This is a genomic window from Legionella busanensis, assembly GCF_900461525.1.
GTDB classification, from domain to species: domain Bacteria; phylum Pseudomonadota; class Gammaproteobacteria; order Legionellales; family Legionellaceae; genus Legionella_C; species Legionella_C busanensis.
Map to the genome: position 1 here is coordinate 1,041,717 of NZ_UGOD01000001.1, position 57,671 is coordinate 1,099,387.

A 57,671-nucleotide genomic window follows, 5' to 3' on the forward strand; every position below is an offset into this window, starting at 1 on the left:
GCTTGCAGTGAGGAACAAGTCTTTTTACTACGTCTAGCTGATGTTGGTGTTCCTATTTTTGGGTTAAATTATAAAGATGATCCTACAAGCGCAAAAAAATGGTTAGCAGAATGGGGTAATCCTTATAGAAAAATAGGTCGAGATGAAGCGGGCAAGGCTGCTATTGATCTAGGAGTGTATGGAGCTCCTGAAACTTTTTTAGTTGATGCAAAGGGTGTGATTCGTTTTCGACATGCAGGTGTTTTAAATGAGGAGGTTTGGACCAAAGAGTTTCTACCTCGCATTCAGCAGTTGAAAGGGCAAGGATGAAACAGTTAATTTACGGTGTTTTTATATTTTTATGGCTACCTATGATTAGCGCCAATACACTTTATCCATTACCTACGGCTAAACAAAGTGCTCAGTTTGAGCATCTTTTAAAAGAGTTACGTTGTTTAGTTTGCCAAAATCAAGATTTAGCAGATTCTAATGCGGCCTTAGCTAAAGATTTACGTGATCAAGTTTATACGATGGTTACTGAAGGTAAGAGTGATACAGAAATTATTCAATATCTAACAGCCCGTTATGGCGATTTTATATTATTTAATCCACCCGTGAAAATGTTAACTGTTGTATTGTGGTATGGGCCTATTATTTTTCTAGTATTAGGCTTTCTTATTTTTTGGCGAACTTGTATTAAGCGAAAACAATCATGATTAGTTGGGGATTAATTAGCTGTTTTATTACACTTGCAAGCTTTGCTATTTTACTGATTATATATCCTTTAGGAAAAACCCTAAAAAAAGGTTTTCTTCCTTTCATTATATGTCTCGCCTTAATTATTAGCTTTGCTTATTATCGTTGGGGTGCGTTTTCTGCTTGGCAGCAATACAAGCAAAATGAGCTTGCTGAGCAGCGGGCGAAAACCTTACTCGATAAAATAAAATCGCCTGAAGAACTTATTGCTAAATTAAAAAATCACTTAGATGATACACCGGCTAGTGCACGAGGCTGGTTTTTGTTAGGACGTCTTTATTCAAGTCAAGGTGAGTGGACTGCTGCAGGTGATGCATTTGCTAAAGCACATCACTTAAATCCCCAAGATGAAGCGGTTACTATTTACTATGCTAATAGTTTATGGCAATTAAATCATCAGCAATTTAACCAAGATATTCGTGTGCTTTTTAAGCAATTATTGCAACACAATCCTAATCAGCCAGATGCCTTAGCAATGCTTGCTTTAGATGCTTATGAAAGTAAGAAATACAATGAAGCAGTTAACTATTGGCAACAATTGCTGAAATTAGCGTCCCCAGATTCTGAGGAGGCATCCGCCCTCCGAAAAGCAATTGCAAAGGCCCTGGCCCAACAAGCTAAAGTTTAAGTATAGTTCTATTAAGTTACCCATCTTAAAGATAGCGATTGACATTAAATAAGTATCTTTTAAATCAATTAAATATTAAAGTATACTTTTTGTATAATTCCGCTAAAATTAAATAGTTTATCTAATTACAAAAGGGAATAGACATGTCAGATCGCGTTTATCAGATTGTAGAGCTTGTTGGAACTTCAGAAAGTGGTATTGAAGACGCAATCAATAATGGAATTGCGAAGGCTGCAAGTTTGTACGGTAAGCTTGATTGGTATGAAGTGATTCAAACTCGGGGTTTTATTGAAGACAATAAAAATAAATATTATCAAGTACACTTAAAAATTGGCTGTCATACGCATTAATCTTAGTATTCACCAATTTGGCACAGCTTAATTTTTAGTATTAGCTGTGCTTTGGTTAAAAGAATTATTATTAAACTAGATAATCAAACCTTAGCCTATCTAAAATATATCCAAGGCTTGAGATTCAGATTGTATAGGAGCTTGGCAAATATTAATCAATTGCTTAAGATCATTTATTTTAATACCATTAATTTTTTCATAATTTTTCATAAGTTCTTTTATTTGACTACCTAGGGCTCCTTGCATTAAATAGTCAACTCCGCTTATCTCGAACAAATCACCACTTTGAAGTTTTGTAATTAACTTTCTAGCGAGGGATATTGAAGTGGTTTTTTGATTAAAAAAAGATATTGTAGAAGTTTTTTGACCAGATTCATATTGGCTAACATAATCTTTTAGCAAATGACGTAATGTCTCTTTAGGATTTTGTTGATTTAAAAAATCAATCAGCTCATTAACAGAATTAATAGGTTTTTTTGCTTGCAGTTGACCTTGAAACTTTGTTTGACAAATTTCAGATGTTAAAACATTTTGTATAGCTTCACATAAACTACCTTGAATTAAGGCTTTTCTATCTTTAGATGAAATAAACGTACTGGTATTCTCTAGGGCAGTAATTAATTGTCTTGCTGCCTGCAGTTTTTCTTTTTTAGTAAATTGAAAAGGTAATATGACTTCATTTTGATTCTCACGAGATTTGATGTAATTGTTGACTACCTGGATAAGAAAAGCCTGTGGATTATGTATGCCTGCTAATGTATTGGACGCCAGAGATTGATTTTGTTGAATGTTTTGAATGGCATCTGAGTTTTTTGCTGTTTCTACTTGGGAAGAAAATTCTAAAGCCTTTGAGGGTGATAAGTGTTCGATTTCTAATTCTGCTAAATGTATTAAATTTCGGAAATTAGGTGGCGGTGATAAATGATGTTGTTGAGCATAGGCTAATTGATTTTCAAAGGCTTTAACCATCACCTCAGCTCGGGTTTTAGGAAGGCCTTTATGTACTAAAATGGCTATCATCTCTGAAGTAGGATAAGGTGTGAGGATGGTGGTGATTAAGCGCCTGGAAAGAGCGGTACTTGCAGCGCGTCGCCCAGCCATTGAAGTAGGGTTTTGGGTTCCAAAAATCATAAAGCCGGGTTTTTTAGGAAGATTACCTTCAGGTGTTTTGCCCATCAACAAGCTATTTAGAAGTTTTTCCATCATAGGTGAGCTATTAACTTCTTCTAAAATTACTTTAGCGCCCTCATCAAATGCTCTTAGGAGTAATTTTTCTTTTTCATTAATCGACATACTAATTGGAATAATATAGAAAGGTTTATCTTTCGGATTTTCGTCTTTAAGTTGCGCTTGCTCATAACCGCGAGCGGCAAATAGTGCTTGCAGAAGATCACTTTTACCAATCCCAGGATCACCTTCAATAATAATCCCTCCTAGACCACCAAATCGTTGTATAACATTAAAATTCTCTTTTTTACTGTCTCGCAATTCACATAAATCTAGTAAATCATTAAGTTGTTTGGTAAGTGCGTGTCTTGAAGAGGTAATAAAGAATTCTTTTTTTCCTGCACGTAGAGTTTGAATATTGGTTACAGGCGGACTGGGCGCAGGTATATATTGCTTATCAAAATTTTCCAAATGATTAGTGGGTACAAGGGGGCGTGCTATTTCAGAGATGATTTGCTTTGTAAGCGACTCAATATTGATAGTTGGATTTTTATTATATTGTGCCACCACTAAAAGGGCCATCATTTGTAACTCACGAGGCGTAATTAAAATATCATTTGTTGAGTAGGCACATAAGAAGCGATAGGATTCTAGAATATGTTTGTTGATGGTTTGTTGTTGAGCACTGAGTGGGGTATTTTCAAAAACTGGCTTTAAAATTTTTTCATACAAAACAGCCGGTGGTAGAGGGTTAAAGACGACAGTATTGCCATGTCGTTTGAAAAAGGGAGCAAGTTGTCGCTCATCACCATAACTTAAGGGATTTCCGGCAAAAATAACTTGATGCTTATCAGTTAAAGTATGCATTACTCCATCTATCAAAATAGTAGGCGGTTTATTAAATAGTCCTTCAAATTCACTAAATTGCTTTTGACTTAAGTTAGCTTCATCCAAAAACAGAATTTTTTTCCCTAAAACTGAACTGGTGGCCCAATCAGTAATATTGGTTTCACCGATATACAATTTTCCTTCATCTTTTTCTAATAACTCATTTTCGACAAACGTTGACTTACCTACACCCGAAAGCCCAGTTAAAAATACAAAGGGTGAATGCTTTAAAATCTTAAGAATTTGATTGCGTCTTGCTTTACTAAATTTTTCTGCTTCAGCTTGGCTAGATTCTGGATTAAAATTAGGAAGCTCACGAAAGTTTATTGGTAAATCATAGATGCCTTGCCAAGCCTCATCGCTGTTAGATTTTGGGTGTTGGGTTAAATGACGAGTACGAGCTTTAAGCTGACTTAATGATTCATGCTCAAGATAGGGAGCTAGTTGTGAAACCGCTGCTTCATCAACATTTAATTGGGATTGTTTATCTTTTACGCTGACATGATGCTGTTGCGGATTTGCAAAATGAAAATTGTCAGCTTTACTAGTGATTAAAACTAATTGTCCATCAGAAGAGTTGTTATTTAGACGCTGTAAAAGTAAAGGAGCTAGTGCATCTTGCAATTCTACAGAGAATTCTCCTTTTAACAGCACTTTTTTCTTTAGTGCTAAGGCTTGCAAAAGTGCTTTATTTTCGCCGCTGAATTCAAAGCGTAATTCTTTTTCCTTAAACTTACCATGTAAGCGATAAAGTAAATCTGAAGGTTTACATTCAGAAACATCAATGACTTCCCAGCTTCCGTTTTGTGTTATTTGTGCTATGGTTGTGTCTAACTCTGAACTTACTAGCACTTGAGTTTGACTTAGTTCACCTGTCCATTTATTTAGAGAGGATGATGAAGATTCTACTAATTGAGTACTGCCCAGTTCAGAAGGTAGAGCAACCCCAGGCGCACAGTGTACTGCTAGTTTTACGCCATGAACTTGGCAGGTATTTATTAGTCTGGCCCATTCATGTTGACTAAGAGAGCGGGTAACATTGATGTCTAATGTTGAACCTTTATTCTCTTCAATAATACCTGGTATTAGTTTAATACCTTGGCCAACTACAGTATAACGACTTAGAAAATCGCCATAGGAGGTTGGATTTAAAACCGTTTGAGTTTCTTTAGAGAGACCAGGATGCAATGTTATGAACTTTTCTAAAGTACCCCATTCATAACCTTCATGTTTGGCCAGCGTGATTTCTTGTGGAAATTTTATAGATGGGCCTGGTGTTTGAATTGAGCCTCGGAAATAGGCATCTTGCCAAAACCGAACAAAGGATTCGTCATGCCAAGGAGCATTATGAAGTTGAATATGTTTCCCGCTATCTATTGCTTTAGCTAATTTTCCTTCCTTAAAAGTTAATTGATCACCAGACAATGTCCACTGGCCTAATAATTGGGTTTCCCAATCTGCAGCGTGATAAAGGTTAATAATGGTAGGGTTATCACTAGATGGGTACTCCTTAAAAATTGCTTTAGGAATACTTAAGTTAGGAACGACCTTTACTAAAGGCTCATGCGCAATAGGGCAATTTTCAATAATTTTAAAACGAGAATAAAAATCTGAGCCTTGATAGCAGTCAGGTTTCTTAGTATTGATTACCCCAATTACCAAAGTATCTTCTGGTAAAAGAGTACCGTCGGCTTGACGTTTTTCGTCTAACAAGGTATTAAAGCGGACTAAATCACTGGCTGAAAAGCGATCATAATTAACCAGAATAACCGGTGATTCGCCTTTATGAGTTGTTAAAAAATCATATAGTCGCCCACCAGGGCCTTTTTTTAATTGGCCGGTGTTGTTACCACTATCATAAGATATAAAGGGTGATGAGCAAATTAAATCATCAGGGCTATCAACTCGAAAAACTGGCCGTCTTTTTGATTGACAATGACTTTCTAAAGCATAAATTACTGCCGTGACCTCCTTGGTGTCATTGACCTTTATTAAACGTTTTTTGTTCTCAGCTAAAGGCTGGATACAGGATTGAGTATAACTTAAGAGATTATCAGCTATTGCTTTTGTTGGCCTCCATGTAGTAAAAGCTTTTTCATATCCTTTTAATAGTAAATTAGGATCGTGAACAAGGTCGGCTAAATTAATAATTTTTTCTTTTTTAGCAGTACGATTTATAGGCTTAGTATTAATTTTAAAAGGTTTAATTAATGGGAGATAGGTCAGGATTTCATGACGTTGAAATTCACTTAAATGAGCAATACTGTCTCGTAATGTTGCTGTATTTTCAGAATTTTTTTCCATAAATTGTTGCAGCAACAGGTGCGTAAATCCTTGCAGTTCAGGATTCTTTAAGCCAATAACCCACGCTGGTATTCCTTCATTATTACGAAGTAAGATGCCTTCCAGGGCTGCAATTGAGAGATTTTTCAGAGGCGTTAATTGAGATAATATCTCTGTACGATTATTGTAATTACTTAAAATTAATAATCCGCCTTCCTCTAAAAAAATGGCTGGATCTTTTACTTTAGGTTTAATTTTTACCGAAGGTGCCTCCACTCCAACTAAATTACCTAATGCCATATGAATGGTTTCTATTAATCGATGATTCTCAACTTCACGTGCTCCTAGTGTAAAATTAGGATCATAAACAAGCCATTTACCGCTTGGTAAAGGTTGTATAGCAATAGCATGCCAAGCATTATTTAAAATGGCAGGTAGTCTAAGTTTTAAAAAATCGGCTAAATTATCCCCTAAATATTGCTGATCTACCTTCTTAGGATTTAACTGGTAGTTCTTAACAAAGCCATGTAATTCATCAAAATATTTTTGAAGTGATGGATTTACGTTTTCTTGCGTTCCATCCCAATTAGCAATGGTATCAATAAAAGTATTCCACTCATTATGATCTCTCTCCTGAAAAAGATGAGTTAGAGCGTTACAAATGCCATCTTGCATTTTAGAAATAGTCGCTAAATGTTGTCCCTTTAAAGTTAAGTACTGTGATAATTTTTCAATGATCATGCCTTGATTTTTTGTTTTATGTAATCCCCGATAATGAAATTCAAATTCATCGGGTGTAGGCACAAAATTTCTTTGCTCCGTTGGATTAAATGGGCGATCTAATGATGAGTCTTCTAGATTGGGTAGAGTAATTATGGCATCTCGAGAGTTCCTATTACGATTAATATTTTCATCTTTATTTGCTGATTTGTCAGCCTTTTCATCTTTAGGAACTACATCCAGATTAATGCCAATGACCTGAATTTTTTCTAATAATTGTTTTAACTGCGCATCCTGTTTAATCTGCTTATAATCAATACTACAATTATTTAAGTTAATGGTTTTAAGGTTGGGAGCTGCTAACAGTAACGCCTTTAAATCGTTGGGTGTAATTTTAGTGTTAATTAAATTAATGGTTTCTAAATATAAAAGGCTACGCTCTGGGATTTTAATTTGACCCATTAATGGCTGACAATGTCTAAAATCAAGATTAACTATTTTCGGTGCTGCTCTTAAAATACTTACTAAACCATCAGGATTTAAAGAACTTGAGCCTAGGTTTAAATCTTGTAGTTTTGATAAACTATTGATAGGGAGATTAAGTTGGCCATGGAGGGCAGGGCAAGATTCTAAATCAAGAGAAATAAGGTTAGGAGCAGCTTTAAGTAACCCTTTTAAGCCTAAAATAGAAATATGGCTATATTTAAGATTTAAGACCTCTAGCTGCTTTAGACTTTTCTCTTCAAGAGCCAAATCATTTAGTGACGCCACGCTTTTACAGAAATTAACTATCTTAAGATTAGGCGCTGCTGTTAGTAAAGCTTGAATAGCATGATTACTTTCAGTCGCTAATTGAACCTCTTCTAAGCTTTTAAGGCTTTGTATTGGAAGATTTAAATTAGAAGGATGACTTAAAGGGCCTAGAATTAGTGTTTTAACTTGAGGAGCAGCTTTTAATAAAATTTCTAGGTTAAAACTTGTGCAAGTATTATAGCTCAAATCTATTTTTTCTAAATATAGTAGGCTTTGCTTGGGGAGAGCTAATTCACCTGTTAAGTTTTGACATTCACTTAAAGATAATTCTTTAATTTTTATCGCTTTAGTTAATATGGATTGTACAGTTGATATATTAATTCTGGTGCCATTGGCCTTAAATATTTCAAGGTTAGCTAAATTTTGCTGGCTAAGTTTCCAGTCGCCCGATAATTCTGAACACCTTATTAAGCTAATCTCTCTTAATTTAGGTGAGGCTAAAAGTAGTGCATCTAAACTTGATTTATTAATGTTACTACCGTCTAAAGTTAAATGTTCTAAATCAGGTAAGCTGCCCTGTGTTAAGTTTAGTGCTTCATTTAAATTTGTGCACTGGGCTAAACTTAATTTTTTTAGCTTAGGCGAGGCACGCAAGATTACTTGTAAATTTGCAATTGAAATATTGCTTTTAATAGCGATTATCTCTTCAAGTTTTGTTGCTTGTAAATCTATTTTCAATGGGATATCTAATAGCAGATTTCTCTCTATACTTAAGCTAGTTAGATTGGGTGCAGCTAATAACAATATTGATAAATTATCAGCAGACATGGAGGTATTAGAAAATTCCACCTCGGTTAAGTGGCTTAAGCTACCTTTTTCAAGTTGTAAATGAATATCATTTTTAGAATTTCTGATAGATAGTTTTCTAAGTTTAAAAGCAGCCTTAAGAAGTGAATTAATTGTAGATGCACTAAATTTACAATCACTTAATTCAACTTCTTCTACATTTTGCGTATTTAATTCAATTTCCTCATTGCTTAGATTTATTTCTTTCATATGACTTGCTTGAAATATTCGAATAGGACAAGCAGAAAATATTTTCTGTAAAAGATCCTGTGAAATAGCACTATAGGATACAGATAAGTGTTCTAGATGACTAAGTGTTGTTATAGATTCAGGCGTGTAACTTTCTATAGAAATTTTTTTAAGTTGACTTGCAGCTGCAATTAATAAATTAATATTTTCCCTATAAAACCCCTCACCATTAAAAGCGCATGATAAAGTTAATTCCTCTAAACTAATTAAATTTTTCAAATCAATATTTAATCTTTCTTGCAGCACAAAGGCATGATTTAAATTTAACGATCTTAAATTAGATGCTGCTAGAATAAATTTTTGTAGATTTACAAAATTGATGCCTGCAAAATAAATTTCTTGCAGGTTACTAAGGCTTTCTTTTTCAAGGTTAATGTCTTGAGAATCTAGTTTAATTTGCAAAGTCCTAAGCTTAGGTGCGATTTTAAATAACGATTGTAATACTAATGGCTGTATCGTTAAGTTAGAATTAAAGTATGTTAGAGTTTTTAAATCCTCTTGGGTTAATGTAAATCCCTCTAGAACAATGGGTATTCCATGTAGAATAAAATTTTTGATAACTTCTTCTTGCTCGAAATTTAAAAAAGAGATTGATTCATATTTCGTTTTAATAGGTATAAAGGGGAATTTCTCCTGAAATTGCTTACAAGCGGTATTGGCTTCGCTTGAAAAAATATCATGAATAAGATACGTAAAAGGAGGGGTAGCTTGTTGTAAAATAGCGATGACTTTTGCCTGCTCACTTTCAGTTAAGCTTAAGTAATCACTTATTTTTAATCCACGACCTTCTGTTAAGGTAGGCTTATTTTCCACTAAATAAGAAACCCAGTAGTCATCTAAAATAAGACTATTGTCCTGATTATAGTGCTTATTAGGTGCTCTAATTTCATCAGGATAAGCAGGTATCATAGCAGTACGTATTCTTTTATCTCGAAGAATAGTTAAATTATCTTTTGTTAAGGGAGTTAACTGACCTGCTTGCCATATTGAAACAGAAAAACCAGCGTCAATGAGTTTGGTTAGCTCTTCAATTACAGCACTTATTTTATCCTCAGACCAATTTCTAGCACTCCAATCAGCAAGAATTATCTTTTTAGGCTGCTGTTTTTTAGGCAAAGAGGCAGGAATCCAATAAGGTTTTTGCTTTATTAACTCATTAACCTCTATATTCCCTGTAGGGGTTTCTTGGTAAACGCGCTTACTTACGGTTTGTAATAAGTAGAAAAAGGGGTCTAAGTCAGGCATAGTCCAAGCAAAATATATAAACTATTATTAAATATTAGACCATTTTGTTAAATTTAATTAATATTTGTTTAAATGATGACAAATCAAAGCGGTTAAAATTAAGTTACTGGCTCATAGGCTTCTGAAGTTTCTTGCAAAATCTTTAAAAACGCTTTTCCATAATGATCTAATTTATATTTACCTACCCCTGAAATAGATAACAATTGCTCTAAACTTTGTGGTTTTTTTATAGCCATTTCCTGTAACGTGCTATCACTAAAAATCATAAACGGTGGCTTATTTTCTTCCTCAGCAATTTGTCTTCTTAAAGTACGTAATTTTTCAAATAAGGGGTTGTTCTTTAATGATGGCAATTTAGCTTTTTCTTGTATTTTGGTTACATCAGCTTTATCAATATTGAAAATAGCAAGTTTGATTCTTTCTTCACCTTTTAAAACGAATATAGCTTTGTTTTTTAAACGTAAAACATTAAAGTGATTGATATCTTGATAACAGTAATCTTGATGAATTAATTGCCAAGCAAGTTGTTTCCAGTAGTAAGCTGGTTTATCTTTACCTATGCCATAGGTACTTAATTTATCATGCCCTGCTTGTTTAATTTTATCAGCTGTGCTGCCACGTAATACATCTATTGTATAAGCCATACCATAGTTTTGCCTTAAACGATAAATACATGACAATAATTTTTGTGCATCTTCCGTTGTATCTTGCAAAACAGGTGGGTTATCACAAATGTCACAGTAATTACAGTCTGAATCGTACTCTTCATCAAAATAGCGAAGTAAAATTTGCCTACGGCAGTGATTGCCCTGGGCAAAAGCTAACATGTGATTTAGTTTGGCAATTTCAATATGCTGTTTATGATTATCTTCTATCGTTGCCACTAAGCTTCGTAAACGTGCACTGTCTGCTGGATCATAAAGTAAAAGTGCTCTAGCTGGTAAGCCATCACGCCCAGCGCGACCCGTTTCTTGGTAATAACTTTCTATTGTTTTAGGTAAATCATAATGGACAACAAAACGAACATTAGGTTTATCAATCCCCATTCCAAAAGCTACCGTTGCTACTACCAGCTCTATCCTATCATAACGAAATAAAGTTTGTACTTCCCGTCTATCTGAGTAAGAAAGACCTGCGTGATATCCTCGTGCTGCAAATCCTGCGGCTTTTAATTTTTCGGCTAATTTATCAACTGTATTGCGAGTTCCACAGTAAATGATACCGGCTTGCGAGCGCTGCGTTTCTAAAAAACTTTGGAGCTGTCTAAAAGCATTATTTTTAAGTGTGACCGAATAATGAATATTAGGTCGATTAAAAGAAGCTAAGTAAATCTTAGGCTTGTAATTTAATTTAGCAACAATATCTAGTCGAGTTTGTTGGTCGGCGGTGGCGGTAAGGGCAATAATAGGAATCTCTGGAAAATGAAGTTTTAATTTACCCAAAAGGGCATATTCAGGACGAAAATCATGACCCCATTGTGAAATACAATGGGCCTCATCAATAGCAAACAAAGCAATACGGCATTCATCTAAACGGTCCAAAAAGGCAGGACTAATTAAACGTTCTGGGGCGACATATAATAAATCCAATTGATCATTATGGAGGTCAGCAAGAACTTGTCGAGATTCTTCACTGTCTAAAGAAGAATTATAATAGGCTGCGCGAATTCCTTGTAATTTTAAAGCCGCAACTTGATCTTCCATCAAAGAAATTAAGGGAGAGACAACAATAGTTATGCCTTTGAGAATAAGTGCTGGAATTTGATAGCATAATGATTTTCCACCGCCGGTAGGCATTAAAACGAGTAAGTCATCTCCTGCTAGCAAATCATTAATAATAGACTCTTGTAACCCTCTAAATTTGGTAAAGCCAAAATAAGTTTTTAAAGTAGTTGAAGGATCAATTAAATTTATTTGAGGATTGGACAAAGTTTCCATGCGCTTTTCTTTTTATTTAACGGACACCGAAAATTGGCAATAATAACATTTTTATCTCTACTCTCGTAAATAAAATAATTAATTTCATACGTATAAGTGTCTTTTATAATACTTAAGTTTTTGATTTTATTTATATTTATAAGAAATGATAGGAGCATCAATATTATTTTAGATACAGAAAACTAAGTTCCTCCGGTTTAGCTTTAGATTAGCTAACAGGAAACTTAAAACAAATACCAAAGATTAAATATAAAAAAGTGAATAGTGAGTTGACTCAGGTAGATATAATTTGTCTATCAACTTGCCGATTTTATAAATAGCGGCATATATGTTTAGGTTCGTTTAACTCCTTCAATATTTTGAATAAATTAACTTAATTAGTCTTTTATCACGATTATGTAAAAAATAATATTAGCTTAAATTCTTATCTATTTGTTTAAATAATTAATAGATTGATTAATAATTTATATCATGCTATTAGAACAGTATAAATTACGTGGGGATTGTTGTTATGGAGCGTAAAGGTGAAGATATTGAAATGGTAGCAGAGCCTAAAGAGGGAGAAAAACAATTTCGGGACAATATAACATATTATGCTATAGGCCCAAGGATAGTTACCAGTGAGGTAAGTATGTTTAAGTCTAACCCTGTTGCTAAAAAAATAGGAAAAAATGATATTGAAAAAGAATTAAGAAATATTTCAACAGTAAAAATATTTGATAGTGAAAAGGAAGCAAGAAGTTATGCTAAGTTTACTACGCTGATGCCTCTAAGCCATGATCCTGGTATGTCTGCTATTATTTTAGAAGTGCAACCTAAGAAAATTATTAATTTGTCTATTGAGCAGGCAAAGGAATTAACCAGGGTATCTAATTTTTCACTTGAACAACAGCAAACTAAAGAATTCAAGTATGCTATTGCCAATGTTAATGACCTAACATTTATCTCAGGTGAAGTGCTCGGCAAGAAAGTTGATTTATCTGCTCAAGAACCCGGGGAAGATAAAAATTGCACTGTTATGTAACCAATAAAATATCTGGCTGAATGCCGGCCAAATTTACAGTTCCTGTTCTCCTTCAATAATGTCTGAGATTTATTCTAAGATATGCCCTGATTTCTTATTTACTCGTATTTGTATTCGTATATTCTATAATCCAATTGCTTTTCCCTTAAGTTACCGTCTATACACCAGAATAAAGTTTATGATTGCATCAGCGGCTATCCATCATAAAAATAGAAAATTTTATAATTTAAAGTAAACTAGTTAATTTACCTGCCGAATTAACAGTTAGGATGATTTTATTCATATTACTTAAAGGACTTGTTTTTACATCCCTTAATTTTTATTCTAAGTCATTTTAAAAACGAGTCACAGTGAAGCTCTGTCAATTTTAAATTAACAGAAGCAAAAAGCGGTAACAAAACTTTATTATATCTAAATTAGATGGATATAACTTAAATTAAGGATAGGCTTATGGATTTCTACTATAGTGAAGAGCACTCGGCATTTCGTGACATGGCTAGAGAGTTTGCACGTAATAAACTTGCTCCTAAGGCTGCTGAATGGGATGAGCAAAGTTATTTTCCTATAGAGATTTTACGCGAAGCTGCAGAACTTGGTATGGCTGGAATGGTCGCTGCGGAAGATATTGGCGGATCTAATCTGAAGCGTTTAGACGCGGCTCTTATCTTTGAACAGTTAGCTGCTGGATGTATCACCACAAGCGCTTACCTTTCTATTCACAATATGGTTACCTCCTTAATTGATAAGTACGCAGATGCTTCATTACGTAAGTTTTGGGGTCCACGTTTAACATCTATGGAAGTAATAGGTAGTTATTGTTTAACAGAACCAGATTCAGGTTCAGATGCGGCTTCTCTTAAAACGCATGCTGTAAAAGATGGGCAAGATTATATTGTCAATGGTACAAAGGCATTTATTTCCGGCGGCAGTGTAAGTGATGTTTACCTTTGTATGGTCCGCACCGGTGACGAGTCTCATCATGGCATTTCTTGTTTATTAGTAGAGAAAGGCACGCCCGGTTTAAGTTTTGGTAAGTTAGAAAAAAAACTAGGTTGGCGAAATCAGCCAACCTGCATGCTCTATTTTGAGAATTGTCGGATTCCTATTAGTAATCGAATTGGTGATGAAGGTATGGGCTTTAAAATTGCCCTTAATGCCTTAAATGGTGGTCGCGTTAATATTGCATCTTGCTCGCTTGGGGGCGCCACCGCATGTTTACGTTTAGCGCAAGCTTATTTAAAAGAGCGTAAACAATTTGGTAAACCACTAACTCAAATGCAAGCATTACGTTTCTATTTTGCCGATATGCTTACAGACTTTGAGGCTGCTCGCTTAATGGTTTACCGGGCTGCCGATGCTTTAGATAAACAAGACAAACAGGCACCTATGTATTGCGCCATGGCCAAGCGATTAGCAACAGATGTTGCTTTTCGTATTAGTGACAAGGCCATGCAATTACATGGCGGGTATGGTTATTTGCATGATTATCAAATAGAGCGCATATTTCGTGATTTGCGAGTTCATCAAATACTGGAAGGAACAAATGAAATTATGCGTGAAATTATTGCTAAATCTGTATTAGATGAAGAATTTTTTATTGATTAGATCTCTAATATAACCTGCGTATTTTATGTAAGTGCAAGGCGCAAGTGTTTCGAGAAGCGGAGTTTACATGCAATAAATGAGCACCAGAGAAATTCTTAGAGCGCAGCACTTGCATAAAAGAGATAGGTTATGCAAGAGCTCTATTAAAAGGAGCATTATAAATGAGTATTGTAGAGAGGAACTTAGATAAGGGAATTTTAACCATAACCTTTAATCGTCCTGAAAAGTTAAATGCACTTAATGAAGAAGTATTACAAACCTTGCAAGAAATAATTGAGCAAGCTAAATATAATGCAGAAGTTAAAGCGTTATTAATTACAGGAAATGGCAAAGCATTTTGTGCAGGAGCAGATATTAATCGTTTAGCAGAGTGTGATGCACAAAGTGGCTATCAATTTGCTTGTTATGGACAAGAAGTGTTTCGCCAACTTGAAACAATGGGCAAACCTTCTCTTGCTGCAATTAACGGTTTTGCTTTTGGTGGTGGCTGTGAACTAGCGATGGCTGCTACGATGCGTATTGCTTCCATGAATGCTCAATTTGGTCAGCCTGAAATTAAATTAGGCGTCATTCCTGGGTATGGTGGCACCCAACGTTTAGCTCGTTTGGTAGGTAAGGGTCGTGCGCTTGATTTATGTTTAACAGGCCGCTTCATTGATGCACAAACTGCACTGGCTTGGGGATTAGTTAGTGAAGTTGTTGAACCTGATTTATTGCTTGAGAAGGCAAATCAGATTTTGAAAAATCTAATTTCTATGGCACCTATTGCTGCCACAAGCATTATGGAAGTGATTGATCGAGGTTATGACTTATCCTTAAGTGATGCATTACATCTTGAAGCAGTTCATTTTGCAAAAGTATGTGCGAGTGAAGATAAAGCTGAAGGGGTCGATGCGTTTTTAAATAAAAGGCCTGCGTCATTTAAAGGGGTTTAAAACATGACAGACGTTCGCTTCGAATGCCAAAACCAACTTGGGATTATTACATTAGCGCGCCCACAAGCATTAAACGCAATTAATTTACCTATGATTCAAGCTATACAACATCAATTGTTATTGTGGGAAAAAGATAATTCAGTTCAGGCTATTATTATTCAAGCTGAACCAGGTAAAGCATTTTGTGCAGGCGGTGATGTACGCTGGCTTTATGAGACAGGTTTAAAAAATAAAGCAGAACAAATGCAATTTTTTTGGCATGAATATCGATTAAATCATTATATTCATCAATTAAAAAAGCCTTATATTGCTCTGCTTAATGGTATTACTATGGGTGGCGGTGTTGGCATTTCTTTACATGGTTCTTATGCTGTTGCACAGGAGCAATTCGTCTTTGCAATGCCAGAGACTGGTATTGGATTATTTCCCGATATTGGCGCAAGCTACCTTTTATCTCGCTGTCCCGGCGAGATTGGTTTATATCTAGCTTTAACGGGTAATCGTTTAAACGCTGAAGAAGCTTATACTGCAGGTTTAGTAGATTATGTTGCTAACAATGAAAAGTTTACAGAAATTATTTCTGGTTTGCATAACTTAGATTTAAGTAATAATGCTCATCAACAAACAAAAATATTTTTACAACAAATTGCAACGCATTCTAAAATAACATTTCCCAATATTGAGAAAATTAATCAATACTTCTCAGAGTCTAGCGTACAAAACATCATGACAGCGTTAAGAAAAAGTGAGGATTCTTGGGCTTTAACCACGCTACAAATTCTAGAGCAAAAATCTCCTTTAAGTTTAGCTGTCAGCTTTGAACAAATTAGGCGAGCTAAATCACTGTCTATGGCTGATTGTGTAAAAATGGACTATCGCTTAGTAACTCATTTTATGCGTGATCATGACTTTTATGAAGGCATAAGAGCGTTGTTAATTGATAAAGATAAAAACCCACGCTGGTCACCCAATAGTTTAAGTGCAGTCACGCCTGCTTTAGTGGCTAATTATTTTGAACAAGATGGCGAAGAATTGTCTTTAATTGAAAATTAAATCTATAACTTTTATAACCATTCAACGCGTATTCAAATGTTTCTGTTTATAGGTCAATTTATTTGAATTGTTGTTCCCGCGCAGGCGGGAACCTATCTAAAAATTAACTTCCGTGCTGACTTAATGTAAGGCATTGTTGCATGGATAAGTTTTTAGAGTTAATTATAACCAAAAGTAATTCTATGTCATCTCCGCGCAGGCGGGGATCTATTCATCAATTAGCACTGAAGTTAATTTCTAGATGGATTCCTGCCTGCGCGGGAAAGACATTTATTATCTACGCAACAATGCCGCGCGGAAACGACAGAGGGCTTAATGTTCCTTAATTATATACCCCTTGAACAGTTACTAACTTTTATTTATTAAAATTCTATCCGAGATTAGGACTAATTTAAGGTAGGGCTCTGAAATACATTAATTATAAATCATGGATAAATTTTAATAGCAGCTCATTAAATTCATCAGGTTTATCAAGCATGACTGCATGTCCTGCGTTCTTAATAAGTTGGATTTTATTTCGCCAAAGTTTCTTAAATTTTATTTCCTGTTGAATATAATCATAATTAATTGCAATATCGTTTTCACCACCTATTATTGCGATAGGCTTATCCCAATTCGCAACAATATTACACTGATTTCTACCTATACCATCAATTATTGATTGCGGATAAAGTACACGCGCGTCTTCATCCGTATTAAGTATGGCATCAACTAAAAATTCTTTTTCAGCACGAGCGTCATAGCCAGAAACACTTGCTAGTAATTGTGCCTCATCATACGTTAAATGCGCTTTGCCAAAGCAGTCCATGATTTTTGAATCAAGGGCCTTAAAGCCTTTTTGGATCCCTTGCAAGGAAACTTCTAAAGGTGGAGTGCCTGTAAGTAGTAAACCTATCAGTTGCGGAACTCTATCAACCATTTCTAAAGCGACATGCCCGCCTAAAGACCAGCCGATAATTACTAATTTTTCGATTGATAAGGATTGCAACGCAGCAATAATTGCCTCAGCAAAGCCTGGAAAATTATAAGTTTGCAGTGGTGAAAGAGGAGGTGGGCTTTGACCATAGCCAGGTAAATCAATTGCAATACGGTGATAGTTTTTAAAAATATCGGTATTTATTTGCTGAGAAAAGAACGTTTTATTCGTGCAATGCCCATGCAGAAACAAGAGCGAAATAGGCGCTTTTGGATTTTCTTCCCAAATTGAAAGCATAGTAGAAAAAGACAATAATAATTATTAGGAAATCAATTGATGATATAATAGCACAATGCAAAAAAAAAATACGCTTAGGAATTATGTGCATTCATAAATAGCGAGGCAATATTTTCCCGCTATTTAATTAATTTAAATACTAGCTAGATGGGTAAAATTGTTTTCCATTAGCACAGGTTTATTGTTAATAATAGCGTCTTTTAAAACAGCAATTGTTCTTACTGAATGACCTGCTTTAAGTTTAGCATGAAAGTTAAATAATAAATTTAAAGCTTCTAATTGTAATGTTTCTATAGTTAAATCTTGTTGGGAAACTAACTTATCCAAGGCAAGGAAAAATTCATTAATGGTATTGCTGTGTTTACCTTTAAAAAAAGATAAAGCAGCGCGTTGATGTAACTCTTTGTGTCCTGTAAGAACTTCTTTAACACCATTAAGTCTTTTAACTAACTCTTTTCTATCACTACATTGTATTAATTTATTAATGTCTGCTTCTATCGAGTAACCTTCAATCGGATGACTACATTTCTCAATTAAAAGTGCTTTTGCCCATCTTAAACCTATTGCTTGTTGATCAGCTTCTTTATCGATAAGAGGAAAATTTAATTGGCGTATTATAGACTCAACTAATCCACTATTATTTTTTTGCGCTAAGGCTGCAATTAAGCGAACTTGATTCTCTTGTGGGTCTAGCCGGTTAAATTTAATTAAATAATTTTTAGGCAATTTAAGTTTAGTAAGATCAAGCTGAGTAAGTATTGTTGTTGCTAAATGATCTACATCAATATAGTCAATATAATTCTCAGTAAGCTGATCTTTAAAAGCTAAAATATCCTCATCAGTATATTGCGAAATATCATTTTCCACTAATTTAGGTAGTAAAATGTTTCGTATAAACGCTATACCTTTTGTAGTTTTGCTACGGTTAAGCATTTCTACCAAGGCGATTAGACGATTACTTTGAGGGAAGTCGCTTTCTTGATAACTCGTCTTATGTAACCGATTATAATCGGCAAGGATTTCGGTAAAGTTAAGTTTATTTAATTTAACTAAAAATTCAGTTTTGCGCTCAAAATTATTCAATTCTTCAACTGCAGATGGTGAGTTACGCAGTAAATCATCTAAATAAGCCTTACTTAAATTTAATAGTTGTTCATCTTTAATTCCACTAATATCATCATTAAGAAAGCGTGGTAAAATTGCTCTTAAAAAATTAGGATTACCTAATTTTAACATAGCTAAAATAGCTATAGTTTTATCGGATTCTTGGGTAAAGTTTAAAGGTAAAATAGCTGAGGTTGGATGATATTTTCTGAACTCATGCAAGAATTCATTAAAATATTCAGGCATTAAGAATAAAGTTTGTTGATGTATGGCATTAAAATATCTACCTACTTTATTTTTATTTTCTTCAATGACATCACGCGTTAATGCCATATACAATTCTTGTTGGGCGGCACGTAAGATAATCGTTTCATCCTGAGTTTTTGTTAGCCGTTGATACTGCTCACGAAATTTTTCAAAATCGATTGTTTTATCAATATTTTTTTTCTCATATGCCCACTCAAATAAAGCTTTAAGAGTTTGATGTTGATAAATTTCAGCATATATTTCATTTTGTAAAAAGCCAGTTACAAAACCACTACCAGTTTGGTAATGAGGAAGGTATCGACTATCACCATTATTAAAAATAATAACATTTAATTTTTGTGGATTGTCTAAGTCAATTGTAGTAGAAGAAATAACTTGGCCGCTCTCGCCACGTCCTGTTGGAAACCTTGAGCGTAATACTTCATTTGCTTCTAAACTATCTATAGGTAATGTAGGAAAGACTAGTTTTGCAATTTGTCGTATATAATCAGCAATTTTCGGTATAAAAAATGCATCATCTAGGCTCATCATCGAAATAGGAATTTCTGCACCAATATATAATATATCATTGGCATAGAAAACACGGATGCGTGGAGGTCGTATTAGATTCCAGCCAAATTGTTTTAATGGTTCTTGCCATGGCGTTAAATCGAGTGAGCGCTGATTTTGCTCTAAGGTATTACAGCTAATGATTTCCCTATCAAATTCGTTTTTTATAAAGAAGGTGGTTGTTCCATGAACAGGTACGACCGGCATTGCTGCAACATCTGGTGTTGCATTATCCATCTGATAAGTTTTCTGATCGGGATAAATAATTTCATGCCTTTTTGAATTACCTCTTAGTACACCCGTTGCGACATGAATTTGGATATCATTGTCGGTAAGTTGAAAATCTTCTATAAGATTAAGAACTTGATCAGTAATAGACTCATTTAAGTCAAGATTGCGGTTAAGAAGTCGGATATTGCCTTGTTCCCAAAGGGTATCAAGCAGTATTTGTTGTAAATCACGGATTTGAATTTGGCTGAAAGGCTTAGCAGCAAAGACAGAATCATCACCTTGTTGGAAACCTTGCGCAACAGAAAATCTTCGTTCATGCATTAGTTTATCTAATGCTTGTTTATCAATACCATTATCAATTAATTTCTCTGTCACATCTTCTTGTTCGAAGCGAAAAATATTGGCCCGCGATAACTTTCTATCAATGCTATGACTGTCAGGATTTAAACACGATCTAGGATAACAATTTGAGCATTGGGATTAAGTTTTCTAACCTTTAAAGCACGGTGTAAATTGGCAGGGCCGGCTCCTACAAAGACATGAATTGGCACAGAATACCTTTTTTTGTTTTATAGTCAAACAATATGCGCTGCATTATACTTTTGAAAGCTTAAGGATTGCTTAAGTAAACCCAATGTATTTAAATTTAAGTTAATATTTGATTTAAAAACAAACAGAATATTTAAAAATTGTTCTAAATTAAATTGGATTAGCTGTATTTGATGGTTTAAAAAAATACGAGTCATGCTATTTTTAAATAAAATTAGACAATTTATGATTTTAAAAATAAAGTAAATGTAGAAAATTTCTTTTAAATTAAAATTTACTTGTTAAGCTTTTAGAAAATATTTAATTAAAAATTTAGCAATTTATAAGGATAGCAAATGCTAAACGCGGAATGGCCTGCCCAAGACTATGCAGTTGGTTCTTATATACAAGCAACTATTGCAGATCATTTACTTTCAAGTTTGCAACTTAAACCAACGGATGATGTTTTAGATATCGGCTGCGGTGATGGTAATTACACACGCAAAATCCTTGATAAAGTGCCTCAAGGGTCAGTATTGGGAATAGATGCGTCAGAAAATATGCTCTCTTTAGCTCAGGATGTCTGTAAAGATTATTCTAATTTTGCCGTACAAAAAAATAATGTACTTGATATGTCTTATACTAATCAATTTGATCAGGTTGTGTCTTTTTGGTGTTTGCAATGGGCGACAGACATTAAAAAGGCATTTACCAATATTGTCCGCGCACTTAAACCAGGCGGCCAGATTTTTACCATTTTTCCTGCTGGAGATGATCCTTATATTATGGCTTATTATGCAATTAAGGAGTCGGGGAAATTTGCAAGTCTTCGCCATTTTGAGGCACCAGTGGATTATAAAGAACTTAATAATTTAGCTACGAATCTAGCCAATATTCCTTGTAAAAGAATTAATGTTGACTTGATTGAAGAATCTTTAGTATTACCAAATTTAGAAATTTTTAAAAAATTTGTAAATGGTATTGCATTTTATCAAGGCCAAATTTCAAACTCTGAAATAAAATTGATTAATGAAGCTATGGTTAATTGGTATGAAAAAAAATGCCAGGAGTATTGGCAAGGCATTTATAAATTTAATCTTTCACTTTATTTAGTAACAGGAGAAAAGTAAGATTAATTTCTAATATACATTAATATTTTAAATAAAGATGGCAACAACAAAGCAAATCTTAGAAGAATTAAAGCAACAGAGTTATATACAACTGCCATTTGATCTTACTGAGGCGCAAATCGAGCAAGCAATAATAGCCTTTTTCCAATTTCTAGATGAACCTAAGGAAATTAAACAAGTTATTAATTTCTCCATAGCGCCTAATCACCGCCGAGGTGATGTTGGTTATCAGCAACGGCAAGCAGATGACCATATTTATAACGACAATAAGGAATTTTTTCATTTCCATCCAGCTATTTTCGATAGGTTTCAAGGTTATTTAGCTGAGCAACAAATCGTGGCCAATTTTTTACATCAAGCCAGGCTAATTTGGGATATAGTTTATAATTTTGTACTTAATATTTTTACATTACTTGAGCCCGTCTATCCGGGGATAGTTGATAAAATATTTGCAACAAGTAAATCACATATCCTTTTAAGGTTTTTAAAATATGATTGGCAGCAATCAGGAAAATATCTAGCTAAACCTCATTATGATGCGGGCTCTTTTACCTTAGCTATTGCAGAAAGTTGTCCTGGTTTAAGAATTGGTAGAGATCCACGTGATTTAAAAATAATAAAACATAAACCTAATCATGCTATTTTTATGCTTTCATCAAATTATCAAAAAATAATTAATACCTCAGACCTATTTCCAGCTTGGCATGATGTAATTCAGCTTGATGAAAATTTAATTGGGCAGCCATTTGCGCGCTGGGCATTGGTCGCCTTTATTGATGGACATGGCGTTGAGGCATTACCAAGAACAGAGACTCATAAGTGGTTTACAACTTAATTTTGACTAGAGTTTTCTATTTACAGCCGACTTAGCAAAGAAATCTATTTAATAATCTCGCTTTAACTTTAGTTAAAAATACCCCATTAAATATTTCAAATAAATCCTATATGATAGAATTTGGCCTATTATAAGAAACAAAAATGACCTTTTTAAAAAAGTATTTTTACCTTTTAGCTAGTATTATGCTTACAGGTTATCTCTTATCTGTATCAGCAACTTTATTTAATCCTTTTTTAGCAGCGCTTATCCTTGCATTAGCATTAAAACCTTTTGCCTCGATACTTGAAAAGTATAAAGTGCCAAGATTATTAAGTACAATTGTTTCAGTATTGTTGCTTATACTTATTCTTGTCGTATTGGTTGTTTTTTTTCAAGAACAAGTGCGTAGTATCGATTTTGAATTGGACAATTTTAGTCAAAATATAGTCGGTATTCCTACAAAGATACAAAACTGGATTACAAGCATCTTAGGAGTTAGTCAGGAGCAACAACAATCTATTCTTATGGAAGGCTTTACATCAGTAGTAAGGAATAGTACTTTTTTAGTTAGGCGAACTATGTCTTTCACGGCTTCCGTTTTTACAGCGTTTTTAATTTTTGCTACTGTGCTGTTCTTTCTGCTTTACTATCGAAAAAACCTTGTTTTATTTCTTTTTAAAATTACTCAATCCAAGAATCATGCTTCCTTAAAAGTCATTTTAAAGCGAGTTCAAATTGTAGTAGAAAATTATATATTTGGTTTGTTTTTGGTCATGTTTGTTGTCGCTTTATTAAATACTCTTGGGCTTTGGATCTTAGGGATTGAACACGCTGTTCTTTTTGGCGTAATGGGAGCGATTCTTACATTGATTCCCTATATCGGCATTTTTATTGGCTCATTGCTTCCTGCAATTTTTGCTTTGCTAACGACGGGATCTCTCTGGTATATGTTAGGCGTTATCCTTGTTTTTATGTTAGTACAATTCTTAGAGGGTAATTTCTTAACACCTAATATTGTAGGTAAACAAGTAAGTGTTAATCCCTTTGCCGCTATTCTCGGTTTGTTTATTGGCGGATTATTATTAGGCATTACAGGTGTTATGTTTGCTCTTCCAGTGCTAGCAATTGTTAAAGTTATCTGTGATGAAATTAAACCTTTAAGGCCGATTGGTTACTTAATTGGTAATTTTGACTAGATAAATAAAATGGATTAAACGTGAAGAAATCTAATTTATTTGCCTCGATTCCATATCCTATTATTCAGGCACCAATGGCCGGCGGTATCGTATCGCCTGAATTAACAGCTATGGTTTCAAATGCTGGAATGTTAGGTTCAATTGCAAGTGGATATCTTAATTTAGAAGACTGTGAAAAATTAATTTTAGCGGTTAAATCGCTTACTTCTCGTCCTTACATAGTTAATATTTTTATTGAAGAGCCTCGATGTAAAGAGCAACTTTTACCAAAACCTAAAACCATTTTAATGTTAGAGAAAAAGGCAGGGCTGGCGCCAAAAAAAACATTTATCATTCCAAAAACAATTCATCAAGAAAGTTTTGTCCAATTATTTATTAAACATAAAGTACCTATTGTCAGTACTACTTTCGGTATTTTTGATGCTGATATAATTAAGTACATAAAAATGCATGGGATAAAATTACTGGTAAATTGCTGTAGTTTGGATGAAGCGCAATATGCTGCAGCGCAAGGTGCAGATGCATTAATTTTACAAGGAACAGAAGCTGGTGGCCATCAAGGTAGTTTTTTAATCAACAAGCCTAATGAGATAACTACCTTAGAACTGCTAAAACAAGTTAAAAATTTAACACTAAATTTACCTATAATTGCTGCTGGCGGAATTAATTTAAAAAATATTAAATTTTACTGGAAAGAGGGGGCATTAGTACAATTAGGCACACTTTTTATGCTTAGTAATTTAAGCTTATTAAGTAGAGAATGTATACAATATATTTTAGCAAATCAACCCTTAATTAAAACGAAGCTTACCGATGCTATTACAGGTAAATGGGTACGCAGTATAGAAAATCTTTTAGTAAACAGTTTAATGAAAGCGGATTATCCTTTTCCAATACAACACTATGCGACTACTTATTTAAGAAGTATGTGTAAGAAAAAAAGCCTTTTCGATTTCGCAGGTCTTTGGCTAGGAAAACATGATAAATATCAATTTTTATTAACAGAAGATTTGATATACCTTCTAAAATCTGCTTATGAGGACTATTTAAAAGGGTAAAAGGCGAGAGAAGCATATTAAAGCAAAGATAATAAAAAGGGCTCTACGAGCCCTTTTCTATTATGGATTAGTACCAGTAGTACCTGAAGTAGTGGAATTACCAGAAGTAGTTGAACTGTTATCATCGTTTTGTACTTCACAAGTAATTTTAGTGCAATCACGGCAATGCTTAGAAGCAAATTTAAATGCATCTTCAGCTGACATTTTTTGTTGTGCCATTTTATCATCAGCTGCTTTGTCAGTTGCAACATCGCTGCTACTAGCATTTGTAGTACACATCCAATTAGCTTTCATGTTAGTGCTAGGAGTTTGATTATTTGTGCTTGAGCTAGCAAAAGCAACGCTTCCTGCCATTAAAATAGAAAATCCTAATATTACTTTATTCATGATGCTCTTCCTTTTTGTTTAAGTTAATTATCCTATTATGAACATCTAAATCTACGACAATTAATTATAGCAGAATAATAATTAATAAGTGATCAACTTTTCACTAAGGTAGTGACATACCTGATCTATTACCATAATTATCCAACTGAGATGTAATACAGCATCTTTAAGTAAGAAATTTTAAAAACCTTGCCTTAAAGACTATTTTGTTTGCCGTAACGCTAAGGCAAGAAAAACATAACTCCAACCACTCACCAATATCTCAATAGCAATAAGCAGGCCAATAACCCAAAGTCCACTGACAGGCCAGCTACTAAGAATAATAACACCCATAATAATAGATGCAATACCCGCTAAAATAAGCCAAAACCATCCTTTGGTTTTTTTTAGGGTAAAAGCCATCATAAAGCGGATAAAACCAATAGCAATTAAAAGCCAAGCTAAGAAAGCTGTTATAAGAGTTGAAGCTAATATGGGATCATAAATGATTAAAATACCTGCCCATATATAAAGCAAAGCAATAAGAATGTGCCAGGTTACTGCTTTCCATCCTTTACATTTAAAAGCATCTATAAGCTGAATGACCCCAGCAATAACAAGAATAGCACCGATGAGTATGATGCTTGCTAAAGTAACAGCTACTAACGTTCCTAAAGCTAAAGTGCCCAGGATAATAAATAAAATCCCTAAACCTAGCAGCCAGCCCCAATGACGTTTTAAGCTTGCTGGAATTAATATATTGTTACTATTGTTGTCCATAACTTTTACCAGTTGAAATTTTTTTATTAATAATAGATTATCGGCACAATAAATTATAGTAGAAGTCTATTAATCCAGGCAAATAGGGTTAAGCTTTAGGAGTTAAGATGGATCAACAGCTTATCAATAAGTTACGTAAAGACACACCAGGCTGTAAACATGTACTGCATTTCAATAATGCAGGTGCTGCTCTAATGCCTACCCCTGTTATTAACGCTTTACAATCTCACCTTAATTTAGAAGTCCAAATAGGTGGTTATGAAGCGGCTGAACAGGTTAGCGATCAAATTGAAAGTTTCTATTCCTTAGCTGCAAGACTTATTAATAGCCATGCTGAAGAAATTGCTTTTATGGATAATGGTACGCATGCGTGGGCTATAGCTTTTCATAGTTTGCTTTTAAAAAGAGGCGATAGAGTTTTAACTTGTATAAGTGAATATGCCAGTAACTATTTAACACTCTTACAACAAGCTAAAAAATGCGGAATTATTATAGAAGTTATAAAAAATGATAAGTATGGCCAGGTTGATATAGATGATTTAAAACAGAAACTAAATAAAGATGTTAAGTTAATTGCAATTACACATGTCCCAACTCAAGGTGGCTTGATTAATCCAATTGTAGAAGTAGGAAAAATTGCTCGCGAAATGAATATTCCATATCTATTGGATGCTATCCAATCAGTTGGTCAATTGCCTATTGATGTGGAAACCATTGGTTGTGATTTTCTCTGTGCTACTGGACGTAAATATTTACGGGGCCCACGAGGAACGGGATTTTTATATGTTCGTAGAAAAATGCTTAAAGATTGCGAACCCATGTTTATTGATCTACATTCAGCAACTTGGACAGCAATGAATAGTTATCAATTAAGAACAGATGCTCGCTGTTTTGAAACGTGGGAACAAAATATTGCTGCCAAGATTGGTTTAGCCAAAGCGATAGAATACGCACTTGATTTAAGTATGCCTGTTATTTGGCTTAGAATTAAATATTTAGCAAATCTATTACGTCAACAATTATCAGACATACCGGGGCTTACATTACAAGACTTAGGCGAAAATCAATGTGGATTAGTTACTTTCAATTTAGAAAATCTTTCTGCGCCTGCCCTTAAAAAACAGTTAGCTCAATTAAACATGAATGTCACTATATCTCTACAAGAGTACGCACGCCTAGACTTAGAAAGCAGAAATATTAAAGAGTTAATTAGAGCATCTGTTCATTATTATAATACAGAGGAGGAAATAGGATATCTCTGTGCAGCATTGAGAAGGTTAGCTGGGAATCCAAAATAATTTTAAAAGATTATTTATGATTATTTTGTTAAAGTAATGGTAATAAGATTACCTACGTCATGGATGTACCCTTGTGAATTTATTTATAACTATTTTCATTCTACTTATTTCAGGTCCGCTAATGGCTAAACAAAAGACTGAGTTATTTAATCATCATGATCTTTCTGGCTGGCAACATATTGGTGAAGGGGCCTTTCATGTTAAAGATAACTTATTAGTCACTGAAGGAGGGATGGGATTACTTTGGTACACTAAACAGAAATTTGGTAATGTTAAATTAAAAGTAGTTTATAAAGTTGATTATCCAGAAGCCAATTCCGGTATTTTTATTCGTATTGCTGATAAACCTAAGGATGTCTGGGATGCAGTGCATCAAGGCTATGAAGTACAAATCTGTGATAAAGGAAAAGAAGTTCATAATGAGTACTACCGAACAGGCGCAATTTATACCATGGCCAAACCATTAAAGCTTGCTTCCTATCCGCCTGGCCAGTGGAATACTTTTGAGATTATGATGAAAAATAATGAGGTAAAAATTTTCTTAAATGGTCAATTGGTAAATGACTTTTATCCTACTCAATCTATGCCAAAGAAAAAGCTATATTCAGATCCAGATAGAGGGGTTCGGCCTGAAATAGGTTATATTGGTATACAAAATCATGATCATACGGCTTTAAATAAAAATAGTCATGTTTATTTTAAAGAGATAAGCGTGACACCACTTAAAGAGTAACTGTTCATGTGATGACGCCAACTTAAGAACAGCTCTTTCCTTCCTGTGGGGCTATGTCGCATAGTTAATAAATGTCTTTTTCTAAAGCCAATGTCATTCCCGCGTAGGCGGGAATATATCTCTGCACAGTGCGGGTTTTAAGATGGATTTCCGCCTTCGCGGAAATGACAAATTCTTAAAATTAACTGAACCATTAACTTGAGTAACTACAACTTTTAGTTTAATGTTGCCTTGCAAAATTTTTTGCAGAGCTTCTACTTTCTATAATCCACCTCTTGAAACCTTTGCGCCTTGCACTAAAGTAAAATCTATAAGTGATGTAAGAGAGTTAAGGTTAAAAACAATTTTTGCTTAATTGATATTATAAGTCTTTAGGCAATTAAACCCTTTTTTATCTTCATTTTTGGTACTATAAATAGCCTTCCCTTCCATTAACTCACAGATTTGTTCAGTACTTAATGAGTCTAGGCAAGTAGTTAATGATAAATTTTTGCACATACTAAAAATATTATTTTGAGAGTTAATGGCATAATAATGATCATTGCTCCATTTAGCCTCGTCAGTTGTAAAGTAGGTAGTAAAATCTTGTATAGTTAAATCATCATTTAAATGAAAGATTTTCATGGCTGGATTATTATAATGACGTCGGCTTATAGAGGGAGTTGAGTAAGCATACAGATTTTTCCCGTCTTTGAGAGTAATTTTACGTAATTCATCATAATGACTATGCGATGTTAATAAAGAAATTTGCTGATAATTTTTATGATATTTATTAAGTAACTCAATAAATTGTGCTAAAGGCTCATCGTTCCAAACTTTTTTATTACGATAATCTATTCCCGGCTCTTCATGCATAGCAATTAATAATTGTTTAGCTTGATGGTTTTTTAGTTGAGCCGCTAGCCATTTTAATTGCTGTTTGGCATCAGCGTCCTGATTAAAATAAGCTGGAATCCAAAGCGGGAGTTTAGTAAATTGAGTTGCGTTTAAAACTATAAGTATTATGTCTTTATTTTTTGGAATAACATACGTTATATAGTAACCGCCACTCTGCATAGCAGTTTTATCTATCATTAACCCATCGCAATAAGCACAAGCGCCTTGCCAATCATAGGCATAGCTTAGTGGTGACTTACCTTGTTTTGCAAAAGGTTGATAGTTACCTTCAAGAGAATCATTATTACCTGGAATATAAAAAATTGGTTTATGCGTGTTATCTGCTGTAAATAAATCATGAAATATTTTCGCTTCATACTCTGCTTTGCTGCTAGCCTTGCTAAAAAAGGGAAAATGATGAGTAGGTAAATCGCCTAGAAGGAGAATAAAATCGACCTTTTGTTGCAGCGTTTTAAATCTGTCTAAAGTAGAAGACCATAAGATATCGCCTGTATCATGTCCATTGCCGGTGACATTATTCGCTCCATAATGAATATCTGAAAGCGCCAAAAAGCGGATAGCAGACCAGGTAGGCTGGGTAGCGATGAAAATAAAGAAACCAATCAATATTTTTAGTAATTTGTTCAAGGAATAGAATGAAAATATGATTTTTGTTCATTATAATCGAAAATTAATAAGATACAATGTCCACTTTAAGTTTGTTTGTTTAAGCGCTTTCCCTTAAAATTATCGCTTTTTAAACTAAGGTTTTGTATGTCCGAATTTTATGAGGATTTTACTAAAAGAAGAACGTTTGCCATTATCTCTCACCCAGATGCTGGTAAAACCACTGTAACAGAAAAGTTATTGTTATTTGGTGGTGCTATTCAGTTAGCAGGTACTGTAAAAGGTCGCAAAGCAGACAGACATGCAACATCTGACTGGATGGAAATGGAAAAAGAACGGGGAATTTCCATTACAACTTCAGTAATGCAATTTGTGCATAATGAACACGTGATTAACCTTCTTGATACGCCTGGCCATGAGGATTTTTCAGAAGATACTTATCGGACTTTAACCGCAGTTGATTCAGCGCTTATGGTAATTGACGTTGCTAAAGGAGTTGAAGAACGAACGGTTAAATTAATGGAAGTATGTCGGTTGCGCGATACACCTATTATGACCTTTATTAATAAATTAGATCGAGAAGGTCGAGAGCCTATTTCTCTACTTGATGAAGTAGAAGACGTATTAGGTATTCAATGTGCGCCTGTCACCTGGCCTGTTGGTATGGGTAAACGCTTTAAAGGAATTTACCATCTCTATCAAGATAAAATTTATCTTTATCAGCCAGGAAAGAATGCGCAAAAACAAGAAGCGGTTCAGATTGATGGTTTAGATAATCCTGAGCTTGATCAATTACTTGGTGATGTTGCGCAAGAATTGCGTGATGAAATTGAGTTAGTTAAAGGTGCTTCGCATGAATTTAATTTAACTGATTATTTAGCAGGTAAGTTAACGCCCGTCTATTTTGGTTCAGCGATTAACAATTTTGGTATTAAAGAATTACTTGATGATTTTACAATGCACGCGCCAGGCCCACGACCTCGCCAAGCCCTTGAGCGAGAAGTAAACCCTGACGAATCTAGTTTTAGTGGGTTCGTTTTTAAAATTCAAGCAAACATGGATCCTAAGCATCGTGATAGGATCGCTTTTTTACGTATTTGCTCAGGCACATTTAAACGAGGAATGAAGTTAAATCACTTACGTTTAGGAAAAGAAGTTGTAATTGCTAATGCGTTAACCTTTATGGCAGGGGATAGATCACATGCTGAAACGGCAATGGCAGGTGATATTATTGGGTTACATAACCATGGAACTATTCGTATTGGTGACACCTTTACTCAAGGTGAGGTGTTAAAATTTACTGGGATTCCCAATTTTGCTCCTGAATTGTTTCGCTTGGTGCGCTTAAAAGATCCTTTAAAAAGTAAAGCTTTATTAAAAGGGCTAGTTGAACTATCTGAAGAAGGCGCTACTCAAATCTTTAGACCATTAAATAGTAATCAATTGATTTTAGGGGCCGTAGGTGTATTGCAATTTGATGTGGTTGCACATCGACTTCGTCATGAATATAAAGTTGATTGTGTTTATGAATCAGTGAATGTGTCTTCTGCCCGCTGGGTTTATTCAGAAGATGATAAGGCAATGCAAGAGTTTCGTACAAAAGCATATGATTATTTAGCCCTAGATGGTAGTGACACTTTAATCTATTTAGCGCCTACTCGAGTTAATTTAACTATGGCTGAGGAACGTTATCCTAAAATTCAATTTTCATCAACAAGAGAACATTAAAGGATAGTAAAAGGTCTCTTAATATAATGAGAGGCCTTTATTAACATACACACGGTGCTGTTGATTCGGGGCAGATTGAAGAAGTTAATGAATCACTTATGTTTTGTGTATATTTATCCATAGATTTAAACAGATGATAACGTGTTAGCTTATTAGCAGTACTTGCCCCTGCTAAAAGAGATATGATAGCACTTCCTAAAGCAATACCCATGGTAATTCCTTGCGCGGTACCTGCCATAGTTGTTAATGGACCAAATATTAAACCACCAATAAAAATACCTAATGCTGCTCCTAGAACTGCACCTACTAAAGCACCACTTAAGGTACAAGCCGCCATGATAATTGTTTGATCAGTTGTTGCTGTTATGCAGGTTTGCTTGTATTGAGTAGCAGTATTTATAAAATTTTTTATTAGTTGATCTGCTTTTTGAAAATCATTCATAGATAATTTATTTAAGGCAGACTTAGTTTTAACAAATTCTGACAGTAAATCACTCGTCTGTTCAATAATTTTTTGAATCCCTGGTGCTTTATTCTCTAAACGACCTTTAAGATAAGCTTTGCAAAGTTGTTGATGAAGTAGAAGCTTAAGTTTTAATAAATCACTCTCATTATAATAGGCGTTACTCAGATTTAATTGTTGAATACTTTTGAGTGTGGTAAAAAATGATGGGTTTGCTTCTTTTAAGTTTTGAAAAAACATTCTAATTAACTTATCTTTAAGCTTTGCATTTTGTTCAGGGAGCTCATAGCTAGTCATTAAAGTAATCTGAGCAGTATAATCTAGTTGACAAAAATGGCGTAGGAAAAGTAATTTGGCATGTTCTTGCCGGCTAATAAAATTTTCCTGTAAAAATTGCTTAATCTGGTGACTTAATAAATCAAGGTTAGTTAAATTGGTTTCAGAATTATTTAAGCCTATGCGATGCGCAAAATCCAGAATAATTTGCGGCTGATTTTTATAGCACGCTACTGCAATGTCAATTTGCTGATTAATAAACTCAGTCAATTCTCCTCTATCAATCATAGAGTAGCGAGCTAGCGTTTCAAAAAAGTAAGTAGCAGAATAGGTAAGAGCGTCAGAAATTTGATCATGATAAGCTGGTGGCCCACTATAGGAGGGATGATAGCGAAATAGATTGTGAAAACTTTTAAGATGAATTCTTTCATCAAATTTACGCTGACCAAATAGACGGAAATCACCCAGGGCACCACCAAAATCAATTTGTACAGCCCGTGTATTACCTATATTAGGTATTAAATAATAATTTTTATTATGAATGATGAAAGCTTCACTATACTCATCAATATCAGGTTGCCTAGCTAATTTAAATTTATAATATTTGATATGATTAATAGATATTTCTTCAATTTCATTTAAAGGATAATCTTGGGGAATTGCTTTTTTTATACAATAGCCAATGTAACGCGCATTCTCAAAGATAGGGATAAGCTCTTGGTCAGTTGATTTTTTTATGGGGACGGCGCCAATATTTTTATAGTGGGTATCAGGATCATCAATGATGCCACGCTTTGCTAATCCAGGTATCAGATCTTTATAGCGTCCTGCCTCTGTCATTGTATCAATGCAGATATCGTACTCAAAATAACGAGGCCTATGATGAGGTAGCGTGTAGAATTTATCACCCACTACCCTACGTAATTCTTGATAAGCTGGTAATTGATAAGCAAGATAGGCATCTAAGTATAAATCTCGGTAATCTTGAAATAATTCAGAGGCAATATAGAGCCCTTTGTCAAAAGACAAAGGAAGATAAGAAACATTAGCAATAATACTTGGATCTTCGCCAATTTTTTCAGCGATAAAACGCATAATTTGACTAGCGAAAACCTCGCAGATATTTTTGTCCTGCTCTGGATCTTGTTTTAAGTAATACTTGCTAATGTCTGTTTGATTAATCATGTTATAAATAACCGTGTTTTTAAGGGTTTCTGCCTTAAATATCCAAATAATTTCTGATTTTAGGGCCTATTATAATCAAAATTTGATAAAGTTCTAGACATATTGATTTATTGAAATTAAATTTGGTTAGGAAAAGCCTTTAATAAAAGGGTAAGTAGTTTTGCTATACTTAACGCTAAAAGTTAGTTAGGAGTAATTTTGCATAACAAACGGATTTGGTATCAAAGCTTTGTTGACCCGATAGAGCAGAAGAATTATTTAACCCATCTACAAACCTATTTAGATACCTATGCAGATAAAGGATTTAAATTTGAAGTACATGGATTGACGCCGCCTGATAAAAATTTGCATCCCTTAACTGAGTTTCGTTGTGCAGCACAGACCATACAAAATGCGATTAAAGCTGAGAAGGATGGATTTGATGCTTTTGTAATTGGGCATTTTCAAGAGCCAGGTATCAATGAAATTAAAGCTATTTTAGATATACCTGTCATCGGACTCGGTGAGACAAACATGCTCTATGCCTGTAGCATTGGGCGGACCATAGGATTAGCCACTATTAATCCAATTTTTATTCCTTGGCATGAAAATCAAATAAATTATTATGGTTTAGAGCGACGAATTGTCTCTGTGCAAGCCGTCAATGCTCAAGTTGATGATTTTGAGCAAGCATTCACTAATAAAGCTGTTTATAAAAAATTACGTAATAATTTCTTAGAGCAAATTAAGCCTATGGTAGCAGAAGGCGTTGAAGTCATTATCTTAGCAGGTGGCTTACCAATGCTTTTACTTGCCCGACAAAAAAATCTAACCGTTGATGGTGCGGTTATTGTAAATGGTATAGCAGTTTGTGCTAAGTTTGCCGAAATGGCTTTAAAATTACAGGAATTAACTGGAAACTTTATCAGCCGTAGGGCAACTTATATACAAGCAAATACACAAACTATTAATGAATTTTTAAATTTGTTTTGCCAAAAATAGGTATTGCTCATTAAGCTTAGCTTTTTCTTACTCTTTGGCAAAATTTAAAGGAATTATTAGATTATGCAACCACAAGTTATTCTTATTACGGGCTGTTCAAGTGGGATTGGTTATGATGCAGCACTTGCATTAGCTAAGCGTGGTCATCGCGTCATTGCTTCTTGTCGCAAGACAGAGGATTTACAAAATTTATTAGCCCAAGGCTTAGAAGCTGTTTTATTAGATGTAAATGACTCTGCTTCAATTAAACAGGCATTCCAAGAAGTTTTAACTAAGACAGAGGGTCGTTTAGATGTTTTAATTAATAATGCTGGCTATGGACAAGGTGGGGCACTTGAAGATATTTCGCGGGAAGCTTTACGATTACAGTTTGAAACCAATGTTTTTGGTTTGCTTGATATCACACGCTTAGCAATTCCTATCATGCGTAAGCAAGGTTATGGCCGAATTATTAATATAAGCTCCATTTTGGGTCTAGTTAGCATGCGTTTTCGAGGTGCTTATAATGCTTCAAAATATGCAGTTGAGGGTTTAAGCGACACTTTACGTCTTGAACTTGCGCCCTCAGGCATCAAAGTCATTACCATTGAACCAGGGCCCATAAAAAGTAAGTTTAGAGATAATGTGATTGATGTATCGTTTATGCATATTGATTTTGAGAACAGTCATTTTAAACAGGCATATGACCATATGTTAAACTCTTATAAAGAGCAAAAAGAGGAGTCAATTTTTACCAAAGGAACAGATGCCGTCATTAATAAATTAATTCACGCAATTGAATCATCTAAACCTAAAGCAAAATATTTAGTAACCTTTCCTGCTTATTTATTTGCCTTCTTAAAGCGATTTTTATCCACGAAAATGCTTGATCGCGCTCTGGGTGCTATTTCCAGAAGAGAAATTAAATCTGATTAATTTAAAAGAAAAAATAAAAATTTTACTATTTCCTCTTAAAAATTTAAAAGGAAATAGTAGATGTTAGGACAAGCTTAAGAAATTTGACATTTAGTCTTAATAGAGTGAGGCCCTTTATTTGTTAATTCAACTTGTGCTGCAGCTTCGGCAACTAAGTCAAAAACATCACCATTGCGGATAATGATATCTAATTCATCACCGGCTTTAATCACTCTACCATTAACCTGGCCTGAACGATTTAATCCTTTAACATGCATAATATTACTTTCATCTTGCGTCTGAACTTTACAAACTGCATGAATTTTGAAAATAGTAAAATTAGTAAAAACTTCGGGCGAGTTAGCTTGAAGTTCATAATCTATACTTGTTTTTGGGCTTAAGCTATGAGTCATAGCCATAGTTGCACTGCTTATTAAAGCGCCAGCACATAAAAAACTTAAAGCAATTTTTCGCATTAGTAAATCCTTAGTGTAAAAAACGGCTACTAAGATACCCTTAATTTTTATCTATAGCAATTGTGTCATTGAGTAAATAGGCTGTATTTTCGGTTAGCATTTACAAATCTGCTAACGCTTTAACAATTGATTCTGTCATTGCCTTGGCATCACCAAAGAGCATATAAGTGTTTTCTCTATAAAATAATTCGTTTTCAACACCGGCATAACCCGCGGCAAGACTTCTCTTAACAAATAAAACGGTTTTAGCTCTTTCAACTTCTAAAATAGGCATACCATAAATAGGGGAACTTGAATTAGTTTTTGCTGCAGGATTAGTAATATCATTCGCGCCAATAACAAAAGCAACGTCGCATGTAGCAAAGTCTGAATTGATTTCACTTTGCTCAAAAACACGATCATACGGAATATTAGCCTCCGCTAATAAAACATTCATATGACCAGGCATACGGCCTGCGACCGGATGAATAGCAAAACGTACACGAATAGAGCGTTTTTCTAACGCATCCATTAATTCTTTAACCGCGTGCTGAGCATGAGCCACAGCCATCCCATAGCCTGGAATAATAATAACATCTTGAGCATTACTTAATAAAAAGGCAGCATCTTCACCATTTGCTTGCCGAACGGATTGATTATCACGTTGAATGGCAGCAGTATTATCATCTGTAGTTCCTTGGAAACCACCAAAAATGACATTAATTATTGAGCGATTCATGCCAACACACATGATATAGCTTAAGATAGCACCACTGGCACCCACTAAAGCGCCGGTGATCACTAAAAGATTATTACTTAAGGTAAAACCAATGCCAGCAGCAGCCCAACCTGAATAAGAATTAAGCATGGAAATGACAACCGGCATATCGGCACCGCCGATGGGTATAATTAATAAAATACCAATTAAAAAAGCTAAAAAAGTCAGACTTGAAAAAATACTTAATGTCTGCTGCATAACAAAGGCTGCCAAAAGCGCTAAAATAACGAGGGCAATAATTAAATTAATCCAAACATGTCCTTTAAAACGAATAGGTTGGCCTGACATAATCCCTTGTAGTTTTAAAAAAGCAATAATTGAACCTGAAAAAGTAATAGCCCCAATAATTAAACCTAAGCTCATTTCAATTAAGCTTTTAAGTTCAATATCGCCAGGTACGCCAATATTAAAAGAAGCAGGAGAAAGAAAAGCACAAAATGCTACTAAAACTGCAGCTAAACCTACTAAAGAATGAAAGGCGGCAACTAATTGCGGAATAGCGGTCATATTAATTTTAAGGGCAATAATAGTTCCTACAATCCCGCCAGCAATGATAAGACTTATTAAGAGTAGATGATGATTGATGGTTGGCATTAGCAAGGTTGCAACAACAGCAATGATCATACCGAGTATACCAAGTAGGTTTCCACCTCTTGCTGTAACAGGACTAGCTAATCCTTTAAGAGCTAAAATAAAAAAGACAGCGGCAATTAAATACAGAAATGAAATTAATGAAGTCATGGTTGTATCCATTATTATTTTTTATACATTCTTAGCATCCGTTGCGTAACAACAAAGCCGCCGAAAATATTTATTGCAGTAATAAAAATTGCAAATCCACCTAAAATTGTTATCGTGCCTAATAATTTATTACCTGCAGCAATCAAAGCACCTAAAATAATGATACTTGAAATGGCATTCGTTACAGACATGAGAGGGGTATGTAAAGCAGGTGTTACTTTCCATATTACGTAATACCCAACAAAGCAGGCTAATACAAAAATAGTTAAAATGGCAATATAATCATTTGCACTAACAGTATGATTTAACATGCTAAACCTCCTTTGTTTTTTGAAATGGCATGTAGGAACCTTCATGACAAAGCAATGCTTGCTGAAGAATTTCATCTTCCACATTAAAACATAATGAAGTTGGCGCAACTGTAATTAAACGTATTAAATTTAAGACATTGTTAGCATAAAGTTCACTGGCAGTTGCAGGTATTAACCCTGCAAAATTGCTATAACCAATGATAGTAGTATCACTATGTTTAATTATTTGATCTTTTTCACTTAATTCACAATTGCCCCCACGTGCAGTAGCTAAATCGACAATAACGGAGCCCTCTTTCATTTCCTCAACCGTGTCGCGCTTAATTAATACAGGTGCAGGTCGACCTGGGATAAGAGCCGTACTAACAACAATATCAGCAAGTTTGGCGTATTTATGAATAAGTGCTGCTTGACGTGCCTTATAGCTTTCACTCATTTCATTGGCATAGCCACCTGCTGCTTCAAGATCAGCGTCATCTTCAACCTCAATAAATTCAGCGCCTAAACTTTCTACTTGTTCTTTAGCCGCTCGGCGTACATCAAAAGCATAAACGACAGCGCCTAAACGTTTAGCCGTAGCAATAGCTTGTAAACCCGCAACACCAGCCCCAAGTATTAAAATTTTAGCCGGTTTAATCATGCCAGCAGCGGTCATCATCATAGGAATTGCTCGATTAAAATGATTAATGCCTTCTAACACGGCGCGGTAACCTGCTAAATTAGCCTGCGAAGATAGACTATCCATAGCTTGAGCTCGGCTAATTCGCGGAATTAAGTTCATCGAAAAAAGGCTTATTCTATGTTTGCAACACCATTTAATTAGTTCACTTTCAGGTTCATTATCAACAGGTGCGATAATAAGTGCCTTATCAGGTAGAGTCGTTAGTAAGGTAGGATCTGGCGTATTAACAAAGGTTACTACATTGGTATTATTTAATAACTCTTTTCGATTATCGCTGATACTTGCTTCAACTTCTTCATAAGCTTTATCACTAAAACCAGAAGCAAGGCCGGCATTTTTTTCGCAATAAACTTTAAAGCCCAATTTGGTGTATTGTTTAACAACAGATGGAGTGATAGCAACCCGTGAGTCTGCTGGGCTTTCATTCAAAGCAGCAATAATCATAGCTAATCCTTTAACTAAATAATTTATCGTATGATATACCAATAGATTTTGCTAGTTTTTATAGAAATTTGGAATAAATTTATGAAATTAGCTCACTAAATTTAGCTAAATTATTTCTTTATCAAATTCCAGAAATTAAGGAAAGATTTAAAAAGGCTAGTTTTCTTACTATAGCATTATTTAGAAAGTAATTAATGATAAAGAGGGATATAGTTGACTATATCCCTCTTTAAAGATTTAAGAAGTGTATTTAATTTCAGATGATACTTGTTCCATATCGTGAGTTTGCTGAGGCGCGAATAACAATTGTGGTGATTTTGCATAACTGTAGCCTTCACCCTTAAAGGCACTAATATTGACACCTTTAATGTTCTCTTCTCTAAATGCGCTTGCTACTTGTCCTAATAGGCCTTTTGTATCCTCAACAGAGGCAGTAACGCCTGCTGTATTATAGCCCATTAGTACGACTCCGCTGACCTTTTTATGTATATGTGCTTTTACACACTCTGCAATTTGACTTGGACTACAATCAGCAATTTTTTTAGAATCACCAAGAGTAGGACCCATAAAGACCAAGGTAGGTTGTTTTTCATTATCTTTATTTACACTGTCAGATATAGTGAGAACTTTTTTAACGACTTCAAAGTGGTAAGAAGACACTCGAACGCATTGATTTGGATACTTCTCTTCGCTATAAGCGTCGTAAGCTTTTTTAAGTTCACCATGTAAGCCAGGCGGGGTAATAATTGTATGAGTTTTATTACTAAGATAATTTTCAACATTACCGTTTTGCTGCGCCTCAAGTTTATACTTCTCTGGCATCACAGCTAATAAAGTCACATCACATTTAATAAAATGGTCTATACCTAATCTATCAATCATAAGGCTTTTAATAGCATCATTACGAACATTTCTAAGACCTTCAGGGTATTTAGAAGCAAAAGCGATAAAAAGCTCTACTTCTTGACTATAAAATGTTGAACGTCCAGTAGGGAAATGAAGGCTTAGATTTTCTCTAAGTTGAGTATTATTTTCTTGGCCAATTAATCGGTGCATAAGCTCAAGGTACTGAACATACAAGTTAGGTTTTACTGTGGGGGAACAATTTTGACTAAGCGGCTCTAAAATATCTAAATGATTAATAGATGCTACTTTTTCTAAGAAATCTATTTGCTCAGATGTCAAATGCGAAATATTAGCAATGTTCGATTTAAAATTTGTAAGTTCTTGCTGACCTCTTTCGGTTAGCTGACCGTATTTCGTAAACATAATTTTTCTCAATTAATTACAGCTATATTCACACTATAAACGTGTATTATTAAGGCATTATTAATTAAATATATGTCAAATGTAAATTTATTGTAAAAATTGATTAAATTATGGTTAAAATTGCTAGGTGTGAAAACTATTTTCTACTTATTAAAGGTTAAGTGTCAAGAGAAATAATTTATTGATTAATAAACGAATTTAATTTAAATTAACACGCTTGCAAGTCCAATAAAATAATTATGGAAATTCTCTGCTTTTTTGCTGGAGTGGCTTTAGTTTACCTAAAGTCCGGCTACCCTGTTTTATTTATTTCAATTGCCTTTCTATTGCGCGCCCCTTGGCGCATTATTTATTGGTTCTTTTTAGGCTTTTTAGTGAGCATAACTCACTATTGGTTGATAGCTGATAAGGGTATGCCAGCTATTAAAGTTATTGAACAAGCTTCTTTAGTGGGAAAAGTTATTTCTATTCCAACTATTACGGAATCAAAAATCCAATTTCAATTTCGTCTACAACAATTAAATCATAACCCTGTTAAAGCGACTATCTTGTTAAGCTGCTTTAATCAATGTCCCGCATTTAAAAGCGGCCAAATATGGCAATTGCGAGCTAAATTAAAACAGCCTGAAAATTTAGGTAATCCAGGCCATTTTCATTTTCGTGAGCGTTTATTAGCTGAACATATTCATTGGGTGGGGTATCTAAAGTCAGATCAACAACAATTATTACGAGAGGATAATGTAAATCGTGTTTTAGCTTTTCGCGAATATCTAGCTAGCAAATTAGCTATTCTTTTACCAGAAAGCCCATCTTTAGGCATTATAGAAGCTTTAACTTTAGGTTTGACGAATCATATTGATAAAGCACAGTGGGACTTATTCCGTCACACTGGTACCGCACATTTGATGGTTATTTCAGGTGCACATATTTATCTAGTTGCCACTCTTTTTTATAACTTAATTTATTGGCTTTGGCGCCAAGTTAGCTATTTATCGCTATATCGACCTGCTATGCAATCCGCAAGTTTAGGCGGTTTAATAATGGCGTTCAGTTATGCGCTATTATCAGGTTTAGGCATTCCTGCACAAAGAGCCATAACGGCTTGTGCAGTGCTAATGTTACGTTATTTTTCTAAGCGCTATTATTCAAGCTGGCAAGCTTGGCGCTATGCCTTATTTATTATTTTAATTATTGAGCCTCATGCAGTTTTACTGCCCGGTTTTTACTTATCTTTTATTGCAGTAGCTATTTTGATTACTTCTAGCCAACGTATTAGTTATCGTGGATTTAAACAAATAGTCGCTTTGCAAGGTGCTTGCTTGATAGGTTTGCTACCATTCACTCTATTTTGGTTTTCGTATGGCTCCATCAATGGTTTATTAGCCAATTTGATTGCGATTCCTGTAGTTGGCTACCTTATTGTACCTTTATCTTTATTGAGTTTAATAATAAGTCTATGGATTCCTAAGCTTTGGGTTTTATGGCCAGTTGACTCTTTAATTAAGGGGTTACTAATCTTTTTACAGTGGATAGATAAATTAACCTTTCTTAATTTAAACTTTGCGTTACTTAATTTTCCAACTTTACTTGCTTTAATCATTGCTATCGCAATTATCTTTTTGCTGCCCTTAGATAAACTGCGGATTGGCGCAGGAATTTTATTATGTGCAGGTTTATTACCTAAGTATCCCAAAGTTAACTTTAATCAGGCGCAACTTGATGTATTAGATGTGGGGCAGGGATTGGCTATTGTAGTAAGCACAGCTAAGCATGTGCTTTTATATGATACAGGTATGAAATTTTATAAAGGTAGTGATATGGCTCAAATGGCTATTATTCCTTACCTTAATACGCGTGGTATCAAAAAAATTGATAAAATTATTATTAGTCATCCTGACTTAGATCATCGAGGCGGCCTATCTAGCTTGGAAGAAAAATATGGCCAAGTCGATTTACTGGTCGATAACCCTAAATTTTATCAAAGAGGGCAGAATTGCCATAATTACCCTGCTTGGCGGTGGGATGGAATTGATTTTCGCTTTTTACCTGTTCACTTAAATACTCAGAGTAAAAATAACTCTTCTTGCGTGCTAAAAATAACAACACCTATGGGCAGTGTTTTATTAACTGGCGATATTGAAACTGCTGCTGAAGATTATTTAATCGAGCATTTTATAAAGCAATTACCCTCGGATGTTTTAGTCGTAGCTCATCATGGCAGTAAGACATCTTCATCACCGAAGTTTATTCAACTTGTAGCACCAAAGTTTGCGCTCATTTCTGCAGGTTTTGATAATCGCTATCATTTTCCACATCAACAAACGCTTGCTACGTTAGCCCAATATAAGAGTACCATTTTAAATACCATTGATTATGGTATGATCTCTATTAAATTTACTCTAAAAGAACAAAGTCTTACACCTCAATGCTATAAACAAAACTATCGTTTAAAATAGTTAATCTGGCAGTTTTTTGTTGACATTAAAATGCGCATTATGTACTATACGCGCACCAAAGCTTTGGGTGCCTTATTAATGCGTTTATCTGTAACTCTCTGTTTATCAAGTCTTCTTTATACCTCAGTATTATTTGCCGTTTCACCTAATGGTTGTGAGCAACAAAAATGTGTCGTTGTTATTGATGCAGGAAGTACCGGTTCACGTCTGCATCTTTATTCTTATGATTTAGATGCGACTAATTCACCTGTAAAGATTACTGAGCGCTATACAAAAAAAATTAAACCAGGATTTGCAAACATTGAGCCTAATGCAGCAACTGTAGATGCCTATCTTACCACTTTATTTTCTGGTACCCCAGGCCAAGCTTACCCCGTTTATTTTTATGCCACAGCAGGGATGCGTCTTCTTCCGCAAGCAAAACAACAGCAATTATATTCATTAGTTGATAGTTGGTTTCAATCAAATGCAAACTGGCAGTTGGCTGCTGCGAAAACAATTAGTGGTAATGATGAAGGCCTGTATGGTTGGCTTGCACTTAATTATCGATTAAATAAGTTAGCTAATACAGATGCAAAACCTGCAGGTTATATGGATATGGGAGGTGCATCAGTCGAAATTGCTTTCCCAGTCACCCAAGACCAAGTTACTGATACAAAAGATATTAAAAATATTGATTTATACGGACAACATTTTAAAGTGTTTGTGCATAGCTTTCTAGGCTTAGGGCAGACTGAAGTTACACATCAATTTTTAGATACCAATAGCTGCTTTATAAAAGATTATGAATTGCCAAGCGGCGAGCTAGCCCAAGGCGATGCTTATCAATGTGAAAGTGAAGTATCTGCTTTAATGAATAGCGTACATCATGTGAATAAAGCCATTCAACCTATTTTAAGCCTAAGCTCAGTTAAAGATTGGTATGTTGGTGGTGGATTAGAAGAGTTAGCTAAAAGTGCACCTTTTAATTTTGCCGATAACCATTTCTCAAGCCAAGAACTTCTCGAGCAAGGTAATTCATTAGTTTGCCAGCAGGCCTGGCCAGATTTTAGTGCGCAATATTCCAATAATGATTATTTATATGGCTATTGTCTCTTCCCAGCTTATTATTATGCTTTAATCGTTGAAGGTTATGGCATTCAACCAGGGCAAGCGCTAAATTATTTGCCTCCGGAACAAAATGTAGATTGGAGCTTAGGTGTTGTGCTTGAGCAAAAGACTTCATAAAGACACTTTTTTTATTTCATGCGCACCATCGAGAGAATTAACTATGCCTAATCAATATGTTGATATTACCAAACATGTGAAAGTGTGGTTTGCAGGTGATCCTGATGAACCATTTGGCTTTATAGATAATGAATTACGCTTAATCAGGCATTGTGAGACAAATCCCAAGCACACTATCTATTTTGTTTATGATGAAAGCAAATTATCAGAAAAAGGTAAATCAAAGTTATATAGTTTCATCAAAAAGTATCCAAGTATAAAATTAGTTGAGCTTAAGGAAATAGAATCTAATTTAAAGACTCATCAAGAAAGACAATTAATGAAGCTGGTTAAAGAGGAATTACACCAGAAATATGGTAATTTAGCAGCAGCAAAAGATATTCTTACGACCTTATCACCTATATATGAATTAGGTATTTATACAGATTTTGATGCTGAAATCGATTTTCGTCAGTTTAATCAAATAACCATGCTATTAAAAAATGGCTTGATTCCATTTGCTGTTCCAGATGATAGGCAAGGTAGAAGTTATATTGAGATAAATTGCTGGCTTTTATATTTTCCTAATTTTGAAGATCCTATTTTATTAAATATTCAGGAAGATATTATCCAACAATACAATGATGAGATAGTCGACTTACCAGATGAAATATTAGATGAACTATATTTTTGTGCAGCGCAAATTGGTATATCATTACCCAATTTTATCAGTCAATCAATTTGGGAATTACGCGAAAAGTTATTCACCTTTTGTGATGTATTAGCTGAAGCAATTGATTCTCATCGTCATTACAAGAGTTGGGGCGAGTATGGCGTTACTAAAGATGATCTAGAAGAAATAAAGCATCAATTTATTAAAAATAATATTGAATCCTTAACAGGGCCGCGTGCTTGGCTTAGAGCAATACAGAAGATGGTCTCTTTAGATTACCCGAAAGAAGATATAGCAAAATACGTAGACTATATTTATGATCAATATAAAGCTATCTACAGAGACATTTCATTATTTTCTCATCCGTTGAGAAAAGGTATAAAAGGTATGAAAATACCAATTGATAATTATGATGGTGAGTGGTTAAGAAGCAATAAACATTTAGAAAAAAATGATTTATCTTGGACTGAACAGGGTAAAAGAGTATTACTTGCAAATAAGGTAAAGCTAAAACATAGTGTCAATGTAATAGCAAGCTTCTGGAAAAAGTTAAGCCCTGATCACACTAATATAAACTCCAGTAAAAAATCTGAAGAAAATGAACTTGATAATAAGATAAATAATTTAAGAATAAATTAAAGATTAAACATCATAGATTGAGCTAGCTAAATTTGAAACTATTGTACATTGGGCTAAACGAAGTGCAGCCCAACAAGTTATGTACTATATGATTACAAATGTTAGGCTGCGCTATGCTTATCCCAACCTACGGTTGCTAATTGAAGCTGTTTACTTATTTTAAATATACCGTTCGTTCAAAGACGGCCTAGGACAAATGAAAAGGAATTTAAATGGAACCAACTCTATTTCAGGACATATTCAGTACCATTGCCTCTCCCTGGGTCATTTTCATTCGTTTAGGGATTGGATTCGTTTTCTTCCCTGAAGGCATCCAAAAATTAATTTTTCCTGAGCTTTTTGGCCGAGGTTGGTTTAAAAACCTTGGAATCCCTTATCCCAATATATTAGGTCCCTTAGTAGGTTGGTTAGAGTTAGTGTGCGGCGTATTAATTCTTCTCGGATTATTTACCCGTATTGCCTGTATTCCTCTCATTATTTTGATGATTATCGCTCTTTTAACGACAAAAATGCCTATTTGGTTTAACGGCCAATGGGGGCCATTTCAAGTACGCGAAGTAAACCGATACGGTTTCTGGAGCATGCTTCATGAAGCCAGATCAGATTGGGCCATGCTAATGGGATGTTGTTACCTATTAATAGTAGGCGCCGGCAGCTGGTCAATCGACGCTTATTTAAATTAATCAAGGAACTAGCCAAGCTTGCTCGTCAAAATACCCAAGACTATACTGTAAAAATTGCCGTTGTAGCTCAGTCAGTAGAGCGATTGACTCGTAATCAATAGGTCAGCGGTTCGATTCCGCTCAACGGCATAGACCGGTAAAGGATTTTCAAGATACATAATTGATTCCAGATAACGATAATGGGTACTTTAAAGGGTGCTTTGTACAAACTAACCTGGGTCTTCCCCAAATCTGGGACACTTTCATAACTTATAATATTTAATAAGAATGAATATTACTGTAAATGTATAATAATGTTGTACTTAAATTATATTCAAGCCGTCATAGTTTTTATCTATCTCTTAGTTTTTAAAATTAAACCCATCTTATTTTTATTGAAAATTTGTTAATTTTATGCGTAAATTTCTGCGCTTTTGAGCATCGTGTCGTTATTTTAACGTCTTTTAGGAAAAAAATAGAATTATAATTACCACAGGATTTATCTTTAATGAGAACTATACCCATTTTAAATGCATTAAAAAACACTCCCCAAATAGAGCGTTTTGTTCCTTACTTATTGGATAAAGATTTACAAGTTGAAAAAAAATTTCCTAGTGCTGAGAATCTAAGTAGCTCAGGATACAATATGGAAGATTTTGCCGCTGATAACAAGTTAGTTATGGCTTGGTTCTCTAAATTGCAACAGCAGTTTAATGAATGGCGCAATCAGCAATACTCAAAACCAGTTGCTCCCGTAAATTTAGCACCGACAGGTTCAAGAAGTTACAACGCTTCCTATACTGAATCAGATTTAGAGTGTGCTATTGTTTCAGAGAATTTTGATGATTTTCTAGATTTTTGTCGTTATCTGAATATAAAGTATGGTACTGAGCATAATTTCATTTCATTAAAAACTTTAGCTGGATTACCTTTGTTGATTATAAAAGGTCAAGCAGGTTTTTCCTGTCCAGAATTATCTAATATTTATCCTGGTAAAACGTTGCCCCAACTTGAAGTAACCTTCCGTCATCCAAATGTGCATCAAATTATTCAAGAGGCAGGAATACAATTTTTTGCTGAATTAGATTCTAAGCAATTAGAAAGTTATGTTTTTAATAAACGCTATATAGAGTTAATGCTAAAAAATACCCCAAGTGATGCTACTTTTGAAGGAGAGCCGCTTAAAAAAGTTCTAGAAGCATTTAAAGGCGCTCTTTCAGCTGCTTTAAAATGTTTACCTTCTGGTACCTTACAAGACACACCTCCTTTCAATAAAGACGTTTTTGCGAATGCTATTAAGCCAAAATCGTCGCTTAGTGAAGCAATGGCGTTAGGTATAACGTTATACAAACAACCTAATCAGAGCCCTAATAATCCAAGTCAGCTAGATGTAGTTCCAAAATTTTAAAAATTACTTATCTAGTAAAGCATCAGGTATTTTAGTTTGCTGCAAATTAAACTCTGATGCTTCATCACGTTTCAATCAATTTTTTGAATAGGGAGTAGATATGCCGCAAATAAGCTCTTTGATAAAACAAGACTTACTCACATCACAAAATCTAAACAGAGAGCTTATTTGTGCTTTAGCAACTAAATGGCCAAATGAACTTAAGCGTTTATGCCAACCTATGCAAAATTCTCCTAGTATATTACATGAGTTAGTTAATATATTAGAAGACGATTTACCCTCATCGATTTTATTACAAAATGGTTTGTTATTTGATGAAAGAGGTCAAATACAAACAAAGCCGGCCTACGATAGAAAAGACTATGTTGAGTTGAACAGGGGCTTAAGTGCAGCTGTTGCTTTGTTCTATATCTTACGAGGTGATTGTTATGAAAAATTGGTTGAAGGACAAAAGAGAGAAATCATGCTTTCAAGAGAAAGCTATCTTCAATTACATGACCAATTTAAGAGCGTATTTCTAAAAAACGAAATCTTTGATGAACAATTATTAGATACGATGTTCTATGCTGTTTTGTTCAATGACTTAGGCAAAAATATTGAGTTAAAACGCATACTTCATGACAACTATCAGGTAAAAGAGAATGATCATGATCTTATTCTGCGACATCTATTTCAAATAGAAGGATTATTAGAAGATTTTTGCCAGTTGAATCCTTCACAGCAGCGTTGCCTGCGTGCCCTGTGGCATAGCGGATTTAATCCCAGCAGCTTTGATACTTTAGAATATCCTTTAAGTATGGTTGTCCACTGGGTTATGTCTTTCACAAACATCGCCAAAGAGAATTCGAGCTTATATCTTGCAATGAAAAAAATAGAAATTTTAGCGGATATTGCTGGTGTAAATGGTAACAATGCTAAAGGCGCAGTTAATTTAACTGAACCGGTTATAAAAAAATTTAACAAAAGCTTTGTTATATTAAGTCAGTTGTTTATAGCTTATCAACAGCAACTCGATGCTGGTGAAAAAGATAATTCTTTGATTTATAAAACTTTAATAAGAAAATTAGAAGAGCTATTACTAGAACAGGCTAAAAGCTTAGGTATTACTGCCTCTGATAAGCTTCTACCTAGAACGGTCTTAGTATTACGCTTATGTAAAATGCTAGGTATAAGTGATCAAACGCAAACAGACATTGTTGATTCGGTATTAAGAAAAATAGAACAACAAAATCCTGATAACTATCAAATTTTAGAACAAGAATTTTCTTGGGTCTATAATCCTTCAAAACCCATATTATGGATGGAGTGCATTCCAAAATTCCTATGGCTTATGTCTAATGGTTCTAATTATGATCTGCTTGCAAAGGACAGTGAGCAAAATAGCGCCATACGTAAGGAGAATGGTTTATATGCTGGCCTGCTAATTGTCAGTAATATCCTTAAAAAAGTTAGGGGCGAGAACCGATACGAGGAACTTTATACGTTTGAAGGTGATGAACTTATTAGAGTCTCTCCTGAAGTTGCAAAATTAAGAGCAGAGGAGTCACCTATTGCTCTCTTAGTCGCTTATGATCTAGTGCGAACTGCTCAGCAGGCTTCTCAATTAAATTCAAATGAAAAGACAAGGCAGGAGGCAATAAAATCCCTACAGGATTTATGGAAACAAGGCATAATTATAGAGGGCAGATCTATAAAAATTGATCAAACGCTAGAAACAAAGATGATAGCCAAAACGCCTTCTTTTTTTAGTAGTTACCAAGTTCCTAAGGAGTATTTAGCGAAATATCAGCACGAATGGCTAGAATTAATATCTAGGGAAACAGATGAACATTGTACCTATTTAGCATCTGTAGGCTGGGCAGATAGAGCTAAATATTTTAAAGTTGCTCCTTTTATTTACCAAGACTTTATTGCTAAAGACATAGATATTAGTCGATTTAATTATAACATGGCTCTGCCAAATATCGTTCGCGCATTTAACCCCTCAGAAAAAAATACGTTATTTGCTAATTCAGAATCTAGCTCACAAGATCAGGAACAAGAGATCAAACGTGCTCTGGATATAAGGCTCTATCCAACCATTAGACGAATCATAGGGGAAAAAGCGACAACTGTATTCCTTGGTTCAAAGGTTGAGTTACAAGCTTATACAGAGTCAGTTAAAGAGAAGATCCTTATTGAAATTGAGGTGCCTTCATCGGTTAAATTTTATCTTGCTTTGAATAATGCTGGTGAGCTTAAAGTTTATATTTCAAATTTAGTAAGCCATGAAAATTTAATTCAGCAATTGATTACATTAAAAATAGCCGGTATTGATCTTCAAAAAATACCCATTCTTGGTAATACTGAGCAATATAAATTAATCTGTAAAGAGGATTTATTAGCTTTTGAAAAACAAGCGTCTACTTATTTAGCAAAGAAAAATATTCTAATTATTGCCGGTTGTTCTCTTGAAGATACGGTAAGTTCATCATTAGAGCAAATGTTTAATGGCAAAATAAGTAAGAATAAATTTTCAGGCCATCTTGTCTCACTGTCTTATATTCAAAGTCAGCATGCTCCCCATGTAGGATTTATTGTTTTAAATTTAAATTATGGTGAAATTTGTGAAGAGCAAATTTCGATAATTTTAGAAAAGTTTAACTGTATTGGTGTTTTTAGTGGTAGTGCAGCAGGGTATATTCCGAAAGTATCTGCAGAGAAATTACCAGAAATTGGCGATAGAATAGCCATTCGTTCGGCAAAACATTATTCTGGCGAACTTGTTAAACTTGATGAAAACAATACTAACTTACATTTACATGTCCCAACGATATTTGTTGAAACATTTAATTGGTTAAAAGAGGCAAAAGACTTAAAGGCAAGTACTGTAGATGTTGAAACCTTTTATATCCTAAGAGCCGTTCAGAGATATAAACAAGCTAATCCTCTTGCAAAATTACATACTGATATCGGTGTTTTTATCTCTGACTATGTAGGCGAAAAACCTTTAAGAAGCTACCATAATGTTTTTGCTCAGTATCCTTTAATATTACAAAATTTTGTAGAGCAGGTTCTAATAGCCAATATAACTTCATCATATAATAATAATCGTAGCTCTATCCCAACTTTTGCAAATCAATATTTTGCTATTGAACCTGAAGCGATAATGATTAATCAGTCTATGAGAAGGGAAGCTGTTGTTGATAGTATTGGTAAATTTTGGGATAAATCAGAGTTTTCTAAGCGAGTACATACTCCCGTTACAATCGGTACAGTGAAGAATCAAGAACGTTTCGCAAAACCTGAGGTACCAAGATGTCTTCATTTACCTATAAAATTACCTGGTAGTGATATTAGGATACCAATAGAATATCAACATTTTGCAGACGAACTACAACAAATTTTCAATTTTGAAGCCTCTCTAAATAAGGGATGGAATGATTTATATGCGTATTTAACAGTTGATCAAGGCTTTGTACCTCGCTCTAATTCTCAAAGAGTGCCAGGCCCACATGTTGATGGGATCCCAAGAGATAGAGAGAACCCAGAAGCACAATTAATAGATCATGCTTATCTTGTGACGGATTCAATTCCTACCATGTTCTATACACAACAATTTGATATGACTCCCTATGATCCTAAAATACATCATTTCTTTGCCATTTTCAGAGCATTAGCTGATGAATCTAGAACGATAACGGTTAAGCCGTTCGAGATCGCACTTATGAATGCGTATTCAGTGCATACTCCAACCCAAACCTTAGAAGATGTTAATCGAACCTTTATCCGCTTAGAGTTTTCAACCCTTAAATTTGATCGTTTAGGTAATTCAATTAATCCACATTTTGTAAATGATAGTCGCTTTCCAGATTATCCCTTTAACTACATACCGAGACCTATTCCTAGTCATTTATTTATTACGCCAGATGTTTATCTTAATAAACCGATTACGAATGAAGATTATTCTCATGAATCAATTGATAGTTTTGGCCGCGCAAATCTTCGTGCCATTTTTATACAGAGCGACAAATTTAAGTTTAAATATAGTGATTATAAGAATTTAGATCTTATTGCTAAAAACATTATGAATGAAGAAATGAGCGGTATTATTATAACTTATCACGGGATTCCACATGCCTTTTGCCTTTATAAAATTGAGAATAAAACGGTTAAATTAGATACGTTATTTACACTGATGAGCGGTAAAGGACAAGAACTGATGATTTATGAAATGAAGATCTTAAAAAAGTTTGCGGATAGACTTTCAATTCAGGCTGGTTTAGAGGAGGGAGCTATACCTGTAACCATCAATGTTAACGAAAATAATAATGACATGTTGCGATATTTTCTACGTGCAGCAAGACTTGCAAAAATTGAGGTAAATATTGAAAGACTAGTATCTGAGCCATTAGTTGAGAATAATCTATCTATAAGCATAAATTAATAACAAGGTAAGTATTATTGAATAGTAAATACATGTATTAATAAAAAAGCCCCTATGAGGGGCTTAATACCTTGAAAAAACATGTATTTCACCATTCGCTTCAACCGAATAATAATCACTAAGAAACAGATCACGCGCAAACGCTTCGCAATCAAAGTAACTTATTAAATTATCTGGTATCGCATGGCTATAGCACTCTTCCAAAATATGCCAGGCAAAATCAACTTCTGAATCATAAGCGCCAAGATAGCACTCATTCATCATAAGAACTGCTTCCTCAAAGCCAACATCGACAATAAGGGCTTGGCCTAGTTTGCTGTATGTTGCAATGAAGTCTGCATATCGAGAGATGGTTTTTATGTCTTCATATTCACTAAGATGGATGTTGCCGAATCCTTCGTAATCATGAAGTGCATAGTCACCAGCTTCCTCAACAGTACTTTTAGCTAACATCGTTTGGATTTCATCACTAATCTCATCAGCATGTTGATTAGCATTAATCCAAGCTCCGTGTAAAATGCCATGGTTGTAAGAGGCCAGGCATGCAACATAAATACTTGGGGTAAGCATCTTGCATTCTCCTTAATTAAATAGATTAATAAACAAACTTATATCCCTTAAATGATGAATAGCTAAAAGGGGACATCTACTGTATTGTCTTGCAACATGTCTCGCAGGTTAGCAATGTGACTGTCAGCAACATTTGTTGGAGCTTGATTAGCCTTTTCTTGCCCTAAACACTGTATATTACTCACCACAATACTAATAGAGTGGCGGTTATTGCCATCTTCATCAGTCCATGGATTTGAGCGAAGCTTGCCTTCAACAAAGACTAAACTTCCTTTCTTTAAATAGTCAGTGACTTTAGTTAAAGAGCCAAAGAAGACCAGCTGATGCCATTCAACTCGCGTATGCCGTTCTTCCTTGATTTTGAATGACTCATTTGTCGCTAACGTAGCCGTAACTAATGACTGACCACTCTTACAAGTGATAGTTTTTGGTTCCGTACCTAAATGACCAATAAGTTGAATTTTATTTAAAAAAGCAGTCATCGTGTTCTCCTAGTTGTTTTTAAGTAAAAGCACCACAGGAAAACTTCCGCATCAGCAGTAGTTTTTCTGTGATGCGGAAAGACAGTTAAATTCAATCAGTGGTAAGCAGGTACATGTTGCTTAAAATCAGCAAGGATGAGCTCAACTTGTTGAATGTCATTTAAAGTCCATTGTTCACGAAACTGACGCAAAGCATTTAAACAATAAACTAATTCAGCAAGTAAGTGCTCAATGTCTCGTTCTACAGCGTTTTTAAATTGCATGATCTCTCCTTTGAACCAAAGAGACTGATATCCCACAGGGAATAGTTCAATCCCTATGAATTATGCATAGAAAAATATCACCGATTCGTCGGTTGATTTTGCCTAGTTATTAATGAAAGTAGGCGTAAGCCTTCCTCGAGTGTAAGTACTGAAACTTAATCCATGAATTAAATCTAATAAAACATCAGATTTAATGGTTTCCCGACTAAACGTTCTGCCATAGGATTAGGGAAGAAGATGGCATTTACAGGACTAGAAATCTAGTTTCGCCAGAATTTCACTGGCTCGTCAGCTGTGTTTATATTGATTCTAACAAACCAAAAATTAAAATCAATAAGGATAATATAGATGGGTTTATATAAACACTTTGCTATTGATAAATTTATAAAAACCTGAGCAATATAGTTGTTAAATACAGTAACACATACCTTAAATTTACAGCTACTAAATTACTTTCAATTTCATTCTAATTATTAGGTAGCTGTAAATTTAAGAAGGACTTGTTACACTATTTTTCATTAAAGATTGGAAGGTGTTGCTATGTCATTACCAAAAAAAATCTTTAGTATTATCCTCCTTTTATTGGTTTCAGCTTTGGCTGTCAGTCAGCTTATAAAAAACTTTGGACAAGCTAAAAAGAATGCACGGATTATCTTTGCATTTCATCGAGAGACGCTTTATTGTCGCTGCCGTTTTGATGCTCGCCTTCAAGTAGATTTAAAGAGTTGTAATATGCAATCAGCAGCTAAGTTTAAGCGAGCAAGACGAGTTGAATGGGAGCATATGATGCCTGCTGAAAATTTTGGAAATCAGTTTGCATGTTGGCGCGAACCACTTTGTAAAAAAAGAAATGGCAAGCAATATAGAGGTCGTGCCTGCTGCGAACGTATTGATCCAAAGTTTAGACAAGCTGAGGCTGAGCTTTATAATTTATGGCCTGCTGTAGGCTTAGTTAATCAAGCGCGCTCAAATTATCGTTATAGTAAGTTAAACCCACATACAACGTTTTATGGATGTCCTATTACCATAGATTCTGCTACTCGACGTGTAGAGCCAGCTGACTATGCGAAAGGGATTGTAGCTAGAGCAAATTTATTTATGTCATATAAATATGGTATTCATTTAAGTGAAGCACAACGTACGCTATTTTTAATGTGGGATACACAATTCCCCCCTAGTAATATAGAGAAGCAATGGGCTCAAAAAGTTGCAGAAGTTGAAGGCTACGACAATCCCTATATAGTTGTTCGAGAAAATGATTATTTAAATTTAATTAATAAACTAAAATCTTTTTTTAACGAAAAAGATGATTTCTTAATTGATATACTTCGAGCTTATTTTAAGTAGTATCCTTTTATTCCATGTATCAAATAGGTCCTATAAGAAAGAAAAATACGAAATATTTACTACATAAAAACATATAGGTTTAGCAATAAATTAAATCCCTTATAGCTTATTATTTAACCACAATAAATTTTAGTAATAGCCAGTCTTGAATGGCCTAATTCCCGGCTAATAATTTCACGCGCTTTTATATCAAGCTTCTTTTCATAACTATTAAGTAATTTACTTGGTTTACCACCTTGAATAGGACAAATTAAGCCAAATCTTTTACTGTCAAATTCTTTAGTTAATTCATGATAACGTTGCTGCGCATATGCATGCCTTAATCCATGACATTTACTAACTCCCATTTTTTTCGTTTCAAGTTGATAATGACTTAAGTGCTGCTTATAACTTCTATTTTGAGGTATTAAAGATTGACCTGCTGGAACTAGTTGTGACGCTCTAATAAGCCATTGGCGCTGCTCATTATTGATAATCCGCAATGTGCGGCCAATGCCACCTTTAGTCCAGCTAGGTTTAATTTTGAGAGTATTACCGAGCCATGCTTCACTAACTATAAGCTTCATTGATTCCTCTCGTCGGAGTCCAAATAGGCGTTGTGCTTCTAGTGATAATCGAATTAAGGGGTCATTACATCTATTAAAATCAACTTGATGAATGGCTTTGTTTAGAGTTGGCGCATAGCTACGTCGATTAATTTGATAAGCCTCATTAGTGGGTTTCACTAATTGTGGTTTATTAAGTAGTAGCGAAACCTTGCGTAGCTTTGCCATGTAGTTTTTTATGGTACCAGTATTCTTTTTTTGTTTTTTCCAGTGTTCTACTAAAACAAAAATATGCTTAGACTTTAAGCCATTAATATGACCTAATTTATAGCCGAGCTCATGTAAATCCTTCACACAACGATTTAATATATGGCGCATGTCTGCTTTGCTAGCAAAGGAATAGCCTCTGATATCTTTTAAGCATTCATTAACTGAATAACATGCATTTTTAAGCTTTGATTTACTCATTTAAGTACAACCATAAGGTATTGGGTGATTTAATACCCATTTCATCGCGTATAATCCAATTGGTTTGATAGCATCCAAGCACTGGTGATAAATTCTTTTTTAATTGTTGTGCATAGAGATAGCGATAAGTTTTATTGGATGATAGCTTGTGTGCACTTAAAGCGCTTCGCCATAGAACACGGATGGCTTCATAGGGAAGGCTGTTTACTAAGTTTCTATTACCTTGAGTAAATTGAATTAATTCCTCAACTATTTGCTTTTGTTGGTCATAGCGTATAGGGATAATTCTATCTAAGGAGTTAAAGGCTATTTCACGAGTTATCCAAAGGGTATGTTCTTGAATATGAATATCAGGAATCAGTGAAATTGCTTCGCGAAAAGTTAAGCCAAATTGAGTTTGCAATCCCATAATTAATCGTGGCATAGGATCAATAATATTGATCCAAAAATCTTCAGAAACTTGCTTCTTTCTTTTACCGCTATATGATCGTGTTAAGCCAAGTGATTTATTGTCGAACTTTTCTATATGATGTCCTATGTTGCTCAGAAAAATGCGAATAGTAGTCATATAATCCATCATGGTCGCAGGTTTAATTTTCTCTTTTTTCCAATGTATTATTAAATAGTGGATGTGGTCATGGTTTAGAGATAACCAAGAGCAAGGGACAATACCTAGTTTAAATAAATCATTTATCATCTTATGGATGACAAAAGTACGATGTTTTTTATCCTTGATACTGCCTCGATTATCCAATTGTAAATATCGGTTAGCAGCTTGTCTCAAAGATTGTTTACGCATTATTAATATCTCTAAAATACTTGCCCTGATTTTGTTTAGTGTTGGTCGAGCGGCTCACTCAAAAGGTGATACCCAGCTATTGCTGCAAGGCTCAAGTTAGGGGCAAATCAATCGTTTTAAAGCAAACGATATAGCCAAGATACAACAAGTTTTTTGTTGTTTTCCTCCTTTGTTTTAAACATTTTTAGATAGGCAAAGCAATATCGCCCAGAAGCTAGGTCATAACGATAAATTGTAATGACAGTAAATTTTGAAGAAATTTACGCTGCCAGTTGGCAGGTATCCATGAGGGTTTCCCGACTTAAACGTCCAGCCACAAGGTTAGGGAGCAGGGTGGCTTTGCACAAGACCTTAAAGGTTTCGCCTGAACTTCCCAGGCTCTTCAGTTGTGCTTAATAGAAATTTATCAAAATAGATATTATTGGACAATGGTTTTACAAAAGAATTTTATCCTATCGGATTCGGTCCGATAGGATAAAATAATATAATTTATTGATTATAAATCAGAAATTTAATAATTGTATTCTGCGTCACTGCCACTTTTGCCTTAAAAGTACCCACAACTTAAAAAATTTTCCGCAGTGACGCTGATATTATAAAAAATAATCAATTTTCAAATACTATTTTAGTAAAATTATTTTTATTTATTATTTTAAGGGTTCAAGTTCGCTTTCTAAGAAATTAGAAAGATAATAACATCTCTTTCAACAATAAGAGGGAGTTGTTTCTAATGGTTCATCATGAGTGGATTTCTAAAGAATTTGACGACATCTGTCTGGGTGATAAGCGATTAAATAAAAGATTAAAGACAGTAGCAACCCAGTTCTTCCTGAATGCAGAAAGCACGATCCCGTCGGCTTGTGAAGGCTGGTCTGGTGCAAAAGCCTGTTATCGATTTTTTAAAAACCCTAAAGTCAATGCTAGAAAAATATTGGAAACGCACCGTCAAAAGAGTCTTCAGAGAATTGGAGAAACAGAAACGGTACTTATCGTACAAGATACAACTTTTATTGATTATAGCACCCATTATCAAACCAAAGGATTAGGCGGAATAAGTAAAGATTCCAAAGGATTAATCATGCATTCATCTTTAGCTCTCTCAGAGGATGGAATTCCCGTGGGATTTTTAGGCCAAAAAATTTTTGCTAGGCCTTTTGTCGAAGGATTAAAAAAAAGAAATCGCCATGCCACACCGATCCAAGATAAAGAAAGCTATCGGTGGCTAGAGTCTTTTCACGATTCTATTGAAGGATTTTCCAATACGCAGAGACTGGTTACTATCACAGATAGGGAGGGTGATATGTACGAATTGATGCTTGAAATAGACAAGAAAGACAGCAATTTCTTGATACGCATCCGTCAAGATAGAGCAATCAATCAAAGGTTTAAGAGATCACCCGTTCAACAAAGAATGTGGAATTATATGTCTCAACAAACGCCAGTAGGTTACTTTAAAACGGAAATACAATATGTGAATAAGCATGTGAATAGATGGAGAGAAGTGGAATTAAGCGTTAAGATAGGTAGCTTTACTATACAAGCGCCACAACAAAGTAGAAATAGAGTGCTCAATGCCCCTCGCCCCATTAAGGTGTATGCTATTTATGTTCAAGAGATAAATCCGCAGAAGGGTGAAAACCCTATTGAGTGGATGTTACTCACTAATTTAAGTACGATCGATTTTGAAACTGCTTTGGTTAGAATTAGATGGTATAAATACAGATGGCTCATCGAGCTTTTTCATAAAATTCTTAAATCTGGTTATCAGGTAGAAAGCTGTCGATTATCAGAAGCAGAAAGACTGATTCGTTATTTAACTGTGATGTCTATTATTTCTTTCCGAATTCTTTCCATTACTTATTTACAGAAATATCAAGATTCGGTTAAGGCAGATGTTATATTTACGCCAGATGAATTAGTCATTTTATCTCTGTGGTCAAATAGATTAGGTAAAAATATATCCTCTCCTTTAAGTTTAGTTACAGCAGTTAAAATATTAGCCCAAAAAGGTGGTTTCTTTAATCGAAAATCAGATGAGACCCCTGGTTTCATAACTATTTGGAGGGGACTGAGAAAACTTGCTGAATGCATAGATTCTTGTCACATGATCATAGAAAATTTACCTATCGCACGCGTCACTGCGGAAAATTTTTTAAGTTGTGGGTACTTTTAAGCACTTTTGCGCAGTGACGCAGAATCTTTTGAAGTTGGCTAAAATAAAAAGTAATTGGATTTTATTAATGGATTATAAAAGATGGGTAGTAAATTAAAGCAAGGAATTATACCAGTACTAGCGTTATCGGCCTCACAAGCTAAAAAATATTTTTTG

44 protein-coding genes and 1 tRNA gene (2 of these 45 cut by a window edge) are annotated in these 57,671 nt (G+C 34.6%); 27 read left to right on the plus strand and 18 right to left on the minus strand.

Features of this window, described 5'->3' with window-relative positions; genetic code table 11:
* The 4 genes from DYH30_RS04770 to DYH30_RS04785 all read left to right on the plus strand — a co-directional run.
* A protein-coding gene (locus DYH30_RS04770; protein WP_115330548.1) for a DsbE family thiol:disulfide interchange protein crosses the window boundary here: on the plus strand, positions 1-309 show its 3' portion. The gene continues 228 nt to the left of window position 1, outside the view; only the last 309 of its 537 coding nucleotides appear in the window; the start codon falls outside the window, past its left edge; it ends in the stop codon at positions 307-309.
* Entirely contained in the window at positions 306-695 is a 390-nt protein-coding gene (locus tag DYH30_RS04775) for a cytochrome c-type biogenesis protein (RefSeq protein ID WP_115330549.1), read from the plus strand. Before DYH30_RS04770 ends, DYH30_RS04775 begins: the two co-directional genes overlap by 4 nt.
* On the plus strand, positions 692-1,363 hold the full coding sequence (locus tag DYH30_RS04780) for a tetratricopeptide repeat protein (RefSeq protein ID WP_115330550.1): 672 nt from the start codon (positions 692-694) through the stop codon (positions 1,361-1,363). Before DYH30_RS04775 ends, DYH30_RS04780 begins: the two co-directional genes overlap by 4 nt.
* Before the next feature lie 143 nt (positions 1,364-1,506).
* On the plus strand, positions 1,507-1,713 hold the full coding sequence (locus tag DYH30_RS04785) for a dodecin (protein WP_115330551.1): 207 nt from the start codon (positions 1,507-1,509) through the stop codon (positions 1,711-1,713).
* 99 nt (positions 1,714-1,812) lie between these two features.
* On the opposite strand, the gene DYH30_RS04790 is transcribed toward DYH30_RS04785, so the two are convergent.
* Both DYH30_RS04790 and recQ read right to left on the minus strand, forming a co-directional pair.
* Positions 1,813-9,864 carry a hypothetical protein gene (locus DYH30_RS04790; RefSeq protein ID WP_115330552.1) on the minus strand — a complete coding sequence of 2,684 codons (8,052 nt, stop codon included), beginning with the start codon at positions 9,862-9,864 and terminating at the stop codon, positions 1,813-1,815.
* Positions 9,865-9,962: 98 nt separating this feature from the next.
* Entirely contained in the window at positions 9,963-11,801 is a 1,839-nt protein-coding gene (gene recQ, locus DYH30_RS04795) for a DNA helicase RecQ (RefSeq protein WP_115330553.1), read from the minus strand.
* Between the two features lie 511 nt (positions 11,802-12,312).
* Here recQ and DYH30_RS04800 point away from each other — a divergent pair.
* The 4 genes from DYH30_RS04800 (at position 12,313) to DYH30_RS04815 (ending at position 16,418) form a co-directional block, all read left to right on the plus strand.
* Entirely contained in the window at positions 12,313-12,825 is a 513-nt protein-coding gene (locus tag DYH30_RS04800) for a hypothetical protein (RefSeq protein ID WP_115330554.1), read from the plus strand.
* Positions 12,826-13,275: 450 nt separating this feature from the next.
* Positions 13,276-14,430: an acyl-CoA dehydrogenase family protein gene (locus DYH30_RS04805; protein WP_115330555.1), complete on the plus strand. Its 1,155-nt coding sequence runs from the start codon at positions 13,276-13,278 to the stop codon at positions 14,428-14,430.
* Between the two features lie 161 nt (positions 14,431-14,591).
* Complete coding sequence (locus DYH30_RS04810; RefSeq protein ID WP_115330556.1) at positions 14,592-15,365, plus strand: enoyl-CoA hydratase/isomerase family protein; 774 nt, start codon at positions 14,592-14,594, stop codon at positions 15,363-15,365.
* A gap of 3 nt (positions 15,366-15,368) precedes the next feature.
* Entirely contained in the window at positions 15,369-16,418 is a 1,050-nt protein-coding gene (locus DYH30_RS04815) for an enoyl-CoA hydratase/isomerase family protein (RefSeq protein ID WP_115330557.1), read from the plus strand.
* A gap of 418 nt (positions 16,419-16,836) precedes the next feature.
* On the opposite strand, the gene DYH30_RS04820 is transcribed toward DYH30_RS04815, so the two are convergent.
* Positions 16,837-17,646, minus strand: coding sequence for an alpha/beta fold hydrolase (locus DYH30_RS04820; protein WP_147285954.1), 810 nt, complete (start codon positions 17,644-17,646; stop codon positions 16,837-16,839).
* Between the two features lie 117 nt (positions 17,647-17,763).
* Positions 17,764-20,157 carry a hypothetical protein gene (locus DYH30_RS04825; protein ID WP_115330559.1) on the minus strand — a complete coding sequence of 798 codons (2,394 nt, stop codon included), beginning with the start codon at positions 20,155-20,157 and terminating at the stop codon, positions 17,764-17,766.
* A 509-nt stretch (positions 20,158-20,666) separates the two neighbouring features.
* Between DYH30_RS04825 and DYH30_RS04830 the strand changes: the two genes are divergently transcribed.
* The 4 genes from DYH30_RS04830 to DYH30_RS04845 all read left to right on the plus strand — a co-directional run bounded on the left by DYH30_RS04830 (position 20,667) and on the right by DYH30_RS04845 (position 24,511).
* Entirely contained in the window at positions 20,667-21,440 is a 774-nt protein-coding gene (locus DYH30_RS04830) for a class I SAM-dependent methyltransferase (protein WP_115330560.1), read from the plus strand.
* A 37-nt stretch (positions 21,441-21,477) separates the two neighbouring features.
* A complete protein-coding gene (locus tag DYH30_RS04835; RefSeq protein ID WP_115330561.1) occupies positions 21,478-22,275 on the plus strand; it encodes a hypothetical protein in 798 nt (265 codons plus the stop codon).
* A gap of 143 nt (positions 22,276-22,418) precedes the next feature.
* Entirely contained in the window at positions 22,419-23,453 is a 1,035-nt protein-coding gene (locus DYH30_RS04840) for an AI-2E family transporter (protein WP_115330562.1), read from the plus strand.
* A gap of 20 nt (positions 23,454-23,473) precedes the next feature.
* Complete coding sequence (locus DYH30_RS04845) at positions 23,474-24,511, plus strand: NAD(P)H-dependent flavin oxidoreductase (RefSeq protein ID WP_115330563.1); 1,038 nt, start codon at positions 23,474-23,476, stop codon at positions 24,509-24,511.
* Between the two features lie 60 nt (positions 24,512-24,571).
* On the opposite strand, the gene DYH30_RS04850 is transcribed toward DYH30_RS04845, so the two are convergent.
* Both DYH30_RS04850 and DYH30_RS04855 read right to left on the minus strand, forming a co-directional pair.
* Complete coding sequence (locus tag DYH30_RS04850) at positions 24,572-24,898, minus strand: hypothetical protein (protein WP_242604748.1); 327 nt, start codon at positions 24,896-24,898, stop codon at positions 24,572-24,574.
* Positions 24,899-25,099: 201 nt separating this feature from the next.
* The gene (locus tag DYH30_RS04855; RefSeq protein ID WP_115330564.1) at positions 25,100-25,657 is read right to left on the minus strand and encodes an HdeD family acid-resistance protein; all 558 of its coding nucleotides are present in this window, start codon (positions 25,655-25,657) and stop codon (positions 25,100-25,102) included.
* 107 nt (positions 25,658-25,764) lie between these two features.
* Between DYH30_RS04855 and DYH30_RS04860 the strand changes: the two genes are divergently transcribed.
* Together DYH30_RS04860 and DYH30_RS04865 are read left to right on the plus strand one after the other, a co-directional pair.
* Complete coding sequence (locus tag DYH30_RS04860) at positions 25,765-26,955, plus strand: aminotransferase class V-fold PLP-dependent enzyme (RefSeq protein ID WP_115330565.1); 1,191 nt, start codon at positions 25,765-25,767, stop codon at positions 26,953-26,955.
* Between the two features lie 121 nt (positions 26,956-27,076).
* Positions 27,077-27,688 carry a 3-keto-disaccharide hydrolase gene (locus DYH30_RS04865; RefSeq protein ID WP_207385795.1) on the plus strand — a complete coding sequence of 204 codons (612 nt, stop codon included), beginning with the start codon at positions 27,077-27,079 and terminating at the stop codon, positions 27,686-27,688.
* A 351-nt stretch (positions 27,689-28,039) separates the two neighbouring features.
* On the opposite strand, the gene DYH30_RS04870 is transcribed toward DYH30_RS04865, so the two are convergent.
* Positions 28,040-29,212, minus strand: a complete 1,173-nt coding sequence (locus DYH30_RS04870; RefSeq protein ID WP_160116153.1) for a metallophosphoesterase family protein — start codon at positions 29,210-29,212, stop codon at positions 28,040-28,042.
* Between the two features lie 126 nt (positions 29,213-29,338).
* Between DYH30_RS04870 and DYH30_RS04875 the strand changes: the two genes are divergently transcribed.
* Positions 29,339-30,919 (plus strand): peptide chain release factor 3, encoded by a 1,581-nt coding sequence (locus DYH30_RS04875; protein WP_115330568.1) that lies wholly within the window; start codon positions 29,339-29,341, stop codon positions 30,917-30,919.
* A 40-nt stretch (positions 30,920-30,959) separates the two neighbouring features.
* On the opposite strand, the gene DYH30_RS04880 is transcribed toward DYH30_RS04875, so the two are convergent.
* A complete protein-coding gene (locus DYH30_RS04880; protein WP_115330569.1) occupies positions 30,960-32,843 on the minus strand; it encodes an MFS transporter in 1,884 nt (627 codons plus the stop codon).
* A gap of 198 nt (positions 32,844-33,041) precedes the next feature.
* Between DYH30_RS04880 and DYH30_RS04885 the strand changes: the two genes are divergently transcribed.
* Positions 33,042-33,824: an aspartate/glutamate racemase family protein gene (locus tag DYH30_RS04885; protein WP_115330570.1), complete on the plus strand. Its 783-nt coding sequence runs from the start codon at positions 33,042-33,044 to the stop codon at positions 33,822-33,824.
* A gap of 63 nt (positions 33,825-33,887) precedes the next feature.
* Positions 33,888-34,739 carry an SDR family NAD(P)-dependent oxidoreductase gene (locus DYH30_RS04890; protein WP_115330571.1) on the plus strand — a complete coding sequence of 284 codons (852 nt, stop codon included), beginning with the start codon at positions 33,888-33,890 and terminating at the stop codon, positions 34,737-34,739.
* Positions 34,740-34,813: 74 nt separating this feature from the next.
* On the opposite strand, the gene DYH30_RS04895 is transcribed toward DYH30_RS04890, so the two are convergent.
* The 5 genes from DYH30_RS04895 to DYH30_RS04915 all read right to left on the minus strand — a co-directional run bounded on the left by DYH30_RS04895 (position 34,814) and on the right by DYH30_RS04915 (position 39,398).
* Positions 34,814-35,194 carry a hypothetical protein gene (locus DYH30_RS04895; RefSeq protein ID WP_115330572.1) on the minus strand — a complete coding sequence of 127 codons (381 nt, stop codon included), beginning with the start codon at positions 35,192-35,194 and terminating at the stop codon, positions 34,814-34,816.
* Between the two features lie 100 nt (positions 35,195-35,294).
* On the minus strand, positions 35,295-36,692 hold the full coding sequence (locus DYH30_RS04900) for an NAD(P)(+) transhydrogenase (Re/Si-specific) subunit beta (protein ID WP_115330573.1): 1,398 nt from the start codon (positions 36,690-36,692) through the stop codon (positions 35,295-35,297).
* A 14-nt stretch (positions 36,693-36,706) separates the two neighbouring features.
* Complete coding sequence (locus tag DYH30_RS04905; protein ID WP_115330574.1) at positions 36,707-37,003, minus strand: proton-translocating transhydrogenase family protein; 297 nt, start codon at positions 37,001-37,003, stop codon at positions 36,707-36,709.
* 1 nt (position 37,004) lies between these two features.
* Positions 37,005-38,129, minus strand: coding sequence for a Re/Si-specific NAD(P)(+) transhydrogenase subunit alpha (locus DYH30_RS04910; protein WP_115330575.1), 1,125 nt, complete (start codon positions 38,127-38,129; stop codon positions 37,005-37,007).
* Between the two features lie 237 nt (positions 38,130-38,366).
* Positions 38,367-39,398 carry a hypothetical protein gene (locus DYH30_RS04915; RefSeq protein WP_115330576.1) on the minus strand — a complete coding sequence of 344 codons (1,032 nt, stop codon included), beginning with the start codon at positions 39,396-39,398 and terminating at the stop codon, positions 38,367-38,369.
* A gap of 239 nt (positions 39,399-39,637) precedes the next feature.
* Between DYH30_RS04915 and DYH30_RS04920 the strand changes: the two genes are divergently transcribed.
* From DYH30_RS04920 to DYH30_RS04950, 7 genes are all read left to right on the plus strand, one after another.
* On the plus strand, positions 39,638-41,854 hold the full coding sequence (locus tag DYH30_RS04920; RefSeq protein ID WP_115330577.1) for a DNA internalization-related competence protein ComEC/Rec2: 2,217 nt from the start codon (positions 39,638-39,640) through the stop codon (positions 41,852-41,854).
* A 39-nt stretch (positions 41,855-41,893) separates the two neighbouring features.
* Positions 41,894-43,081 (plus strand): acetate and sugar kinases/Hsc70/actin family protein, encoded by a 1,188-nt coding sequence (locus tag DYH30_RS04925; RefSeq protein WP_242604747.1) that lies wholly within the window; start codon positions 41,894-41,896, stop codon positions 43,079-43,081.
* Positions 43,062-44,372, plus strand: a complete 1,311-nt coding sequence (locus tag DYH30_RS04930; RefSeq protein WP_115330578.1) for a hypothetical protein — start codon at positions 43,062-43,064, stop codon at positions 44,370-44,372. Before DYH30_RS04925 ends, DYH30_RS04930 begins: the two co-directional genes overlap by 20 nt.
* A gap of 212 nt (positions 44,373-44,584) precedes the next feature.
* Positions 44,585-45,055 carry a DoxX family protein gene (locus DYH30_RS04935; RefSeq protein WP_115330579.1) on the plus strand — a complete coding sequence of 157 codons (471 nt, stop codon included), beginning with the start codon at positions 44,585-44,587 and terminating at the stop codon, positions 45,053-45,055.
* A 56-nt stretch (positions 45,056-45,111) separates the two neighbouring features.
* A tRNA-Thr gene (locus DYH30_RS04940) sits at positions 45,112-45,184 on the plus strand.
* Positions 45,185-45,542: 358 nt separating this feature from the next.
* Positions 45,543-46,442, plus strand: coding sequence for a hypothetical protein (locus DYH30_RS04945; RefSeq protein ID WP_115330580.1), 900 nt, complete (start codon positions 45,543-45,545; stop codon positions 46,440-46,442).
* A gap of 100 nt (positions 46,443-46,542) precedes the next feature.
* Positions 46,543-50,868 (plus strand): DUF6829 domain-containing protein, encoded by a 4,326-nt coding sequence (locus DYH30_RS04950; RefSeq protein ID WP_115330581.1) that lies wholly within the window; start codon positions 46,543-46,545, stop codon positions 50,866-50,868.
* Positions 50,869-50,931: 63 nt separating this feature from the next.
* Here the strand turns inward: DYH30_RS04950 and DYH30_RS04955 are convergent, their stop codons facing one another.
* The 3 genes from DYH30_RS04955 to DYH30_RS17915 all read right to left on the minus strand — a co-directional run bounded on the left by DYH30_RS04955 (position 50,932) and on the right by DYH30_RS17915 (position 52,183).
* Positions 50,932-51,438, minus strand: coding sequence for an antirestriction protein ArdA (locus DYH30_RS04955; RefSeq protein WP_115330582.1), 507 nt, complete (start codon positions 51,436-51,438; stop codon positions 50,932-50,934).
* A 62-nt stretch (positions 51,439-51,500) separates the two neighbouring features.
* Positions 51,501-51,920 carry a single-stranded DNA-binding protein gene (locus DYH30_RS04960; protein ID WP_115330583.1) on the minus strand — a complete coding sequence of 140 codons (420 nt, stop codon included), beginning with the start codon at positions 51,918-51,920 and terminating at the stop codon, positions 51,501-51,503.
* Positions 51,921-52,015: 95 nt separating this feature from the next.
* Positions 52,016-52,183, minus strand: coding sequence for a hypothetical protein (locus DYH30_RS17915; RefSeq protein ID WP_160116155.1), 168 nt, complete (start codon positions 52,181-52,183; stop codon positions 52,016-52,018).
* 540 nt (positions 52,184-52,723) lie between these two features.
* On the opposite strand from DYH30_RS17915, the gene DYH30_RS04965 reads away from it, so the two are divergent.
* Positions 52,724-53,530: an endonuclease gene (locus DYH30_RS04965; RefSeq protein ID WP_115330584.1), complete on the plus strand. Its 807-nt coding sequence runs from the start codon at positions 52,724-52,726 to the stop codon at positions 53,528-53,530.
* A 113-nt stretch (positions 53,531-53,643) separates the two neighbouring features.
* On the opposite strand, the gene DYH30_RS04970 is transcribed toward DYH30_RS04965, so the two are convergent.
* Together DYH30_RS04970 and DYH30_RS04975 are read right to left on the minus strand one after the other, a co-directional pair.
* Positions 53,644-54,543: a phage integrase N-terminal domain-containing protein gene (locus tag DYH30_RS04970; RefSeq protein ID WP_115330585.1), complete on the minus strand. Its 900-nt coding sequence runs from the start codon at positions 54,541-54,543 to the stop codon at positions 53,644-53,646.
* Positions 54,536-55,342 carry a phage integrase N-terminal domain-containing protein gene (locus DYH30_RS04975; RefSeq protein WP_115330586.1) on the minus strand — a complete coding sequence of 269 codons (807 nt, stop codon included), beginning with the start codon at positions 55,340-55,342 and terminating at the stop codon, positions 54,536-54,538. The genes DYH30_RS04970 and DYH30_RS04975 overlap by 8 nt, the downstream gene beginning before the upstream one ends.
* Before the next feature lie 730 nt (positions 55,343-56,072).
* Between DYH30_RS04975 and DYH30_RS04980 the strand changes: the two genes are divergently transcribed.
* Both DYH30_RS04980 and DYH30_RS04985 read left to right on the plus strand, forming a co-directional pair.
* Positions 56,073-57,515 (plus strand): IS4 family transposase, encoded by a 1,443-nt coding sequence (locus DYH30_RS04980; RefSeq protein WP_115330445.1) that lies wholly within the window; start codon positions 56,073-56,075, stop codon positions 57,513-57,515.
* A gap of 81 nt (positions 57,516-57,596) precedes the next feature.
* A protein-coding gene (locus DYH30_RS04985) for an RNA-directed DNA polymerase (RefSeq protein WP_207385753.1) crosses the window boundary here: on the plus strand, positions 57,597-57,671 show its 5' portion. The gene runs 1,455 nt beyond the window's last position; only the first 75 of its 1,530 coding nucleotides appear in the window; its start codon is at positions 57,597-57,599; its stop codon lies off the right edge, out of view.

Coding starts and splice junctions, on each gene's coding strand:
- DYH30_RS04775 (WP_115330549.1), top strand. CDS start 306: ATGAAACAGTTAATTTACGGTGTTTTTATATTTTTATGGCTACCTATG.
- DYH30_RS04780 (WP_115330550.1), top strand. CDS start 692: ATGATTAGTTGGGGATTAATTAGCTGTTTTATTACACTTGCAAGCTTT.
- DYH30_RS04785 (WP_115330551.1), top strand. CDS start 1,507: ATGTCAGATCGCGTTTATCAGATTGTAGAGCTTGTTGGAACTTCAGAA.
- DYH30_RS04790 (WP_115330552.1), bottom strand. CDS start 9,864: ATGCCTGACTTAGACCCCTTTTTCTACTTATTACAAACCGTAAGTAAG.
- recQ (WP_115330553.1), bottom strand. CDS start 11,801: ATGGAAACTTTGTCCAATCCTCAAATAAATTTAATTGATCCTTCAACT.
- DYH30_RS04800 (WP_115330554.1), top strand. CDS start 12,313: ATGGAGCGTAAAGGTGAAGATATTGAAATGGTAGCAGAGCCTAAAGAG.
- DYH30_RS04805 (WP_115330555.1), top strand. CDS start 13,276: ATGGATTTCTACTATAGTGAAGAGCACTCGGCATTTCGTGACATGGCT.
- DYH30_RS04810 (WP_115330556.1), top strand. CDS start 14,592: ATGAGTATTGTAGAGAGGAACTTAGATAAGGGAATTTTAACCATAACC.
- DYH30_RS04815 (WP_115330557.1), top strand. CDS start 15,369: ATGACAGACGTTCGCTTCGAATGCCAAAACCAACTTGGGATTATTACA.
- DYH30_RS04830 (WP_115330560.1), top strand. CDS start 20,667: ATGCTAAACGCGGAATGGCCTGCCCAAGACTATGCAGTTGGTTCTTAT.
- DYH30_RS04835 (WP_115330561.1), top strand. CDS start 21,478: ATGGCAACAACAAAGCAAATCTTAGAAGAATTAAAGCAACAGAGTTAT.
- DYH30_RS04840 (WP_115330562.1), top strand. CDS start 22,419: ATGACCTTTTTAAAAAAGTATTTTTACCTTTTAGCTAGTATTATGCTT.
- DYH30_RS04850 (WP_242604748.1), bottom strand. CDS start 24,898: ATGAATAAAGTAATATTAGGATTTTCTATTTTAATGGCAGGAAGCGTT.
- DYH30_RS04855 (WP_115330564.1), bottom strand. CDS start 25,657: ATGGACAACAATAGTAACAATATATTAATTCCAGCAAGCTTAAAACGT.
- DYH30_RS04860 (WP_115330565.1), top strand. CDS start 25,765: ATGGATCAACAGCTTATCAATAAGTTACGTAAAGACACACCAGGCTGT.
- DYH30_RS04865 (WP_207385795.1), top strand. CDS start 27,077: ATGGCTAAACAAAAGACTGAGTTATTTAATCATCATGATCTTTCTGGC.
- DYH30_RS04875 (WP_115330568.1), top strand. CDS start 29,339: ATGTCCGAATTTTATGAGGATTTTACTAAAAGAAGAACGTTTGCCATT.
- DYH30_RS04880 (WP_115330569.1), bottom strand. CDS start 32,843: ATGATTAATCAAACAGACATTAGCAAGTATTACTTAAAACAAGATCCA.
- DYH30_RS04890 (WP_115330571.1), top strand. CDS start 33,888: ATGCAACCACAAGTTATTCTTATTACGGGCTGTTCAAGTGGGATTGGT.
- DYH30_RS04895 (WP_115330572.1), bottom strand. CDS start 35,194: ATGCGAAAAATTGCTTTAAGTTTTTTATGTGCTGGCGCTTTAATAAGC.
- DYH30_RS04900 (WP_115330573.1), bottom strand. CDS start 36,692: ATGACTTCATTAATTTCATTTCTGTATTTAATTGCCGCTGTCTTTTTT.
- DYH30_RS04905 (WP_115330574.1), bottom strand. CDS start 37,003: ATGTTAAATCATACTGTTAGTGCAAATGATTATATTGCCATTTTAACT.
- DYH30_RS04910 (WP_115330575.1), bottom strand. CDS start 38,129: ATGATTATTGCTGCTTTGAATGAAAGCCCAGCAGACTCACGGGTTGCT.
- DYH30_RS04915 (WP_115330576.1), bottom strand. CDS start 39,398: ATGTTTACGAAATACGGTCAGCTAACCGAAAGAGGTCAGCAAGAACTT.
- DYH30_RS04920 (WP_115330577.1), top strand. CDS start 39,638: ATGGAAATTCTCTGCTTTTTTGCTGGAGTGGCTTTAGTTTACCTAAAG.
- DYH30_RS04925 (WP_242604747.1), top strand. CDS start 41,894: ATGTACTATACGCGCACCAAAGCTTTGGGTGCCTTATTAATGCGTTTA.
- DYH30_RS04935 (WP_115330579.1), top strand. CDS start 44,585: ATGGAACCAACTCTATTTCAGGACATATTCAGTACCATTGCCTCTCCC.
- DYH30_RS04945 (WP_115330580.1), top strand. CDS start 45,543: ATGAGAACTATACCCATTTTAAATGCATTAAAAAACACTCCCCAAATA.
- DYH30_RS04950 (WP_115330581.1), top strand. CDS start 46,543: ATGCCGCAAATAAGCTCTTTGATAAAACAAGACTTACTCACATCACAA.
- DYH30_RS04955 (WP_115330582.1), bottom strand. CDS start 51,438: ATGCTTACCCCAAGTATTTATGTTGCATGCCTGGCCTCTTACAACCAT.
- DYH30_RS04960 (WP_115330583.1), bottom strand. CDS start 51,920: ATGACTGCTTTTTTAAATAAAATTCAACTTATTGGTCATTTAGGTACG.
- DYH30_RS17915 (WP_160116155.1), bottom strand. CDS start 52,183: ATGCAATTTAAAAACGCTGTAGAACGAGACATTGAGCACTTACTTGCT.
- DYH30_RS04965 (WP_115330584.1), top strand. CDS start 52,724: ATGTCATTACCAAAAAAAATCTTTAGTATTATCCTCCTTTTATTGGTT.
- DYH30_RS04970 (WP_115330585.1), bottom strand. CDS start 54,543: ATGAGTAAATCAAAGCTTAAAAATGCATGTTATTCAGTTAATGAATGC.
- DYH30_RS04975 (WP_115330586.1), bottom strand. CDS start 55,342: ATGCGTAAACAATCTTTGAGACAAGCTGCTAACCGATATTTACAATTG.
- DYH30_RS04980 (WP_115330445.1), top strand. CDS start 56,073: ATGGTTCATCATGAGTGGATTTCTAAAGAATTTGACGACATCTGTCTG.